Raw genomic sequence first — 56036 nt, forward strand, 5'->3', positions numbered from 1 at the left:
GGGGCGTCGTCCAGGTTCAGCACCTTCACCTGGATGCCGGTCTCCTGCGTGAACGGCGTGTAGATCGCCTTCTGCAGCGCAGCGCCGTAGGAACCACCGCTGTCACGGACGACCACCGTCTTGCCGCCGCCCTTGCTCCCACCGGAGGCCACACGGCTGGTGCCGGTACCGCAGGCGGAGAAGGACGGGAGAGCGGCGAGGGCGGCCAGGCCGCCTGCTCCACGCAGGAGCGCTCTGCGACCGATCATGGGATCACTCATGACAAATCTCCTGGAAGTAGCGCAATGGGGTACCAGCTGTTCGGGGTGGAAGGAGTGAGTCGGGGAGGTGCCGGCAGGCGTGTGGGCGGCGCCGGTCAGTCGTGCGGCTGAGCGATGGCGGCGAGCTCCGCGCCAAGGACGACAGTCAGCCCGTTCATGCCGTAGAGGATCTGTCCGGTGGCGGTGGCGGTGACCTTGTGTTCACTGCCGTCGGCAGGGTCGATGACACGGCCGATGCTCTGGCCCTCGGTCACCTCGTCACCGGTCGTCGCGTCCGGGTACCACAGGCCGGTGGCCGGGGACACGACGGAGCCGGTCCAGACCCACTCCCGCGGCTGGACGGTGACCGGTGCGACGTGCTGCGGCGCGTCAACGACGCCGAGGTGGTGCAGCAGCCGGTACAGACCGTCGAGCAGGGTCCGCGTCTGGCTGGGCTCCCGGCCGCCGAGCTGGCCGGTCTCGATGAGGATCGCGGGGATGCCCTGCCGCGCGGCGGCGGCGTGGCTGTTGCCGCCCTGGGCGTTGCGGCCGATGAGGACCCGCTCGTAACCGACGGCGTGCGCCATGGCCCGCGTCTTGGCGTCCAGTTTCTCGTTGGAGGCCAGGCGGTAGCCGACGAAATCGAGCAGCGTCTCGTCGATGCCACCGCTGTGCAGGTCCGCGTAGGCATCGGCGCCGTTGATCACGTTCTCGAAGAGCCAGGCCGCCAGCCGCTCGGTGGGTTCGCCGTCCTTGTCGCCCGGGAAGACGCGGTTGATGTTGACGCCGTCCAGCGGGGACTTGCCGAGGCGGCCGTCGTACACGGCAGGGGGGTTGGCGACGGGGCAGATCACCACCTGGCCGGTGACATCGTCCGGCTCCAGCAGGCCGCCGAGGCGGGCGGCGGCGTCGGTGCCGACGAACTCGCCGCCGTGGATGCCACCGGTCAGCACGACCCTGGGGCCGGGGCGGGAGCCATTGACGAGGACAAGGGGGATGTCCACGGTCGTGGGGCCGAGGTCCACGGGGACGGTGCCCCGAGTCTTACGGCCGGGCTCGGCGCTCAGCGGGCCGATGGTCAGTGTCATGTCGTACCTCATTCAGGCGGTGGTGCGGCCGAGCGTGCTGATGAAGTCGATCGGCTGGGAGGCGCGGCCCTCCAGGGCGAGGTCCGCAGCGATGTCGTCCATGGCGGGCGACATCGTGAATCCCTGGCCGGAGAAGCCGGCCAGGACGAGCGGCACGTAGCGGCCGTCGTCGGTCTGCACGCTGCGGAAGACCCGGGTCTCACCGCCCGCGGCGCTGGGGTCGCGGCAGGGGGCGAAGCGGTCGTAGGCGACGACCTCGGCGCCACGGGCCGTGAGCCGCCAGGCGGCCTGGCTGCCCATCGTTCCGACGCCGACGACGGCGACATGCTTTTTGACAGACACGGCGGTTCCTTTCGTCTCCCTGGCTGGATGCCGGGCGCCCGACATGCGGATCTTGGATTCCGGATGCGAGGAGGGCCGGGGATTGCCCGACTCGAACTTCCGAGAGGCGACTTAAGCCAGTCTCGCTCAGACCGTTCCACTCAGCGGCACGGCGTGCTACTCTTCGGCACGACGAACAATGGCAGCGGCGTCGGAGGGAGTCAAGAGGTGTCGTCTGAGGAAATTCACAATTAACGGGGGCAACCGCATGGAAGTCAGAAGCGTCACCAGGGCCCTGCAGATCCTGGAAGCGGTCGCGCAGCACCAGCCGGTGACGGTCGGAGAACTGAGCAAGCTCCTGGGGCTGCCCAAGTCGACCGTCCAGCGCACACTGGTCACCCTGGACGAAGCCGGGTGGCTGCGGGCCAACCGCAAGGACACCACCCGCTGGGACATCGGCGCGCGGGTGCTCGCCGTCCGACCGGCGGCATTGCAGGGCTCGAGCCTCTTCGCTGCCGCGCGCGAGCCCATGATCCGACTTCGGGACGCGTTGAACGAGACAATCCACCTGTCGGTGCCGGACGGACTGCAGGGCGCTGTGATCGTGGACCGGGTGGACTGCACCCACGCACTCCGAATCTTTTTCGCCATTGGCGACATATCACCCCTGCATGCGACCGCCTCGGGGCGCGCGATCCTCGCGCATCTGCCAACGGCGGACGTCGATGAGGTCGTCAGGCGCGGCCTAGAACGTTTCACTGATGCCACGCCGACCGATCCGGGCCAGTTGCTCGTCGAGCTGGAGCGGGTACGGGCCGACGGATTCTCCGTCAACCGAAATCAGTACCGGTCGGGCGTCTGCGCGGTGGCTGCCGCCATCCTGGATGTGGATGGCACGCCCCTTGCAACGATCACCGTCTCCATTCCCGAGTCGCGGTACGACGCCGCACGCCTACCGGAGCTAGGGCGTCTTGTCACTGACACGGCGAAGGAGATCGCGGCGCGTCGCACGGGTGAGTGAGCGCGCAGCAGGATTCAGCGCAGGGGCGATCCCATCGCGTCACGGGCCGCTCTCCCAGCGCCTGGTGGCTCGGAAACCGGGCTCGGCGCGGCCCACCGCGATGCGGAGCGTCAGAGCCCGACCCGCTGTTGTCGGGCGGTGCGTGTTGAAGCCGGGGCGGGTCTTGGCATGGGCGGTCCGCAGCACTTGAGGGCTCGGCAGAGGGTGTCCGCAAGGAACTCCGAGGATGAACAGGGGGATCGGATGGAAATGAAGAGCCTCACCCGGTCGCTGCGCATCCTGGAGGCGGTCGCGCAGCTCAGCCGGTGTCCGTGGGAGAGTTGACGAAGCTCTTCCTACTTCCGAAGTCGACCGTGCAGCGCACCCTGGTCACACTGGCCGAGGCCGGCTGGCTGCGGGCCAACCGCAGGGACACCACCCGCTGGGAGATCGGCGCCCGAGTGCTGGCCGTACGGCCTGCCGCGCTGCAGGGATCCAGCCTGTCCGTCGCCGCCAGGGATCCCATGGTGCGCCTGCGGGACAGGGTGAACAAGACCATTCACCTGTCGGTGCCGGATGCCCTTCAGTGCATGGTCGTGGTGGACCGCGCCGACTGCGACCACGCCGTACGGACCTTCCACGCCATCGGCGACACCTCCCCCCGGCACGCCACCGCAGTCGGGCGCGCCGTCCTCGCCTATCTGCCGAAGCAGGACGTGGACGGGCTCATCGCGCGAGGTTCGCGCACCGCGACCAGTCCAGTTCACCGCGGGCGCCCGAGTTCGTCGAGGACGACCCGGCGGAGGCGAGCCCACACCCTAGCCCGGCCCCACCGGGCGATGCGCCGGTAGACCGTCGACCAGGCCGGGCCGAACACCGGGGGCAGCTGCCGCCAGGTGCAACCAGAGGTGACTACGAAGATGATCGCGGCGAGGCATTCGCGGTCACCCGCCCGCCGTCGGCCGCCGCCGTGCTGTTGCCGGCGGACTCCCGGGTAGTGACCTGCTCAGGTCGGAGGGATGCTGGAAGGTAACCGGGGCAGGTGTGTGAGGGTGCCCCTGTCCGCTGTCTTTCTCGGTGATGCCATGTCCTCATCCGCCCATCCCGACCCGCAGCCCACGCCGACGTCGGCCGACGAACTAGTGGCAGAGCTGGCGAAGGTGCGGGCGGAGAACCGACAGTTGCAGCAGGCGCTCGCCTCGCATGCCGTCGTCGATCAGGCTATCGGCGTCCTGACCATCCTGGGGAAGATCCCCCCGTGCGACGGCTTCACGGTGCTGCGGGAAGTCTCCCAGCACACCAACATCAAACTCTCCCAGGTCGCTGAAGAGGTCCTCAAGCACGGCCAGGGCGCGGCGCTGCCCGATGTCCTTCTCGGGGAGCTGCACGCGGCGCTGGCCCGCAGTGCCGCGCGTCCGGGCCGGTGACTGCGTGGCGGCCGCGGACGTCCTACAAGGGCCGCTGCCCTGGGATTGCGCCGCCGGGGTCATCCAGGAGGGGGGCGCTGCGGGCGGTGATGCGCTTGCCGGCCCGCTCCCGCTGCGCCTCGAAGCCCTGGGCGACGGCCATCACGATCTCCAGAGCGTGCTGCCCCACCATCACCTCCTACCACGCCCTCACGGAGGCCGACGGCTGGATATGCCTGGCCGCCCCGACCGAGGCCGTGATGCACACACTGCAGCTCGTCGGCGTCGACGCTCTCATCGACTGCCGCGAAACCCTCCGCCACGCACTCGGCAACTGACCTCCCCCGCGCACCGGCCTGCGCCGAGCCGGGCATGATCGAAGCGCGCCCACCATGGTCGGGGCGATCGGCCTACTCGGTGCGTGCTCCGGCCCGGCAGATCAGTGCTGATGGTGATCATGCTGAGGCAGGTAGAGGGGACTGATCTGGCGCCAGTAGCCGTGCACGAAATCTTCAGCCTCACGCACCGCCCGCTGAGCGCATGGCGCGTCCGTCTGCAGGCCCTGCCCGGCTTGGGCGGCGGGGCCCATACGCCAGGCAGCCCTCAGCGTCGCCCGACGTGAGGCACGGCGGGACGCTGCGACAGTGCGTGAGCTGCTGTTTCGGCCCGCCAGGCACCATCGCGCGAGCAGAACCGCTGCCACCGCCGACAACGCGCTGACGGCGTACATCTCATGACCGGCCACTTGGTTCCTCCTGCCGGACGCATGGACCGTGCCGGGTTCCTGTGCCCTGCTATCTCGTTCTCAACGTCACTGCTGGGCAAAGAAAACCTCACAGCCGCCGGATCGTGATGGGTCGGCGCCCGGCGCGGGCGGATTCATCGTCACGCGGAGGCCGCGGGGAGCCGACGTGCAACACGGTGCGCGCGTCCCTGATCCCTCGCCGCATTCGCGCTGCCGCCCATCCCGCCCCGTTCTCGGACTCAATGCGACAGCGGTCTCATTTCCGTGACCAGCAGCCCCAGCACGCGGAAGCGGGCAGCAGGCCGAACAGATGCGCCTCATCGATGACGGTGCCGCAGAAGACCGTCTGTCGCCCAGCATCACGGCGTCCAGCTCAGGGATCGTCTCCGCCAGCGTTCTCCGGGACCGGGCCTCGGACACGAAACTCAAAGCCCATGGGCTCACCCGCTCCAGGCATACCCCAGGGTGATACCGGCTGCGGCAGACAGACATCGCCCGCAACGGGTAAAAAGCCCCGCCCGGACTGCGCTTGGAGCTGCCCGGGTCGCGCAGGAGATGGTGCCGCGAGACGGTCCGGAGTGCGGTTCGAACAGCAGTCCCTTAGGGCCGTGGCAGCCTCGTACGACTTCCCCCAGGACCTGATCGACGTTCAGAACGAACTCACCCAGGGTCCACGCTGAACTCCAGGCGCTCTACCAGAAGGTGCCGTGGTCGGTAGAACCGCTGGACGCGTGGGAGACGCACGAGAACGCCTGGCGGAAGTCATCCCGGCCCGCATCCCCCGGCTGGGATCCCCAGAACGCAGCAGAGAACGCCCGGCTGCTGGCAAGGGAACTCGAACTCACGGCGCTGACCGTCGGCAGCTGCCGCTGGTAATAGCGCCCCAGATAGGGCGTCGCTTCCGCTTCGGGATTGACCGGAGCGCACGCCCCGGTTGCGGGTGCCCCATCCAGCAGACCTGCGGCATTCGCTGTCCCTGTGCCCGTCACGTCAGCAGGCGCGCTGTCAGGCACGGAGCGCGGCGCACCAGGGCGGCCGCAGCCAGGCCGATGTCCGCACCGACGGCGACGTCGGAGGGGTAGTGGGCGCCGGTGTGCACGCGTTCAGTGGCCACTTGAGGACGCGGCCCACGTCGCGACCAGTGGCTGGACGGCGGTTCTTCGAACCAAGTGACCTTTCTGGGACGGGTACTGCGGGTTGCGGTGCGCTGGCCGGAGAGCCGGTCTCCGTGTACAGGTTTCTGAACCCCGTCGGACGCGGGCGGGGGCAGGCCTGTTCGGCTCGGCCGGCTCCTCCCAGGGCCTGCGGAGGTCTGTGGCCAGCGGTCGGGCGAGCGGGAACTGGGTGTAGGCAATACACCAGCCAGGTCCACCGGTCGGCCGCTTCCAAGCGCCGAAGGGGAAGGACTGCCAGCAGCGGTCGACGTCTGCCGCGCTGGCGCCGGTGCCCGACCGTCACAGCCAGACCGGCTCGTTCACCCCCTCTGTGATTGCTCGTCAACTACCTTCCGGTAAAGCTTGTTTGGCTAGACCCCGAGGGCTCAGACCGGCACCACTTCGCATGCCGGTGTCACCGTCGGCGTCAGCCGCTCCCGGCATGCAGGGGTGGTGATCGCCATGCCAGTACGATCGGGTCGGTCAGCCAGACCCGCTATGAGCAGATCGTCGCCGAACTGCGTGAGTCGTAGAACAGCAGAACCGCGGCTCCTTCACGATTGGTGACCGCGCCCCGGAGGTCGAGCCGGTCAGGCCCCGCGGGGGCGTACCGGACGCCGAATGGACGATCAAGTAGTTCCTGATGCGCTGGCCGAGGACATCGGCCTGACGTTCAGCACGGTCAAGAACGCCAGGTGGGCCGCAGCACGCCAGCCGAAAGGGGGTGCTCCTGCAGTGACTTGTAGCGAGCGGATGGCGGGGACGCGCTCCACTTCCGTTCGGGCGATCAACGTTCAGCGACCTTGCCCGCGAGGGCGCAGGTGAGTGATCACGGAACCGACCGGCAGCGGACGGTTGCGCGTTGACCTGGGAGCGCCTCCCAGGCTCTGGCCGCGGTCACCCCTCTCGCCCGGGCCTTGTTGTCCGGCGTCGTCATCACGGGGAGGGTCTTCTCGGCGGCGCCGGCGCCAGGCCCTCCGCGGCGGTTGCGGATGCGGGTGGTGAGTTAAGATCACGCACTACCTTGATTGCTCTGATATGGAAGGACTTTGACAGTGAACAGGAGTAAGCGGATAGCTTCCGTGCTGGCGGCGACCGCCGTGATGGTCAGTGCCTCATTCGCTGGTGCGGGCACCGCCACGGCAGCACCTCGGCTCACCGTCAACACGAGCTGGTATCAGGCGAACCACTCGGTGGTCGCCTACCTCTACGCCGATGGCGACTACGCCGGATACGTGAACTGGAACGCGAATCCGGTCGGGACCGACCCCGGAGACGCACTACGGGCGAAGGACGACGCGGCCGACGGGTGGGGGGTCAAGGGCACCGTCACAGACACGGGATGGATCATCCGCGAGGCTTCGACGCAGGGACACACGTCCCCCTACACGACCCCGTGGCAGACCGGCAATCTCGACGAAGACCGGCGCTTGTACCTCGATGTGTGCCTGGTGAAGGGCTCGGAACGGGTCTGCAGCTATGACCTCCCTATCTGGTCGTAGGTGGATCTCCCCCTGGAGCAGTGACTTCTGCCGCCACCCTCGCCCAGAGGCGGAGCTCGCCGTTCGCTGAGCTTGTCGTCTAACGTCCACCGTCGAGTGAGACGCGAGCATGGTCCGTTCTCGCATGCTGCTCGATCATGAGGTCGACTTACCTGAGTCGTCCTCTGCGTGGGTTGCGATGGCTCGTGTCCGGCACGCGAACAGCTCTCGGAGGGTTACCTGGATGGCTTCGCGGTCCATCTGAGTCTCTTGTGGGAGAAGCAGGCGGGCTTCCGCTTCGACCTCGGCCCATGCCACTCGGCTGCGCCGGTTTCGGCACGTCTACGTCGCTGCGGACGAGGCCCGCCCCCGCGGAAAATCCGGCGGAGAGGAGGGCCAGCAGTGCTGCAGAAACACGGGCATCAGGCGACGCCAGCCTTGCAGCTCCAGAGTGTCCGGCGAACTGCGGCGGGAAAGCCGAGCGCGACGTCGGTGACGGACCAAAAGCGCACTCGTTGGTGGGCAGCGCGTTCTAGACGCTCAGCCTCAATGAAGCAGGCGCTCGGCTTCGAGCCGAATAGGCGTCACCTGCCCTGAGCTTCCTCCGCTTTGACGGACACCATTGGTGTGGTGGTCAGGCTGCGAGTGCGGTCTCGTACTCGGCGGGGCTGAGGTAGCCGAGGCTGCTGTGCAGTCGGTGCAAGTTGTTCCAACCCTCCATGAAGTCGAAGATCGTGGTCCGGGCGGCGGCCCGGCCGGGCCAGGCGGAGGTGCCGAGCAGTTCGCGTTTGATGGTCGAGAGGGACGACTCGGCGAGCGCGTTGTCCCAGCACTGACCGGTGCGACCGACCGACAGCTGAATTCCGAACTCGCTTGCCAGCGAGGCGAATTGCTGACTGGTGTACTGGCAGCCGCGATCCGAGTGGAAGATCACGGGATGGGTGGGGCGACGCTGCCGGCAGGCGGCTGTGAGCGCGTCGGTCACCAGCTCGGTTCGCAGGTGATCGGCAGTTGCCCAGCCGACCACGCGCCGGAGGCGATGTCGATGACCGTGGCCAGATAGAGCCAGCCCTCCTCGGTCGGGACATACGTGATGGCGGCGCGTCTGCGGCTCGCTCCGCGATCGCGGTCAGAGATCTCGCGACGGTCAGGACAGCGCAAGCGGCCAGCGCGAGGACAAAGGCGAGGGGACGGCGGCGGCCCTTGCCCGGCGCGGATCAGGCACCGCCGCGAGACAGTTCACCGGGCCGGCGTGTTCCCCAGGTGCGGAAGGCCGGGCAGCAGCGAGTCGGCCAGACCGGCGGGGATAGGCGGTGATGACCTGGGTACGAGCAGGTCAGACAGTCACTGTTCTCCGCCCAACCCCCACACTCCGAGCACCCCCAGCCACCACAGGACCACCCAGAAAGAACTGAGAAACCCCAGCTCACAGGCACAACAGCAGCGCAGAAAAACCGGGCGCCGACAGCCCTCGGCCACTGGAGCAGCTCGGCTTGGTCTGGTCCCTGGCCGGTAAGCGGTTCCAGGAGAAGCAGGAAGCCGCGAAGGCGCATCGGCCTGTCCGCCCCTGATCACTTCGTGGGCCCGCAGTTCAACCGGAAGATTTCCGGCACCTGGCTGGTCGACCTCTCCCACGTCGAGGTGGACCCGCTCCGGTTCTTGCCGTCGACCTTCCCCACGGTGCCTTCCGTTCTCACGCCGATCTCGTCCCGCTGCACTGTCCCGCGCGCAGGCCGTTCAGTTCGACGAGGCCCGTGGAACCCTCACGGGCCTGTGCCCTCGACGGCCCGCCGTACGCGCCGGGACGGCCCGAACTCATACAGGTCCAGGATGTCCGGCGGTTCGGCGAGGCCCGGCCCGCCGGAACGCACCCACGCCACGATGTCGCCCGTCGCATCGGGGTCGTTGACCAGCCCGAGCCAGACCGGCCGCCCGCCCGCGGCACGCCCGGCCGAAGACGGCTGCACGACGATGACGTTGGCCTGTTCGCACGCGTCGAGGCAGTTCACCGCCCGGACCTGGGCGACGGCCCCCAGTTCGGCCTTCAGGGAGGCGAGTTGGGCGGCGTGATCGACGCCGGGGATCTTGGCCGTACCGCAGCAGCACCCTCGGCACACGGTCACCGTGCACCGGGGCGCCGCCTGGGCGGGAGCCTTGCGGCGGCTCACTCGGCGGCCCGCTTCCAGGCCGCTTCGCGCAGCAGCCTCAGCCCGTTGAGGCCGACGATGACGGTGGAGCCCTCGTGCCCCGCGACGCCCAGCGGCAACGGAAGGTTGCCGGCCAGGTCCCAGATCACCAGGCCGGTGATGAAGACTCCGGCGATGACCAGGTTCTGCACGACGAGCCTGCGAGCGCGCCGGGACAGGGCGATCACGGCGGGGACCGTGGCGAGTTCGTCGCGGACGATGACGGCGTCGGCGGTCTCCAGGGCGAGGTCGGAGCCCGCCCGGCCCATCGCGATGCCGGTGTGGGCGGCTGCCAGCGCCGGGGCGTCGTTGACTCCGTCGCCGACGACCATCACCTTGCGGCCGGCGTCTTCCAGTTCCCGGACCGCGTCCACTTTGTGCTGGGGCAGCAGTCCGGCCCGTACGTCCTTGATGCCGACCTCGGCGGCCAGGCGGGCGGCGGCGCGGGGGTTGTCGCCGGTCAGCAGGACGGGCGCGGTTCCGGTGAGGGCCGTCAGTGAGGTGACGGTGCCGGTGGCGTCGGGACGCAGCCGGTCCGCGATGCCGAGCACACCCACCGGCCTGCCGTCGACCGTGACCAGGACGGCGGTGCGTCCGCCGTCTTCCAGCTCCCCGGCAAGCACCGCCGCACGGGCGGAGTCCGCGTCCGTCGTCCCGCCGAGCAGCCGCGCCGGGGCGCCGACCGCGATCACGCGCCCGTCGACGGTGGCGGTCACACCGACGCCGGGCGTGGAGTCGAAGTCCTCCGCCGCCGGCAGTGCGAGCCCGCGTTCGCGTGCCGCGTCCACGACGGCACGGGCCAGCGGATGCTCGCTCGGGTGCTCCGCGGCGGCCGCGAGGACCAGCAACTCGGCCTCGGCCGGCCCGGATCCGGTCAGCGGCCGGACGTCGGTGACGCGCGGCGTGCCCTCGGTCAGCGTGCCGGTCTTGTCGAGCGCCACCGCGTCGACCTGCCCCAGCCGCTCCATCACCACCGCCGACTTGACCAGCACACCATGCCGCCCGGCATTGGCGATGGCCGACAGCAGGGGCGGCATCGTCGCCAGGACGACCGCGCACGGCGAGGCCACGATCATGAAGGTCATCGCCCGCAGCAACGCGTCGGCGAGGTTCGCGCCGAAGGCCAGCGGGACGAGGAACACCGCGAGCGTCGCCACCACCATGCCCAGCGAATAGCGCTGTTCGACCTTCTCGATGAACAACTGGGTCGGCGCTTTGGTCTCGGATGCCTCCTCCACCATCCGCACGATCCGGGCGATCACCGTGTCGGAGGCATCACGCTCGACCCGGACGCGCAGGGCGCCGGTGCCGTTGAGGGTACCCGCGAAGACCTCGTCGCCCTGCTCCTTGGCCACGGGCAGCGGCTCACCGGTGATGGTCGCCTGGTCGACGTCGCTCGCCCCGTCGAGCACCCGACCGTCGGCGCCGATGCGCTCGCCGGGTCGTACGAGGATGGTGTCGCCGACTGCCAACTCCTCCACGGCAAGGGACACCTCGCCGCCATCGGCGTCGACGCGGGTGGCCGTGGCCGGCGCCAGGTCGAGCAGACCGCGCACCGAGTCGGCGGTCCGTGCCGTGGCCAGCGCCTCCAGCGCACCGGACGTGGCGAAGATGACGATCAGCAGCGCGCCGTCCATCACCTGCCCGATCGACGCCGCCCCGAGAGCGGCGACGACCATCAGCAGGTCGACATCGAGGGTCTTCTCCCGCAGCGCCTGCAGGCCCGCCCACCCCGGCTCCCAGCCGCCTGTCACGTACGTCACCGCATACAGCGGTCCCCACGCCCAGGCCGGGGCGCCGGCCAGCTGCAGCGGCAGCGCGAGCAAGAAGAAGACGGTGGCCGCAGCCGCCCAGCGTGCCTCGGGCAAGGCCAGCACGCGGGTACGGCGCCGGGGCGCGGAGACGTCGCGCGGAGACGCGGCCCCGTCGGCCGGGGCGGGAGCGAGGGTGGAAGTCATCGGCGCGGAAGTCCTTAACGACGGCATGAAGGCAAAGCGGTCAGCCGGAAAAGCCGGCTCCGTTCCCCTCACGATACAGGACCACATGAAGAGACATTCATGCGTTCATGTGCAGCACTCCGTAGGATGAGGACCATGGGCCATGGAGCTGACGCCAAAACCACCGCCACCGCGCGCGAGCGACTCGAGACCGTAGGTGCCGCCGACGTGGCCGCCACCCTCCAGGCCCTCGCCACACCCTCCCGGCTGCGGATCCTGGCCCGCCTCCAGGAGGGCCCGTGCGCGGCGACCGAACTCGCCGATGCCGTCGGCATGGAACAGTCCGCCTGCTCCCACCAGTTGCGCCTGCTGCGCAACCTCGACCTGGTCACCGGCGAGCGCCGGGGCCGCTCGATCATCTACGCGCTCTACGACAACCACGTCGCCGAACTCCTGGAGCAGGCCCTCCACCACGTCGAGCACCTGCGCCTCGGCCTGCGCGACACCCCGGCCTCGACCCCGGCCACCTTGGCCGGGACCCGCTGAGCCGGACGACTGCGTCACCTCCCCCCAGCACCAGATCCGGAACCGGCCGCAAGAGCCGCCCACGGCACGCCCGCGTCGAACCGTGCACCGCGACCGGCCCTTCAGTCGGACCAGTGGGGCCCAGGGTGGTCACGTGGGTGAAGTGGACCTTGTCGGGTCCGCAGGCCGGCACCGAGTCCTACCGCCTCGCCCACACCAAGGCCCAAGCGGACAGGACCAGGGGGCTGATGGGGCGCCGCACGGGAGGGGCCGCCTGGCAACCAGCGGGCCGTCCAGGGCCGCCATGAGGCTGATCCTGCGACGCGGGTCAAGTGATGAGCAGGCGGAGGCCGAGATCTGCCGCGTCGAGGTGGGCGAGGTCGCTGTTGCGCTCGGCCCACCGGCCGAAGTCGAGGTCGTCGCTGAGGTTTCGCACCGCCCGCTGCTCGGCGGCCGGTCCGACCCTCGTCCACACCGACATCGCACGGCGCACGTGATCCCGCAGATACTCCCCCGGCCGGCGCCAGTACGCCTCGAACAGGCCGTCAGCACAGTCCCACGGGACAGGCACCGGCTCGGCACGGGCGCCGACCGCGTCGGCCATCCCAGCAAGCGAGGGAAAGCCCGAGAGGACGGCGGCGAACTCGGGCAGGTAGTCGCGGGTGAGCCAGAACCGGTCCTGCCATCCGGGCTCGTCGGTGTCGAATGTCAGCACCACCACGCGGCGGGCCACGCGCCGCATCTCGCGCAGCCCCGCTATCGGGTCCCCCCAATGGTGAACGGTGGAGACGGCCATCGCGACGTCGAAGGACTGGTCCTCGAACGGCAGGCTCTCCGCAGCGGCGGCCACACACGGCGCCGAGCCGACAGGCCGCTGCCCACGCATGACCGCAGATGGCTCCACCGCGGTCACGTCGCGATCAGCAGGCTCGTAGGAGCCGGTGCCGGCCCCGACGTTCAGCACCGTCCGCGCGTCCCCGAGCGCGTCCCCGATCTGCGCGGCGATCCGCGGCTCGGTACGCCGTGTCGCGGGATAAGCGCCGCCGATCGCGTCGTACAGACGTGCACCGAGCACCTCCAGTTGCTCCTCCGGTGTCACCATCAGTCCCCTAGCCCGTGCCTCAAGTTCCCTGTCGATGGCCGCCACCATGGCGTCAGCGCGATCACGCCGCTCCACCAGCAGGCCGCGCAGTCGCCGCAGATGCACAACCGCGTCGGTGGACGGGTCACCGACCAGTTCCGCAACCTCCCGCAGACCGAAGCCCAACCGCCGATAGGCCAGCACTTCCCGCAGCCGCTCCACGTCGCCCGCCGAATAGGCCCGGTACCCGGCCGCGGTCCGCGCCGACGGCCGAACGAGCCCGACCTCGTCATAGTGATGCAGCGTGCGGACGCTCACGCCGGCCAGCTCGGCCACACGCCCCACGGTCCAGTGATCCTCCACGGCACCGACTATGCGGCCTGACGCCACGTGAGGGTCAACAGCCCCACACACGGCAGCAAGAGCCGAACACGAAGCAGCGGCCCCGAGGCGACTCCTGCAAGCCAGAGCCATGATCTGGTTCGGAGAAGCCTGGAACCGCGGAGGCAGATGGCCCCGCAGCGCCCGAGCGACATCAGAAGTCGGTTCTGGCACAGATCTTGGGGAGTCGTCGCGGAGCGTCATCCCAGCGTTCGAACGAAAGGCGGCCGGGTCCGACAGTGATCGATCTTGACGGGCCCGACGTGCGTGATGTCGAGTTGACGGTGAGAAGTGGCACCAGCGCATAGGGGATCGACATGTTCATAGCGGAAGAGGGCGATTTCGATCCTGTCGAGGTGGTGAAGCTCTACGACTCGGTCGGCTGGGAGGGCTACACCAGCGACGTCGACAAGCTCTGTCGCGGTCTCGTGAACTCTCACCTCGTCGTCACGGCACGAGACGGATCCGGAACCCTCCTGGGACTGGCCCGGACCATCTCCGACGACGAGCACATCTGTTACGTCCAGGACGTCGTGGTCAATCCGGCGAACCACAGGCAGGGGATTGGACGGGCGCTGGTCGAGCACTTGATGCAGCGTTACTCCCACTGCCGGTTCTTCCTCCTGTCCACGGACCACGAGTCGTCACCAGAGGGCAGCCGCAACCACGCGTTCTACCGGAGCCTGGGCTTCCTGTCCTACGAGGAGAAGGAGATGGCAGGCTTCGGTCTGCCGAGGAACCGCCCCGACCAGCGCACTACGGCTCCCTCGACAGAAGATCCTGAGGAGTCGCGGAGTGTTGCCGGAGGAGGATGATCTTGCTGAGCAGATCGCATTCGGCTCGGCCGAGGAGTTGCCGCTTGATCTTCTTGATGCGGTTGACAGCGCCCTCGATGCTGCCGCAGCTCCAGTGGAGAGTGAGCCCGGCCGCCACGGCGTCGAGGTCTCGGTGCAAGTGCAGTGCGAAGCCGGTGAGGCCCGGTTGCTGGCCGGCATCGACGGCGTCGATCCAAGTGGGGAGTCTCGAGCCGAGACGCTCGGTGAGTATCTCGCCGAAGTCGCGGACGTGTCCCGCGGCCTTGTTCAGTTCGGGGCGGCGGGCCAGGACCTCCTTCAGGCCGGCCCGTCTACCTCGGTCGTCCTGAAGGCTCGGGCTTCTCGGAGCGGTAGAAGCAGTCGGTGCACGCGACGTGCGGGACCGTGCCGAGGGCGACATCCGTGACCAGGCAGTCGGTCCCCCGCCGGGCGCGACAGTCACCGGCCGCGTTCCCACGTCCGACACACCGAGCGCCACGGCCGTGACGGCGGTCATGTGCTCACCTTTGCCCACAGCTCCTGTCCGGTCCCACAAGGCGGTGCACCGCATCTTCGCCTCCTGCCGGCAGGAGGCGTTCTGCGAAGGCCACGTCCACGCTCTCAGCGTGCTGGGTGGCGTCCCCCGCGGGCAAGGTGTGCCGACAGTCACGTAATTCCCCAGGCGGTGGCCGTGGCAGCAGCAGGGCTCGCTTGGATGCGGTGCCCGAGGGGGCGGCTCTGCTGTCGGTCCGGCCTTGGGTCGGGATCCCAGTGGATTGCGTGAGCGCTGCGTCTTCGAGTCCTGTCGTGAAGCTGCCTGGATCCGAATCCGATTGCTCCTTCGCGGGCATTTGCGCATCCTGCTGGGATGCGCTTCTCCATCAATATCCCCAACTTCGGTGACTTCGCCGACCCTCGTAGCGTCGCGACTGTGGCGGCCGCCGCCGAACAGGCCGGCTGGGACGGACTCTTCGTCTGGGACCACGTCCTGCACCGCCAACACCGGGGGCGCCCCTTCGGAGACCCCTGGATGCTGCTGACCGCGGCCGCGTTGGCGACCTCGCGGATCCGGCTGGGCACCTTACTGACGCCGGTTCCCCGTTATCGTCCGCAGCAGCTTGCCCGCCAGGTGGCCACCCTGGACAATCTCAGCGGCGGCCGGGTGATCTTCGCAGCTGGCCTGGGCGGACCGGTCGAGGACGAGTACCGCAGCTTCGGCGACACCGCTGAGCCGCAGCTCCTCGCCGAGCGGCTGGACGAGGGGCTGGAGCTGTTGAGGCGCTGGTGGTCCGGCGAGCCGGTGGACCACCATGGCCGGCACTACGAGGTCCGGGACGTGACGCTGCTGCCTGCAACGGTGCAGCAGCCTGGTCCGCCGGTGTGGATCGGCGGGTTCTGGCCGCGTCGGCCGCCGATGCGGCGGGCAGCGCGATGGGACGGGGCGGTTCCTCTCTTCGAGACTGCCCGGCACGGGCACGTGCCCGATGTGGCAGAGGTGCGGGATCTTGCCGGCTATCTGCGCGAGCACCGTGTGGGTGGGGCCGAGCGGCCTTTCGAGCTCGTGCTCGGCGGTGCCACGCCCTCGGATGCCGTGAAGGCCAGGGACGTGATCGGTCCACTGCGCGACGCCGGCGCCACCTGGTGGGACGAGCGGCAGGTCCAGACCGGTCCTGATCTGGATCGTTTGCTCCCGGTAATGCGCCGGATCGAGGCGGGGCCGCCGGTGATCTGATCAGCCTTCGAGGGCGTGCCGGATTCAGGCTCGTCAGCTTGTTCCGCATCTCCTCGTACGTGATCGTGTGTCCCCGAGAACGCCCTGCTGACGTGCAGTTGGTGCCTCTGGGCGGCGCACTCCTGTGTCGAGGTCAGCGGCACCGCATCGACCAGGACAGGCAGGGCGGCGTCAGGGGGCGGCCCCGGTGCCATGGGGTAGACCACGGAGGCCGACGCCATGTCATCGACGCCACCGAAGAGGTCCGGGGCACAGCTCTGCGAGATGAAGTCCACCGTCTCGAGGAACCGCGCCTCCGCGTCGTCGTCGCTCGCCGCGACGGTGCTGACCGAGGAGCTCACCGAGGAGCTCTGCTCGGTGGTGGCGTTCTGCGCGCCGAAGCCGTCCAGGACGACGACGCCGTCGAGCGCGACCGCCGGCAAGGACTTCAGGAGGAAAATCGGTCGCATGTCCGTACCGTGCAGGCTGCTGACAGCCGCCCACATGAGTACCCGTACCTCCTGAGCTTCTTCGGAGTGTTGTCGAGGGTGACGTGTGCTGAACCCTGCGGTAGGCCGGTGGTATGCGGTACGCGCAGGTGGTGGATTGACTGCAGAGCGGCGGCGGTTGCGCGAGCAGTTCCGGCACGAGGCGGGCAAGCGGTTCGCTCACGGCGAGAAGACCGCGCTGATCGCGAAGGATCTCCGCGTCAGTGAAGTCGGTGGAGCGCTGGCGACGCGCCTGGCGGGAGGTCGGGGTGGATACGCTCGGCTCCACGGGGCCGCCGAAGCTCCCCCCAAGCTGTCCGACGGCCCGTTCGACGAGCTGTGGAGGAGGAACTGGCGCTGGGCCCCGCCGAGCATGGCTGGGAAGACCAGCGGTGGACCTTGGCACCCCGCTCGCCGCCGCCTCCCGCGGCCGGGCCCGTCAGCCACACGGCCCCGGCCTGACCGGGCCGTAGCTGCAGGAGCACAGGGCCGTCTACTGCTGCGGGGCGCTCACCAGAGTTTCGGGCAGGTAGGGGGACCGAAGACCCAGTTGCCAGCCGTGCGCGAGATGGGCGAGGGCGGCCAGTGTGATGGCCCCCGCCGGCAACAGACTTCGGGCGGCCGGGTTTGGCCCAGTGTCCTCGCGATGCATCACCAAGCGCTCCTGGAGGGCCCGCTCGAACGTGGCCTGGTCGTCGTCGAGCAGGACACGCAACAGCCGCTGGTCCGGCGACAGCGCCCCAGCCGTATCCAGCTTCGTGGCCGCCCGCGCCCGCTCGCCGGCATCCGGCTTGCTCAGCGGCACCGGGCCAGGTACCGCGCCGGGGTAGCGCCCCTGCACGACGCTCAGGTAGCCGCACAGCGCGTCCATCTCGGCGAGGTCGGCCGGTTCGGACACCGACTCGCGCTTCGAGTACGGCACGCCGTCACGGATGGCGGGTGCGTAGTCCTCGCGCAGCAGAGGGCCGATCACACGGTTGCGCTCCCATATCAGGCCGCTGATCACGGTCCAGGTGAACGCGTCGGTCCACGTCCGCGCCGTGGTCGTCGGCTGGGTCGGCTCCCCACTCTCGTCGTAGTCGAGCTCCGCGCTGCTGAGCGTCTTCGGCACGAGGGGCAGGGGTATCTCGAAGTCGCCGTCCGGGAAGCACGCAAGGCTCAGCACCCCCAGGGCACATTCCGCCGCCGTGACCAGGGCGGTACGGGAATCGGGGGTACACAGCGCGGGGTCCGGCACGGTCCGCGCGGCGACGTGGTCCGTCAGCTCCTCGCCCAGCTCCCTGAGCCCGAACCGCAGCTGCATGTCGCCGTAGCGCATGTCGTGCCACCAACTGTGAGCCCGCCCCCACATGTCCTCCAGGGCCTGCTCGATCCGCTGCTCCGCTACGACATGACCTGTCACTTCCTTGATCGTCATGACGGACATTTTCGCAGCGCCCGGCCGCCCGCCCGGACTCGTCCGGCAACGCGGACAGGCGTGCGGCTCTCGGCCCCTATGCGTCGGGCTCCGCCGCTCCCCACCAGTCGTGAAGTGCCGTGTCTTCCATTGCGACAGGGGACGTAGCCGTCGCCATGCGGGGTCGGATCCGCTCTTGGTGGAGGAGTGGACGTCGGCCCGGCTGCCGGAGGGCTTGTACAGGCAGACGGTGTCGCGGTCGTTGTCCACGGGAAGTTGCAGTTGTCGCGGTAGACCACGTTGTACTCGTCGGAGTCGCTGCCGCCGCGCAGCGCAGGGAGCCGGCATTCTCGTCCGCGCTGTGCGAGTCGCTGACGCCGCTGTCTCCCTCCCTGCACCCCAGTCATCCCCCGGCGCCCGTCTCTCCGACGCCCCGAGCACATCCCACTGCGACGCCGGCCCCATGACGACGGACGGCCGCGGCAGTGACGTACGGGGTCACGCGATCGACGGGGCCGGATCAAGGATCATGGCCCACTCCCGCATCACCCCCACTGCGCCGCACAGACGATCGACCCGCGCCCACCGTCACCCCGCACGAAAATCCCTCAGCAGCGTCGCGGTTGCGACCGCAGCCCTGTGCGGCGGTCCCCCGGACGGGACGGTGGAGCGTGTTCGCAGCCGCTCGAGATCCGCGAGCGGACGGAGGACGCAGCGTTCCAACAGCAGGGACGGGCTGATGAGGGTCGAGCCGACCTCGTGGCCGTCCTTGACGCAGGTGTAGGGCGAGCTGTGCACCGTCACGTCGCCGCCGACGGCCGTGATCTGGCCCGCCAGTGCGGCCTTGCGGGCGCAGATCGCCACCGGTCCGACGATCTCGCGGGTCACGCGACCCGCCCGTACCCGGCGCGCCCACAGCAGTTCCAGGATCAGGTGTCCGCGCACCGAGAAGCCCCCGATCGCCGTGCCCAGCAGCCAGCCGTCGCCCAACCGGTGGCGCAGTCCCTCTGCCGTGTCCCGGCCCGCTGAGACCTCCAGCACACTGCAGCGCGGTACGACAGCGCCCCGGCGGCCCCGTCCGTGCCCGCTGCTGCGGCCGCCGCTGAGTGCTCGGGTGCTCCGGTCGGTGAGCAGCCCCGTCCAACGGCCCTCGCGCAGCAGTGTGACGGTCCGCGCGGCGGTGCCCTCGTCGTCGCGCGCGTAGCTGCCCGCGTACGGGTGGGCCCCGGGCCGGTCCCGTACGGTCAGCGCAGCCCGCGTCCAGTGGTCGCCGAGGGCACGGCCGAGGGTGCCGTGATCGGCGAGGTAGTTGTCGGCCTCGCTGGTGTGCCCGAAGCATTCGTGCACCAATACCCCGGCCGCCGTGGGCGACAGCAGCGCCGGGCCGGCCACCGACTCCGCCAGAGGCATTCGGCACCGTAACAGGGCCTGGTCGCTCAGGAGTTGTCGTATCCCGTGCCGTACCTGTCCGGCCACGAAGGCGGGGTCGTAGGCCGCCGCACCCCACTGGGGCGCGACGCCGTGGTGCGGGGCACCGAGGCTGACGCGGACCCGCCACAGCCCGTCCCGCTCGTCCGAAGTGATCTGCGCCCGGGGGCCCAGCCGCACGCGCGCCGCGTCCAACGCCGTGGCCAGAACGTCGGTCATGGGGAGGACGCGTCCGTGACCGTCCGCAGGACGCGCCGCAGCGCGTCCTCCAGTCGATCGACATCGGGCACGCCGAGCGGCAGCGGCTGCCACCAGGCCGGTTCCCGCGACAGCGCGCTCAGCAGCGGCTTGAGATACCGGGAGAGTGCGCTCTGGGCATTGCAGGAAAAGGAGACGCTGACAGAGCCGTCGCTGCCCTCCCCCTCCACGCCCTCGTGCGGTGCGAACAGCGGCAGGTAGAGCACGTCGCCGGGGTGCAGCACCGCGCTGTACGGTTCCTCGGGCAGGCGGCCGGAGGGCACGAAGCCCTTGGTTTCCAGCATGCGTGCGCGCTGCCGCTCCGACGCGGTGTGTTCGGGCAGGCCCACCAGCCAGGTCTTCGAACCCTGCTGCTGTACGACGAAGTTGTCGCTGTGGTCGAAGTGGCAGCCGATCCCCGCCCCGCTGCCCCGGGTCACTGACAGATCCGCCGTGCACTCGTCCCAGCCGAACAGGTCGGCCAGCTTCGCGCACGCATCGGCCAGTTCCGGCAGGGTGTGCTGCGCCTGGTTGACGAAGAGCACCGCGCCGTCGGGCCGCCGCCGTACCTGCGCTCCGGACTCCTCCGCCTGCGGGGTCCGCGCCAGTCGGCCCTCCAGGACCTCGATATCGGGCCAGTCGAGCCCTGGGGCGAGGAAGCGCGGGCCGCAGCCACGCCAGAGGACCGGCCGGCGGCGCCAGTGCTCGCGGTAGAACAGGTCCAGGTCGAATCGGTCCGTCTCCAGCAGTGATTGTGTGCTCATCGCAGCCCCCAGGCCCGCAGTCGCTGTTGGATCTTCGCCCGTACGTCCGGTGACATCCCCGCCTCGTGACCGGCCAGGACGGAGGTCAGCGCGTCGAAGAGGGGGCGACTGGCCGGGCCGATGACGCAGCGCCCCGCGCCCGCCAGGAACATCGTGGGGTGCAGCTGCCAGGCGGCCGGCGCCTCGGCGTAGTCGCGGAAGGCGCAGAACGTGCCGCCGTGGAAGGCCGCGCCATGCAGCGTGACGTCGAAGGTGGCCTCGGCCCCGGTGGCGATCGCGCGGGCGATCGCGCAAGCGGCCTCGTAGTGGACGAGCGACTCCAGGGCGTGCTCAGGGTCGAAGGGCGCCTCGGTCGCCATGAACCGGTGGAAGCACTCGGGCAGCGGCAGCCCACGCCCCCGTGGTGAGTAGGGCACGTCCCGGAAGTGCTGGAACTGGGGGGAGGCCAGGAAGAGTTCGGCTACCGCGTTGACGCTGAGCCCGTGCCGTTCCTGGACCGCCTCCAGCGTGCGCGGGAAAGCGTCCCGGAGCCCCTGCCCCGTGCCCGTTCCGCCGCTGACCACCGCCGAGCGGATGTTGCGACCGACCAAGCGCAGTTCCGTCGGGTCCACCCGGTCGAAGACCTCGATCAGGTCCGCATCGAGTCGCGGCCTCAGGCCGCCGGGACCGTCCGCGATGAACGCGGAGCGGAACCCCTGGTCGTACAGCAGCCGGTCCAGCACACGCAGGATGCGCCCGTGCAGCCCGGCCTCGGCCCCATCGGCCTCTCGGTCCGCCCCGTTCACATCGTCCGCTTGGTCGACTGCGGTGGCCTCATGCGGCATGGACGGTCTCCTTCCAGTCGCGCACCAGGGAGAAGAGGCGCTCCGCGTTCGGGCGCGATTTGGGCACGAGCACGCCGTCAGTGGTGAACTTGGGGTCCTCGTAGGTGACTCCGCTCAGTCGCGGCATCATCGGCAGCAGGTGTTCCAGCAAGGTGAGCTGCTCATCCAGCAGCACGCCGTGGTGCAGGTCACGGAAGCGGCCGTCGACGATTTGGCAGCCCGACAGGTGCACCTCGTGGCAGCGGTCCAGTGGCAGCGCCTCCAGCCCCTCGAACATGCGCTCTCCGGTACGCCCCATCAGCCACTGGTAGGCAAGGATGTGTCCGATGTCGATCGTCGCGTGCGCGCCCGTCTCCCGAACGACGGTGTCGAAGAACGCGAAGGCGTCCATCGTGCCGACCAGAAAGCTGCCGCCCTCGGTGAAGCCGGGAAACTCCACGGACAGCGGCGCCTGCAACCGCTCTCGCCACTCCGCGACCCCGGCCACGCAGCGCCTCAGCCCCTCCGCGGTCAGTACGGGCGGCATCGGGTACGGCAGGCTGCGGCCTCCCAGCGACCAGATCCCCAAATCCTCGATGATCCAGCGGAACCCGTAGCGTTCGATCAGCACGTTGGTGAAGTCGGCGACGGCCGCACGCTCGTACCGCTCCGGGCTGCCGGTGTTGAGCAGGGTGTGATGGAAGGCGCGCGGACGGCCGTCACCGAACAGGGCGAAGAGGGCGTCGTACGCCGGGAAGTACCGCTCGGGTGTGAGCGGGCCGTAGTCGATGGGCTGGAAGGCGACGAACATGTAGTCGTACGCCTGCGCGTTGCGCCGCAGGAACGCCGCGACCTGAGCGGTCGGGCGGCCCTCCCCCGACTTCTCGAACCCGATGCGTTCGCCCCACACGAGGTCCATGCCCAGTCCGAGCCCGAGTTTTTCCATCAGGCACTCCCCGCTTCCGGTGTGTCCAGCACGAGCAGCCTCTTGTGAACCATCTGCGCCAGCCACCGGCGCGCCCGCGCTTCCTCGGCGACGAGAGCGCCGTCGGGGGTGCGCTCCACACCGGCGGGTACCGCCGCCAGCCGGGGCCAGGCGACGTCGGCCAGGAACCAGCGCGTACGGACGGAGTCGAGCGCCACCCCGAACCGCGGCCGGGCCCGCGACACCGACCCGGCGGCCGCAGACGCCGTTCCGGGGCGGTCCGGGGCGCGCAGCGGCAGGTCGGGACGGACCGCCCGTTCGGCGTCGGGCACCGCCTCGACGGTCATGCGCAGCAGCCGCTGCCGGGCCTCCTCCGTAGCGGTGTCCTCCAGCAGCGCGCCACCTACCCGGCCGGCGGCGAAGGCCAGGCCGTCGTTGGTGACCAGGTAGGCGTCGTCATCCTGGCGCCGCCGGTCGGCCCACAGGTAGCTGCCCGGTTCGGCGACGACCAACTGCATGGTGTCCAGGCCCATGTCCGCCGGGTTGCGCTGGATCACCTCGACCGTGTCGCGGAAGCCCTGAAGGGCGCCATCGTGGTCGAAGCCGTCCATGAACGACAAGTTTGTGACGATTCCGGCCCGCGTGAGGTTGCGTACGGCACGCTCCGCGTGCGCAGCGTCCTGGCCCTTGTGCAGGGAGTCGAGAATGTCCTGGTCGGCGGTCTCGAACCCGGTGGACAACTGCACGCAGCCTGCCGCACGCAGCCGTTCGCAGAAGCCGGGGTCGGCCAGTTCCTGCTCCAGGCGCGCCCGTACCCGGAAGGTCAGGGACGCGCCGCGCCGGCGGACCGCCTCCATCACACGCAGCAGGTGGCGCAGGCCCGTGTTCTCGTCGGTGACCGCCACATCGGTCATCTTCAGCCGGCCGGCCAGCGCCACCAGGTGTTCAGCGGCCACCTCGGGGGCGATCTGCTGGAACGCACGCGCGTCGCGGTAGCGGTTGCCGTACGAACAGAACGTGCATTTTCCCCAATAGCAGCCGACCGTGAGCCGGTAAGGGAACTGGTGGGCCATGTTGGTGTAGAGGGCGAAGTCGAACGGCCCGAAGTCCGGCATCTGCTGCTCGCTCAGGACGAAGCCGTCCGCGAGCCCCGTGGATTCCCGCGCAGTGCCGTCGCCGTCCAGGACGCGAGCGAGAAAGTCCTCGCCGTGGCCCGTGCACCAGTGGTCGACCGCGCGCGATGTGGTGACGTGCCGGCGCAGCAAGGCCGCCCACATCTGCACGGTGGGCCCGCCCAGCACGATCCGCAGGGATGGCCGCCGTTCTTTGAGCAGCGCGCACAGGGTGAGGACGGGGACGACCTGGCTGAAGAACGGTACGGAGAAGGCCAGAATGCGCGGCGGGTCCTCCGCCAGCAGCTCCTCGATGCGGTCGGCGCACCAGCGCGCAGACCAGCTGTCGCGGCTGGCGTCGACGAGCTTGTCGAGTTCGGACAGCAGCAGCGGGCCCCGAACGATCCAGCCGTCCTGGGACGCCTGTCGGGTGACGTAGCGGACCATGGCCTGGATGGCTGTTTCCTGGGCGAAGCCGGTGGAGCGGTCGCGAGCGGTCTCCAGAAGCCGGGTGCCGTGCCGAGCCCGGTAGCGTTCGCTGACGGTCCGGAACACCTCACCGGCGCTCGGCGCCCCGGCCCCGGGGTCCAGGCCGTCCACCTCGGGCGGGTCGGTGCGGCGGACCAGGACACGGGCACGGTACTCCAGGTTCAGGTCGAACCCGCGGACCCGGTGGCCCTGGGCGCTCCAGGCTGCGGTGAGCTGCGGCAACGCAAGGTAGGGGAACTGCACGGCCTCGCTCACGGGCGGCATCACCAGCAGTACGTCGCTCATCGCTCACCCCACCCTGTACTCCGCTCGGTGGTCCTTGCCCGTGTCAGCCGTTCGATGAGGTCCAGTCGGTCCCGTGCCGTCTGCGCGCTGTCCAGGTCGCCCTGCGCGTCGGCAAGCACCTGCACGGTTCGCCAGACCCCGGCGCGCAGCGGCAACTCCTCGGCGACGGACCGGAATTCCGCCAGCGCAGCGCCCGGTCCGTCCAGGCGCAGGGTGGCTCGGGCCGACAGGATGCGCGCGTGCATCGCGAGCGTGTCGCGTGGGTCCAGCGCGATGGCCTCGCGCAGCCGGTCCCGGGCCACGCGGTGGTCGCCATGCGCGTAGTGCGCCGCGCCGATCTTGTACGCGAGCCAGCTGGACCGGTATCCCTGGGCGGCCGCCCGCTCGTAGCACGCCTGGGCCTGCGCGGGGCTTGCGGAGGCGTTCGCCAAGCCGCGCAGGGCCACTGCCACGCCCGCCGCCGGACTCGCCGCGCCGGACTCGTCGCTCCCCGCTGCGGGTTCGTCGAGGGCCCAGGGCCCGGCGCCTTGGTGGACGCGCAGCATCAGATCGTCCGGCCATGGGGCTGAGGGCAAAAAGGAGGACTCGCGAGCCCTCAGCCCCAGCCGCCCCGCGACGTCCGGTCCCACCCTGCGGAACTCGGCGGGCAGGAACCCGGACCGGGTCGACCAGGTCATCGCGGACAGCTCGCACCCGCAGGCGGCGACCAGGTCGGCCAGATCGTCCACGGAGTGGTCGGGCGCACCGTGCTCGTCCACCAGCCAGTCCAGGTCGATGTCGGTGACGACATCGCCGGTCACGTGCCGGTCCAGGTGGCGGGTGAGGAGATCGGGCGGTACGACCGACAGCCGTACGCCGCACAGCGTCACCGCCAGGCAGCAGTGGCCGGCCTGTGGATCGGCCGGCGCGCCGCCGGTGGCAATGAGGGAGACGCAGTTCACCGCCCTGCTCTCCCAGCCCTCGTACGAGGTCCAACTTGGCACCCACACCAGGTCGGTGAGACCGGCCGCGAGGGCGGCGGCGGACCAGAAGTCATCGAGCCCGAAGGCGCCGGGTACACCGCGCACCGGTAGCCGGCGCAGCAGTTCGGCCGGTGACGTACCCTCGTGCGCCGCGGCTCGCAGGGCCTCCTCCCCGCCGGGGGCGAGGGGCTTGAGGTCCAGGTGGCGGTCGAAGCAGACGACGGTGCGACGGTGGTAGGGGCTCTGCGGCCACAGTGCCGCGACCTCGCCGTGCTCCTCGAACAGGTCAACGTGTCCCGGCATCCCGCGCCCTCTCGAGAAGCGACGTGTCCGGCGCCGGTGTGAGCGGTGACTCCGGTGGCGTCTCAGGGACCGGCCCGGCCGCCGAGGAGAAGCGGCGCGCGTCCGGGCTGAGCGCCGTGGCGGCGGTGGTCGCCAGGACGAGGACGCCCGCCCACAGCATGATCGTCCGGGCGTCGGCGAAGCGAAGCAGCACCGCGCCGAACAGTTGACCGAGGGGCAGTGAGGCGAAGGAGAAGAAGAAGTCGGCGGAGAACGCCCGGCCGTGAAGTTGCTCGGGCACCTCACGGCGCAGCCCGGCCATCTTGACGACGTCGAACGCCTGCTGGCCGATGCCACCCGCGACGAACGCGGCCGTCAGCAGCAGCACCGATCCGGTCGCCACGGGCGACAGCACGGTCACGCCGAACAGGCCGAGCAGCACCAGTGCGTACAGTCCCCGTCGCCTACCGGTGATGCGCCCGCCGACCAGCGCGCCGCCGACGGTGCCCACTGCGAAGGCGCCAAGGACGAAACCGTAGACGGTGGCGCTGTGGCCCGCTTCGAGCAAGGACACCGGCAGGGCGACCATCCACGGTCCGACGGCAAACAGGACGTGGACGACGGCGAGGAGTTGAACGTGTCGCAGCCACCGCACTCGCCACAGCACGGCGAGCCCACCGAGGGCGGAGCGCAGCAGCGGCCCTTCGGGGGCGTCGGTGACCACTTCGGCCTCTTCGGCTTGCGTAGCGGTGACTGCCGCGGTGCGCGCCGCGTAGCGGGCGCCCGCCCACCGGGTCGCGACCGCGGACAGGCCGAAGGCCGCGGCGGCGACGACCGCTCCTGCCGAGGAGCTGAGTACGGCGACGAGTGTGGCGGCCAGCGTGGGACCGACGATGCCGGAAGTGTTGCGCATGCCTTCGAGGAGGCCGTACGCGGCGGTGACTCCGGCTTCCTCGTCGGCAGGGCCGTCGGTCCTGCCGTCCGGATCCGTCGTCGCGTGCCTGTCCTCGTGCAGGACACGCGGGGTGATCAGCAGCAGGGCGGGTTCGCTCACCGCTTCGCACACACCGATGAGGACGGCGACGGCGAGGATGACGGCGTCGAGCCGGCCGTCCCAGAAGAGGGCCAGCGCGATGAGCGCGACAAAGCGGGCGGCATCCGCGGTGACCGCCGCGACGACGGGGTTGACGCGGTCGAGGAACGCGCCGCTGAAGAGCACGACACCGCCGAGCGCGATAAAGCGGGCGGCGAATACCGCACCGATGGTCTCCGCTGTCGTTCCCGACTGCGCCGCAGCCACGACGACGATGATCGGGAAGAATGCGTCACCGAGCAGAGAAACGGCCTGCCCCAGACAGAGCCCAGCGAAACGCCGATTTCCGAGCAGTCCAAGATAAATTCTCACCGGGAGGAGCGAGACCTTTCATGAGAAGCCTGCCGTCGGTGCTTTCGCCGCCGACGGCACGCCTGCGTCAGTCCTTCGGATCAGTTCTTGAAGCGGAACGCGTGGAAGGCGACGCTCTCGTCCAGGTCCTCGGCCTCCAGAACTTCAAGGCTGTCGAGGTCTTCGATTGCGTCGAGGATGGTCTGCTCGTTGCGTGACTCGCCCATGATTCCTCCTGGAAAAGGAAGGGAGCGCGGCAGGCTGATTCCCGCAGCGCTGGAAAAACACTAACCGCCCCCTTCCTGCTCTGGAAACGCCGCTCACACTGTGACCGAAAGAGCGGCTTTGCCAGGAACCCACCCCGCTCCGAATATCACAAGCACCAGGCTGGCAGAATGTGCTAAACGGAAGAGGAATGTCAAGGTCCGTTGGTGCATGATGGCCGGTTCCGCACCCCACGGACTCAAAAGGAGTAAGGGAGTGACGCCCGCACGCGAATAAGAAGTTGTCTCACGTGGCAAGTTTCTCTTCTTTTTGCAGGTCAAAGCGGCGGCCATAGCAAGACCTCGGCTCCGCCGATCGTTGCGGGCCGCGAACGGGATCTTGAGACCGTGAGCAGCCCACGGCGGGCTCACGCAGCATGATCGATAAATTCGCGAAGAACAACCTGCACGAGAGACTGCGGCGGGACCGCAAGACTCCACCGAGAACTCACGGCAGTGGTGTAAGCGCCGACGAGCGACTGTGGCTGGCGGCAGCTGCCGCCGACGTCCGACACGTCGCCCGCCACCACGCATCGCCGCTGCACGTCACGGACCGAGGCCGGCTGTGGCCTCGGCTGCGCCGGAGGGGCCGGACGAACACGAGGCCCGGGGCGCGGTGGACGGGACTTCGGCGATCGCCGACGCGGCTCGTGTCGCGCCAGAACACGAGACACAGCCGCACACTCCACAGTCGCCACTTCCGATCACCGGGTTGGTTCGCGGCCATCGATTCGCCGTCATGAGAGGGGGCGAAGCTCGGAGTTCTGTAGCAGTCGGAGCCCGACAGGCCTCAGCGCATCAGACGGTCACGAGCGTCCGGCCAGTTCTCGTCGCCTACGTTCGTCTCGCTCACCCGCTCGCGGCCGTCGGTCTCCGCGAGAGCCGGACCACCATCCCCAGGTCGGAGCCGTAAAGCCCGACTCACTCCGTGTACCGGCACCGTGCCGTGCACGGGATGTCCTACTTTCCCTCGACGGCCGGGCTGTTCTTCACGCAGTACGGGGTGAAAGTCTTTGGTCCCGCAATCTCGACTCTCGCGCGCCGTGGTGTCCGCTCACGATCATCCCGCACCGGCGTCGCCCGCCGGCGGTGGCGTGTGGCTTGAAGTCCTGCAGAGACGTGGCTTGTCGTTGACGTTTCCGCCGGACCGACTTTGGCATAGCGTGGCCCTCGTGTCAGAGTCGCCACTGTCTCCCGCCGCGCCCCGCATTCCCCCGCAGCCCGCAGACGAATGGGCCGAATCCGTGCGGGAGATGCTGTCCGCCGACATTGGATCACTGGGTCTCGGCGTTTCTTCACTCGGTGAGGCACATGTGTTTACGACGCTTGCCCGTCATCCGGAGTTGTTCGCCGCCTGGCTTCCCTTCAGCAGCCAGTTGCTGCTCGCGGGTGAACTACCATTCGCTGAACGCGAGTTGGTGATTCTCCGAGTGGCGCGCAATTGCGAGTCGCCCTACGAGTGGGGCCAGCACGTCAGAATCGCAGCGAAGGCAGGGCTGTCATCGGTAGACATGGCTCGGGTGGCTGTAGGTCCCGACGCGCCGGGTTGGACGGAACGGCAGTCGTTGCTACTGCGGGCCACGGACGAGTTGCACTCCGGCGCCCGGATCGGCCGGTCGACGTGGGCAGGACTGACCCAGCACCTGACGGAGCGCCAATTGATCGAACTCCCCATGCTGGTGGGCCACTACCATCTGCTGGCCTTCACCCTTAACTCCCTGCAGGTGTTGCCGGAGACCGGACTGCCCCCTATGGACTGACGGGATATCGGGGACGGCGAAGCCCGAACGGCCGGCAGTGGGCGGACCTCGGATCGCCTCGGAGACGGTGGAGCGGTCCACCTCGTAGAGCTCGGCGAGTGCCGCGTGCGGCAGACCGAGACGCACGTGCACCAGCGGGACGAACAGCCGGTCGAGCAGGACCATCCGCTGATTCGGTCCGGCACCTGCCGTCCGGCTCCGGTACGCGCCACGGCGTGCGGGCAGCGCGGACGCCCGGCTCACTCGCCACGTCCGGGCAAGCTCCTCGAGCAGTTCGGCGACGTGTGCGCGGGAGACGCCGGACAGGGCAGGACGGGAGTCAGGCCGCACGGGCAGACGCGCTTCATCGCCCAAACCACCCGCGCTGCTTTCCTCGTGGTCACGACTCGGTCGTGACCACCGGTACTCGAAGGGCTCTTACGACCGCGTCGGCCAGATCAACGCCTGGACGACGATGACGTTCTCACCGTCGAAGGTGACAGCGGGGCCTTCGTACGGTTCGTAGCCAAGACCAATCGCCTCGCTCACCCGGTGACAGAACGTGGCGTCGTCCGGTCCGGTCAACACTCGGTAGACGGGCAACCCGTCCGGTGGTGTGCTCATGAGCGAAGGATCTCAGGCAAGCTCCAGGCGCCCAGGAGCACACCCCCGGCTCCATCGCTCCCAGGGTCGTCAGGACCGCCGGACAACCGGAGCCCCAGCCACGAGACGCTTTGACTCAGGCCCGGAGACCAGGGGTCGAACATGCGGTCCGCTCCGTGCCGGTAGAGGTGTTCCAGGAACCGGATGGCAGCTCCGCGGCAGGTCGGCTGCCGGCGGCCCCACCCACCGTTCCGTGCGCCCGACCAACGGCAGCTTCGGCACCGGATTCCGCCCATGTCTTGCAGTCACCGTGATGCCGGGCAATGGCCGGCCGACCGCGACGACCGGTCGGGGGTCGGCGTCGATGACGACCTGATGATGGGTGGAGTACCGGTAGTTCTCAGAAATCAGAAGGCGGCAGCGGCCACCGCCTCGGCTTCCGGCAGCAGGTCCTTGCTCTCCTGGATCAACCTCTCGTACGTACGCTCGTGGTCCGCGCTTTCGAGAGCGAACCGCAGGAGCGAGCCGGACCAGTCGTCGAAGAGCGAGAACGTGCGGTCCACCATCCGCTTGGCTTCCTCGCGCTGTGCATCGTCGAGGGAGGGCAGGCTTTTCTCTTCTACCTCGGGCGACTTTATGCTGTGCGAAGCCTCCGCCATGTAGTGCTTCGTGCCGAAGAACTCACATTCGCGACCGTCCCGCAGGGCGATTCCCCGGCAGTGGGTGAAGATGGTGATCGAGACGGCCTCGATGGACTCGACCATCGCGAAAACGGCGTACGTGGGGGCGCCCGCGGCGAGCGCGGCCAGCTCCAGGCAGAGACGTCGAGAGTGGCTGAAGTCCGCGCTCCACAGGACTCGCGTGGCGTCCGACAGGGGCATGCTGCTGTCGGCCCCCAGCTTCTCCAGGTCGGTCAGCATCCACTGCCAGTGGAAGTCCTCTTCGTACGTGTGCGCGTTCAGCAGGGCCTGCAGCTGATCAGGCCGGACCTTCCCTTCGTCTTTGCGGAAGACGTACTTGTTCAGATCGGAGTAGCCCATGATGAAGGGAACCACGCTGGGCCCCCACGCCAGACGCCTTTCTCCGGGCAGTGACTCGTCAGCGAGCAGACGGGTGAAGAATGCGTGGCTCTCGTACGATTTCCGATGTTCTTCTATGTAGTCGATGACCTTCTGCATGGAAAACTCCGTTCACGGCCTGTCGACATCTCCGCAGCGACAGGAGGAGAAGACAGCATCGCACAGGCATCTTCAACTCATAATCTTTCAAGTAGCGTCGATATGGAGTCTGCCCTTTGTTCCCGTCGGGGACTTCCCTTCTTTCCCGTCGGAAATGCCCTTTCTTACCTCGATCCTTCTTGAGGGTCCGCCTACGGAGTTGTTCCGTGCGCCGCCTTGTCCCTTGGGCTTCGACGACCAGGGGCGCGACATCCTGACCTTTGTGCCGGGGCATGCGGTCTGTCCCGACCGGTTCTCTCTGCTGGAACCTGCTCGGCAACTGGCTCGTGTGGCACGACTGATCCGGGATTTCCACGATGCGGTGCTGTGGTCGCAGACGAGTCCCGGTGGGCCTTCATCGACTGGGACACCGCCGGCCCCGGTTCCCGCCTGCGGGACGTCGCGTATGCCATGCACGGTTTCATCCCGTTGTCCGCGCATCCTGACTGGCAACGCGGCGACGCGGGAGACCAACTGCGAGTCTTCGCCAACGCCTACGGCCTCGATGAAGCCGAACGCCGTCGGCTGGTCCCACTGCTGGGGCGCCGTAGGCGTTCCATACACGACTTCCTGCGCGAACAGGCCGCCCGGCGCGTCCAGCCCTGGGCAACTCCGTGGACCGCGGGCCACGGCGACGGCTGGCGAAGCGACGCCGAATACAACGAACAGCGTGAAGATCTGTGGATGCAGGCCCTGCTCGCCGGCTGAGGCACTTCCGCCCGCTCCTCGCCCCCAATGTCGAACAGCTTGAGTCTGCCGCCTGACGCCGGTCCCGGGGAAACGTCCGCGAAGGCGTCACGCTGCCGGGAGGACCTATTCGACTGCTTGACCGCGGGGGCGAACTGTTCGAGCGTACTGACGCGTTGCTGTGCGCGGGCGGCCCGTTCAGTCCGCAGGCGGTCGACGGCGCTGGGCGGCCCGGCACTTCTCATGCCACCTTGATGACAACCTTGCCCGCAGCGTGACCGGTCTCGACGGCGGCGAGGGCGGCCAGGGCGTCTGAGAGCGGATGGACCGCAGTGATCACGGGTGCGAGAACTCCGTCGAGGGCCAGCCGGGCGGACCGCTCCAGGCTCTCCCGGTCGATGCGCCGCTCGACGAAACGCCCACCGAGATCGGGCACAGACATATCGCCCACGGCGATGACGTTGCGGGGATCCCGGGCCAGCGGGGCGACCGTCCGCAGCGAGGTGCCTCCGACCAGGTCGACGATCCCGTCGAAGCCGTCCGGAACCAGTTCGCGTGCCACGGCGACGACGTCCTCGGCGGTGTAGTCGATGAACCGCACCCCGATGGCCTCGGCCTGCTCGCGCTTGGCGGTACTCCCGGTGCCGATCACACGCAGCTCGCGTCCGACGGCCAGCCGGGCGACGGCGAGGCCGACCCCTCCCCCGACCCCGTTGACCAGGACCGTGGCACCGGCCGGGAGGCCGAGCTGGCCGAGCACGTCCACCGCGGTCGTCCCGGTCACGGGCAGGGTTGCCGCCACGGTCGCGGACAGGCCCGCCGGGATGCGCGCGGTGTTCGGCGCGGACAGCACCGTCGTCTCGGCGTAGGTGCCGCCACCAGTGAGTGCGAAGCCGAAGACCGCGTCACCCACTTCGAGTCCGTCGACGTCCTCGCCCCGGGCGAGAACGGTTCCCGCTGCCTCCATGCCCAGCACACGGGGAAACGGACGCCCGCCGTCGAGCCCGGAGACCAGACCCGAGCGCAGCATGTGGTCGAGGGGATTCACGCCGGCCACGTCGACCCGGATCAGTACCTCGCCGCGACCGGGGACGGGATCGGGACGGTCGATGAACTCCTGCACCTCGGGCCCGCCATACCTGCCGAAACCCCACGCCTGCCCCATCTTCTGCCGCCTCCCGTTGACCGACCCGGTGATTCCGGGCTCTGCAGCCATCCTCACCTCTCACATCGATGTCAGGGGCAACCAACTGAGATGCAGGTCACAGCATCAGCTCAACCGTGCCGCCGACTCCGGCGACGTGGACATGGACAGCTCCGCCCGGTGCCGGCTGTTGGCCCTGATCAGCACATCGAGCGCATCCCGGGTCGCGACCAGGTGCGCGATGTCGTCGTCGATCCGGTCGCGCTCGCGCATCATCGCCGTGAACGTCTCCTCGGCGACGCCCAGGTCACCCGGGACGTCCACACACGGCAGCACAGTCGCGATCACCCGACTGGACATACCCGCGTCGAACAACTGCCGGATGAGCGACACGCGCTGGACCGCCTCAGCGGAATAGTGACGCTGCCCGGTATCGGAGCGTGAGCTGGTCAGCAGGCCCTGCTCTTCGTAGTACCGCAGTGAGCGCGGGCTCACGCCCGTGCGCGTGGACAGCTCGCCGATTCGCATTCGTGAGAGCCTACGCTCGCGTCCTCCAGGTGCAGACCGCCGGAGGGTGAAAGACACCTGCGGACGCCGCCACAGCCGCAGGGTTGTCGTCCCGGTCCACAGTTGAGCACGTTCGTCTGTAGGCGCCTGAGCACCTTTCTCCGTGCGCCGACGCCTGCCCACGTCGCACGGCAGTGGTGCGGTCAACTGGTGCGCTGGACCGGGCGTCGGCCTTGTCGGTAACGGCAGCCAGGCGTGGTGCCCGCGCCGTATGGTCCGGCGCTGGTACCACGAGGTCGACACTGCGGGGTGCTGACGGCAACTTGACCTTCCCTGCATGGAGTTGCCGTACCCACTTGGCTGCGGACCTCGGAATCGGCACGTCTCCTGCACGACATCGCGGCCTCAGGCCGGGCACTCACCCACGCGGAACCGACGGGACCGCCTGCCTCCAGGTCCGACGGGCCCTCGCCCCGGGGCGCAGACCACCCGTGCAGCGATTGATCTCACCGGTGAGCCACTTGGACGTCTACGACTCCGATCAGACGCCGTGGAGCTCGTCAGCGACGAGCCCACGTCCGCCTGGCCTGCACCCTGCTCCTCGGCTCTTCCCGATTCTGGACCTCGTGCCTCGAAGCCCGTCATACCGCCAAACAGCTCGCTCAAGGCCATGCTCTCGGTCGAGCGGATGCTCGCGGAGCGCGCCTGCGAGCGCATCCTTGTGGACTTCATCCACCGCCTTGACCTCGGCGACCCGAGTCCGGTGGCTGAGCTGTTCACGCCCGATGACGTCTGGCACCGGCCTTTCGGGGACCGGCGCATCGAGAGGCGCGAGGCTCTGCGCGCCTACTTCGCCTCTCGCCGGCGGACAGGCTGTCGCGCCGTCTGATGACGAACATCCTGGTCACGGTGGAGCCCGAGACACCGGCGCGTGCGGTCTCGCATCCGATGACATACCGGGTCGATGGCTACTCATGCCGTGGAAACGCCCGTCGTACGCTATCGGTCATGCCCACTCACAACCCGTCTTTCACGGTCAACGACGATGTCGAGGTGCCCAATCCCGCCTCCGACGAGGTCTGGACCGTCGGCGCCGTCATCCTCAACCGGGACGGCCATGCCTTCGCCCAAAAGCGGAGCCCAGACCGTCGCCTGTTTCCCGATACCTGGGACATCGTAGGCGGCCACGTCGAGGCTGGGGAAACGGTTCTGGAGGCTCTCGCACGCGAGGTCGAGGAGGAGACCGGCTGGCGCTTGACCCACGTGCGCCGGTTCCTTGGCACTACAACCTGGACAGGGGACGACGGCGGTGGACTCCGTCACGAGGCCGACTACCTCGTCGAGATCGACGGCGACTTGGATCACCCCACGCTGGAATGGTCCAAGCACTCCGCCTATGACTGGTTCAACTCCGACAACCTCGCCCGCCTCAAAGAGAACCGCAGACCCGGAGAGTTCTTGATCCACGACCTCATCGCACGGGCCATCGGAGTTCGCCCGGACAAGTCCTAGCGATCCGGCTCGGCAACGTTCCACTCCTGAGGCAGGTCCTCGCCGCAGAAGACGCAGACGAAGTCCTCCTCCCGCACGATGCTGAGCTCCCCGCAAGAGCCACAGCGGCGGAAGACCACGTGTCGTGCACGAGGCCGCTGGGTATCGAGACGCGGTCAGCTGCGTAGGCGCATGCGATATGCCTGGCGACGTCGGCGGTCATCCCCGGGATACTGGTCGCCCATGGATGAGGTCAAAGTCGTTGTCGCCCATTCTGAGCGCGCGACTCTGCGCGTCGGCGACGTGTTCCTGAAGGTGGACGCCGATCAGGCGCGCATCGATGTCGAGGTCGAGGCGATGGCCCTGGCGCCGGTCCCGACCCCGGAGGTCCTGTGGTGTAAGCCGTCCGTGCTCGCGATGGCGGCACTTCCGGGGACGACGCTTGGGCGCCTCGGCGGGCCATCGACCGGGTCGCCGGCGGCGTGGGCCGCGGCGGGCGCCGCCATCCGGAAGCTGCACGACGCGCCACTGCCGCCCCGACCCGGTGGGGCCGGCCGGAGCATCCTCGCGCTGGCGGCGGAACTCGACGACGAGTGCGAGTTGCTCGTGATGAACGGCGTCCTGCCCACTGACCTGGTCACCCGCAACCGCCAGGTCGCCGAGGCCGCGCTCCGGCCGTGGACTGCGGCGTTCACGCACGGCGACCTGCAGATCGCGCACGTCTTCGTCGACGGCGACGAGGTCACGGGCATCATCGACTGGTCAGAAGCGGGCCAGGGTGATGCCCTGTACGACCTCGCCACCTTCACGCTCGGACACGAGGAGCACCTCGACGACGTCATCGCCGGCTATGGCACCGACATCGACCTCGACGTGATCCACGCGTGGTGGTCGTTGCGAAGCCTGCTGGCTGTTCGCTGGCTGATCGAGCACGGCTTCGACCCGTTCGCGCCGGGCTGTGAGGTCGACGTGCTGAGATCCCGGATGTGAGGCTGCGCGGGCCCGACTGCTACGAATGCGTTCCGACGCATCGAGCAGGCCATCCTCTGAGGCGATCGCCCGCCCTTACTTTGGACAAAGTGCGGTGCGCAGTCGTCGCCAGCAGATGACGGCGCAGCCGAGGGTGACGAACGCGTGGTGGATGTCGTCGCGTATCTCCCAGCGGATGCGCAGGCGGCGGAACCAGTGCAGCAGCGCGATCGCTCCTTCCACGACCCAGCGGTACACGCCCAGGCCGGAGCCGTGCCCGGTGCCGCGCCGGGCGATGTGCGGGGTGATCTGGAACCGGCGGACCTTGTCTCGGTAGACCTCGTGGTCATAGCCGCGGTCGGCGTACAGGTGCTTGGGGCGGCGCCGTGGCTGACCGCCCTTGCCGCGGATCGGTGGGACGGCCTGGATCAGCGGGCTCAGTTGGGTGACGTCGTTGCGGTTGCCGTCGGTGGTGATTGCCGCGAGCGGGATGCCGTGCGCCTCGACGATCAGGTGGTGCTTGCTGCCGGCCTTGCCCCGGCCCACCGGGGTCGGACCGGTGGCCGGCCCGCCCTTCATCGCGCGGATGTGGCTGGAGTCGACCGCTGCGCGGGAGAAGTCCAGCAGGTCTGCGGCCCGCAGCTCGGAGAGCAGCAGCTCGTGCAGGTTCTGCCAGACCCGGCCTCGTTCCAGTCCCGCAGCCGTCGCCAGCAGGTCATCCCCGAGCCGAAGCCCAGCTCCTGGGGCAGAAACTCCCAGCGGATCCCGCTGTACAGCACGGCTGCACGTCGAACGCGCCTGGCACGCGCACACTCTGTTCCACGCCGGGAGCGGGGGGATGCTCGACCAGTTGGGCCCCACCGTCCGCTGGCGGTCACCGGTCCTGGATCGCCCCGTACCCGGACCACCGCGGCATCCCCCTCCAGGGCTGGGGCTGCTCCTGGTCCCCTCCCACTTCTGCTGGCACGCGCCCATCGCCCTGGGCGCCAGAGTTTCGGGACGGGTGTTCGCTTGCACACGCGAAACCCGAGAGGGCATGTGTGAACGGGAAATAGGAACATCTGATTCCGCCAGGAGGCCGGATCAGGCTCACCGCTGCTTGGGCAAGAGGCGCAGGAGTCCCACAGCTGCGATACCTATCAAGAGGCGGCTACGGGGCTTTGCTCTTGCCGGTACGTTGGGCCGCACGCGCCTGGTGCGTGCAGCCGGACGCACCAGGACGTAAACAACGGGGGCCATGATTCGGGGAGTTCCATGATTCGGTCGGTTCTGCGACGTCGCCGGGCGACCTCGGGTCTCCCGGTCCCGGACGCGTGTACGCCCGGCCGGCACGCCCTGGCCACCCGGCACCTGCTGTTCTACACCCCGGTGACCTAGCTCGACGCGCCCGCGGCCATGGCCGCGGGCGCGGACCCCGATGCCCAGCGCTGGCAAGGAAACCACATGGACCGGGTCGTACCGGACGCCGACACCAGACAGGCCCTGCTGGGCATGGGGCCTGCCGGTGCCACCCCCCGTTGGTTCCTCCGGTCCAACCCCGAGCTGGCCGAGCCCTTCGAACCCACCCCCGGGACATTCGAGTTCATGGTCTGTGTGCGCCGCGACACCGGGCGCTACGCCGGGTACCTCGAACTCCACCACGACAGCGGTGAGATCGGCGGCATTCTCGCCCCCGACCGCCGAGGCCAGGGCCTCGGCGCCGAACTGTTCCTGGCGGGCGCGGAGTTCGCCCATGGCCACGCCGGGCTGCCGACGGTACACGCAGGAACAGCGGCGGAGAACCTCGCCTGCCGCCGCGCCCTGGAACGCGCCGGCTTCGCCCCGACCCCCGGCCCGGCCCGCCCCACTCTGCCGGACGGCCGTGAGCTGGACACCGTCTGGTACCGGCGCGAGGGCACCGCCTCGGCGTGCGCGAGACCTTGAGGCAGGAGTGAAGGGCCAAAGGAGCGAGTCCGCCGCCTGGAAAGTCGGTCGTGTCCCGCTCGAACCCGGCAGGAGCGGGCCGGGACAGGGCCAGCCCGAGCCCGTGCTGGGCACTCGGTGCTGAGGGGGATGACCGTAGGGTCACGGCTGTTACGGCCGGGCCCCGCGCTTGTTTCGTCAGCCGTCGCCGGCGTTTCCCGCGCGTCGGCTCTGTGCCGTCATGTTCATTGCATTGAGCCTACGGCGCGCCGTCGACGGAGCCCTGTAGCCTGGTTTGCCGCGCAGCGGCGTGATTATTGGCGGGAGACCCTGATGACAGGCGGCAGCAGGTCCACCACGGATATCGGAGGCGGCCACATCGGACTGGTCGTCACGATCATTGCCCTGGTGGTCATTGCTGGTGTTTCCGGCCCTCGCTGGACTTTGATCGTCGCGGCGTGCTTCACCGCCTGGTTCATCCTCGCGCTGACCGTCATCCGCATCAGGGGCGGACGCGGCGGAGAAGCCCTTCGACGGGCCTACGTCGCCACTTTCGGCTGGGGCGACTACGTCACCCCCTGAGTGGGTTGAACGACAAGATGAGCACCTGTTTCTGATCAGGGGGATGAGCCGGTCGGGATGAGCCCAGGGCTGATGCGTTCTCGGCTGGTGAGATGAGTCGACCGCCTGTGTCGGCGCCGCTGTGCGCGGTTCACCCGGTTCGGCAGCGAGAGACGCGACCCCCGATGATCAAGGTTGTCGAAAGTCGATTGGGTGAAGATCCGCTAGGGTTTGACGGGTTGGGACTCGGCAACTGTTCCGCGGCATACGGGGCAGGGGGAGATGTGCCTGAGGACCGGACAGGGGGAGATGTGGTTGAAGACCCAGAGCGTCGAGAGAGGTCCGAACGGGCATCGGCCATCGGATGTGTGATGGGGTTCGCCATTCTGGCGGCAGCGGTCGCATGGACGTGGCTCTTTGGTCGTTAGCGTGTGTTCGGTGAACTCGCCTTGATCTAAACCTGGCGCCGGGGGTGTCCCTTTCGCCCCACCCGTGGCATTCCCCCAAGCCCGGGGCGATGCGTTCTCAGGCTGTGAGTCGGAGCATGGCTGTCGCGTGCTGGGGGCGTGACCGGTAGTGATCGGCTGCGGCGGCGATGTTGGTCCAGCCCGCTTGGCGCATGAGTCCGATGGCGAGATTGCGCAGGGTGGCCATGGCGCGGGGTGCGGTGCCGTGCGTATGCGCGAGACGTCCTCGCCGAAGGTCCCGTCTCTGACGTGGTATGGGGCCTCAACTGACCAGCGCTTTGTGACGAGTTCGGCGAGTTGCGCCGGGCTGGCCCGTTCGGGCGGGAGGCTGGTGACCGCGTAGACGGTCTTCATCTCGACCTTGCCGGTCTTCCGGTTGGTGCGACGACGCTTGATCTCCATCGCTTGGACGGCGTGCGGGAAGCGCAGGGCGGGACGGACGGTGCAGACCTTCAGGCGGCGGACCGACGGGCGTGGAGGTGACCGCGAGCTGGGCGTCGGCGACGAGGTTGGCGAGGTCCGACTCGGCGTCGCGGGTCCGGAGCGGGTGATGTCGGCGGTAGCGAGTCGGTAGGACTCGGTGCCGGTCCCGATGATGTTCCCGCCTAAGGTGAGGCGGTCAACAATTGCCGCGCAGAGTCGCGGAACCGTGAATGTCCTGGTCCAGCCGTCTGGGGCACGCACATGTTCCTTTTCGTGGATCGCTGCTGCCACCCGCCCGTATTCATCTCCTGCTGTCCTCGTTGGTCTTCATGGTCGTGCTCGGATTCTCCAGGTGCTGCCTTGATCGGTCAGGTGCGAGGAAGGAGTACCGGCGACGTCCCAGGTGTGGGTGATCGAGGGCGGTGCCGTCCTGCTTGAGCCGGTGACCAGCGACCCGTGGGACTTCCAGGCCGAGTGCGTTACTGAAGCCGCAGGACTCCAGGGGCACGATCCTCGAGGATCGTGATCAGCCGGTCGAAGACGGTCGGCCCGTGCTCTGTTTGCGCCGCAGCCAGATCCGCGCTGACAGCAGGACGGTTCGTGGGATGACACCGTGAGTGGCGGATCTCCAGCTGGCGAGCCGTCTCCGGGTAGCCCAGATACTCGCGAGACGCCTGGTGCTCACGCCACGTCCACGCGGTGGGCGAACGGGAGGAGCATGTCGGCCAACGGCACGTGGCAGATCCCCCGGGTCGAGGAGAACTACGACAGCATCCAGACGGCCGCGAACACCGCCCGTACGGTCATCACGTTCAGCAGGGACAATGTCAACACGGCGGTCTGGGACCTCTACAACGCCAGGGACGCCAGGGACGCCAGGGACGCCAGGGACGCCAGGGACGCCAGGACGATGGCACGCGCGTTCCTCGTCATGACGCAGTTCGTCGCGGAAGCGGCCCGGTTCCGGCCGATCGGCACTGACATCGGGATGGTCATGGGCCACGACGGCGGCGAGCTGCGCCTTCCCGCGGGCTTCGTCAACCAAGAGAACTCGTGGGACGCCCTGAGCCGCCGCTTCAACCACCTGCTCCGCGACCACTGGGCGGGCTACGTCGACCCGAGTCTCCCGTACGGCTACCGCGCAGGCCGGTTCGGCGAGTCGGTCCGCTTCCAGATCCTCACGGCGATCATGTACGCCGATTACCTCCTCCGCACGTCGCACGGCCGCTGACCCCACGGCGTGTCTGCTCCACCGCCCGACCGCTGCCCCGGCGCTCATTCCGCCGGGGGCAGCGGTGTTCCTCCCGGCACCGGCACCACCCCTGCCAGGCCCGCAGAGCTGGGTGAAGCTCGATGGTGACTGCCTGATTCGGTCTCGCTGCCGGGTCACGGTGGTCGACAGGCAGTACCTCTGAAGACCGACGCAAGCTCCTGGCCAGCCTCGCAGCAACACAGCCCGCTGACCAGCCGCACCAAGCTGCGCCGTCAACTCAGCGCGAGGCGCCGTGCCACCTCTACCGCACCACTCGGCGCGCCCCTGGGCCCTCTGAGGCGGAGGATCAGCGGGCTGGTCACCGTGTCGCCCACCCCCACTCGGTCCGGAGAGGACGCCGGGGTCGGAGAACTGCTGCGGGTTCCGGCGCGTGGCGCCAGGCATGAGGAAGATCGCTGACGCGCACCTGGCAGAGCCGGGCCTGGCGGAGGTCGCGGCAGCCGATGACGAAACAGCTCTCCCGGTCCAGGAGCTGCTCGCCATGCGGTGGGCAAGGTTTCCTCACCGTGGAGGCCGTCCGGGCATCCGATGCCGTCATCACCATGCGGTGTGGTGGCACATGCCCCACCTTCGCTGGCAAGCGGTACCTCGACTGGCGGCTCGACGACCCGGCCGGACAGGGCGTCGAGACCGTACGCCCATCCGCGACGCGACGCTCGTAGCCCTCAGGCCGGCCTCGCAGCCTTCCAAGGGTGCCTTCACGGCAAAGACGGGCTCCGACGCGGCCGGTCGTTCCCACGGAAGCGGTTGTCTCGTTACCGGAGTGCCGACATCCGTCGGAACGGGACGAGCGAGGAGCCATGGCCACAGGCATCGATGTCGTACACCCGAGCGAGATGACCCCCGCGGATCTCGTCCGGTGGAACGAACTTCAGACGACAGCACCCGAACCCGCCGCGGCCAACCCCTTTATGAGCGCGCGGTTCACGCAGGCCGTCGGCCGTGTCCGGCCCGACGCACGGGTGGCGATCCTGCGCCAGGGCGGCGAGCGGGCCGGCTACTTCGCCCACAGGCGGGGGCTCTGGGGCCATGGCCGCCCGGTGGGCGCCGGCGTCTCGGACCGGCAGGGCGCAGTCCTGCATCCCGAAGCCTCCCTGGACACGGTCCGTCTGCTTCGGGCCTGCTCCCTGAGCGCGTGGGAGTTCGATCACCTCGGAGGGGATCAACGGCTCTTCCTTCCGCATGCGACCGCACGGTTCGCCTCGCCCGTCGTCGACCTCGCCACCGGCTTCGCACAGTACGAGGACCGCCTCCGCGTACGGTCCCGGGGCTTCCTGAAGACCGCTCGGGCCCAGGAGCGACGGATGAGCCGGCAGCTCGGCCCGCTGCGCTTCGTCCACGACACTCGGGACCGGGCGGCCCTGGACACCCTCCTGCGGTGGAAGTCAGCCCAGTACCGCCGTACCGGCCGCCGTGACCCCTTCGCCCAGCCCTGGTTCGCCCGGCTGGTGGATCTGCTCGCGGACAGTTCCGTCCCCGAGTGCTCGGGCGTGCTGTCCGCGCTCTACGCGGGTGACCGTCTCGTCGCCGCCCATTTCGGTCTGCGCTCGCGTACGGTCTTCTCGTGCTGGTTCCCCGCGTACGACCGGGTCTTCGGCACGTACTCGCCCGGCCGCGTCCTCTATCTACGCATGATCGAGGCGGCGGCCGACTCGGGGGTCCGCCTCCTCGACTTCGGACGGGGCGACGCCCCCTACAAGGACTCCTTCAAGACGGGCGAGCTCTCCGTGCACGAGGGCGTGGTGCGCGCCCCCGGGCCGGGAGCCACCCTGCACTGGCTGCGCCGTGAACCGATCCACGCCGCCCACCGGCTGGTACGCGCCTATCCGACGCTGAAGGGCCCGGCACTGCGCACACTCGCCGCGATGGGCGCGCTGCGGATGCGACGGCAGTGACACGGCGCCGGGACGGACGGACCGGCGCAAGGCGGCCACCCCTCTCGTCATCGTCGTGGCACGACGATGACCGCACGGGTCGATGTCACTCGCGGGGCCAGTGGACCGACGGGGGCAGCGGCGGAGTCCGGACGGCCCCGCGCAGCGCCCTTCCCTCGGAGAGAGGCTGGAGACCACACCGGCGGGCGCCGGATCAGGCGGACGCCCGTGAAGGACGGTGTCGTTGGGTCGACCATTCTTGCGGCCAGGGACCGGAGCAGGTCGGCGACGGGGCGGTCGTCGCCCGTGCTGGAAGAGAGTGACCGGGCTCTTTGAGATCGCGTCCGTGGAAGGTGGGCCGTACAACCCTTCCCGAGCGCCACCGGCCGGTGAGCCCGCCGGAGCACGCCCTCCGCCGGCCCGATCAGGATCTCGGCCCTGGCGGACGGATTCCTCGAACTGACGTCCCGACTCCCGGGTTCCGAGGACGTCGAAGGGGGCGCCGTTCTCGCCGACGGCGCCCTGGCCACAGTAGCGGCATGCGCCCAGCATCTCCCGCTCCCGCTCGGTCGGGTCCGCGAGCAGTCGCGGCGCCTGGTCCGGGTGGACCGCGATCACCGCCGCGTCGCACGTTTCCTGGCCGCCGCGATGGCTGCGGCGTCGACCTTGGTCGCGCTGCGTACGAGGATCGCGTCGGCGTCGGCGATCGCCGGGATGAGTGCGGTCCGGTCAGCGCCGTTGCAGTGCCGGATCTCGAAGTCCGGACCGAGTGCGTCGACGGTGGCGGGCGACAGATCCTCGGCGATCAGTACGGTGGCTTCGGGTTCATGTCGTCTTCAGTCCTTGTGCATTCGTGCGACATTCGTTCGCGGACGGCCGTCTCTGCGGCCGCAGGCGGTGGTGACTGGCGATGTCGTTCTGCGGGTTGGAGCCGGTGACCGTGGGCGCACGCCCGGCCGTCGACGTGGACGTCACCCACCGGAGGGGACGGAGGCCATCTCGTCCGCCCCCTCCGGCGCAGAACGTCGGTTATGCGTTCGCGGGCTCCGGCTGCCCCTCACGCGCCGGCGGTGCCAGGCGGCCCGTGCGGTGAAGCCCGTGGAGAGCCGCAGCGCAGGCGAGACCGAGTGCCAGCAGCGCCACCCACGGCAGCGCGGACAGCCCGGCGGCCCGGGCGGCGTCCAGCGCGGCACCCGTCAGCAGGTTTCCGAGCGTGATGCCGGTGCCGCAGATGGTGTTGTACAGGCCGTAGTGGGTGGCGACGAGGCGGTTGCCGGAGAGGCGGACGATGGTGTCCATCTCGAAGGGGTACGCGATCATCGTGCCGATCGCCAGGAGCAGCGCGGAGAGCGCCGGCGGCACCGCCGCCAGCAGCCACAGCCCCAGGCCGCCGTCCGGTACCGGGACCGCGGTGGCCACCAACAGCGGTACGAACGCCAGCCCCATGGTCAGCAGCCCCCAGGTCAGTGCGCGGCCCGGTTCCATATGGGCCTTGCACCAGGTGGTCACCTTCGTCTGTCCGAGGATCGTGCTCAGCCCGGACACCGCGAAGAGCAGTGCCACCGCAGCCGTTCCGGAGGTTTCTTGCCCGCCCAGCCGCCGTACTTCGAGCGGCAACGCGAGGTAGACCTGGAAGGACATGACGTACGAACCGATCATGGCCACGGAGAACAGCAGGAACGGCCGGTTGGCGAAGATGCCGCGCCACTGTTTCAGAACGCCCTCGCCCTGACCGGTCTTGTCGTCCTCGGCGTCGTCGCCCCGGCGGGCGGGCAAGGCCCTGATCTGGACGATGCTCAACAGAGCGAAGATCCCCGCCGCGACAAGGCACGTGACGCGGAAGCTCACGCCGGTCAGCACCATGCCCACCAGCGGGCCGAGCAGGATCCCGGCCTGGTAGAAGATGTTGAACAGCGCGAACGCCTCGACCCGGCGTTCGCCCGCGTCCGCCGCCAGATAGGCCCGCACGGCCGGGTTGAACAGCGCGCCGGCCAGTCCCGTCGCCGCTGAAGCGGCCAGCAAGGCGGGGACGGACTCCACCAGCCCAAGGGTCGCGAAGCCGATGATGCGCAGCACCAGACCGGCTATGATCATGGGTTTGTACCCGAGCCGGTCGGCCAGCGTTCCGCCGAGCAGGAACATCCCCTGCTGGCTGAAGTTGCGCACGCCGAGGATCAACCCGACCAGCCAGCCCGCCAGCCCCACCGGACCTGCCAGATGCGCAGCCAGGTACGGCATCAGCATGTAGAAGCCGAGGTTGATGGTGAACTGATTGACCATCAACAACTGGACGCTGCGTTCGTAGGAACGAACCTGGGCGATGGTCGTCCTCACTGCTTCCCCTCCGCGAGCACATCGCTGCCGTCGAGCCGTTCGTCGGCGTCGCTGTCCGCGGTCGCGCCGGCTCGCCCGTCGTACGCGTCGAGCGGACCGGGCTTGTCGGACCGTGGCTGCGCGTCCGCCAGGGTGAGCGGATCGATGACGTTCTCACACCGCGTCCACCGCGTGACCTCCTTCTCGTCCAGGCGGCCGACAACATCCGGTTCGGGTGCGGGCGGGGCGTCGAGCAGTCCGTGGGCGGCGCAGTAGTCGTCGTCGTAGACCGTGCCGAGGTAGCGCTGCGGGCCGTCGGGGAAGATCGCCGCGATCCGGCTGTCCGCGGGCAGAGTGCGGGCCAGCCAGCCGGCGACCATCGCCACCGCGCCGACGCTCCAGCCGCCGGTGGCGTAGTGCGAGGCGGCCAGCCGACGGCAGTTCCACACCGCCTCAGCCGGGGCGACCCAGTGCACCTCGCTGAAGTTGTCGTAGGCGACATTGCGGGGGTAGATGCTGGAGCCCAGGCCCCGCATCAGGCGAGGACGGGCCGGCTGGCCGAAGATCGTCGAGCCGATGGTGTCGACGCCGACGAGCTTGAGGTCCGGGTAGAGCTGCTGGAGTACGCGGGAGACTCCGGCGGAGTGTCCGCCGGTGCCCACGCTGCACACCAGCACGTCGATATGGCCGAGCTCCGTGGCCAGTTCGAGGGCGAGCGGGGTGTACGCGGTGGTGTTGTCGGGGTTGTTGTACTGATCGGGGCACCACGAGCCGGGGTGCTGCTCCATCAGCCGGCCGACCCGGTCACGGCGGGCCTGCTGCCATCCGCCGGTGGGGTGCGGTTCGGAGACGAGATTGACCTGGGCGCCGTACGCGGTCAGCAACCGGGTCATGGACATCTCCAGACCCGGGTCGGTGACCAGCGTGACCGGGTGCCCGTAGACCATCCCGGCCAGGGCGAGCCCCAGGCCGAGGGTGCCGCTGGTCGACTCGATGATCCTGGCACCCGGCTGAAGTTCGCCGCGGGCGCGGGCGCGCTCGACCATGTGCAGGCCCGGACGGTCCTTGATGCCACCGGGATTGAAGCCTTCCAGCTTCGCCCAGAATCCGCGCTCCGGCTCGGTGAAGGGCTGGGAGACGTGGAGGAGCGGGGTGTTGCCGACAAGCCCGCGTAGGGCGGAGCCCGAGCCGGAACCGGAACTGCCGGGAGTGAGGTCACTCTTGGTCATGGAGTGCATGGTGTCTTCGCTTCTCGAATCGGTAGGGATGTGTGCGGATGCTCATCTCGCGCGTCGGGTTGAGGTGCGCCGCGCGGCGGGGCGGCCGGAGCCGGCCCGCGGGGTGGCTCCTATAAGCGCCACCTGCAGATGACCGGGAGAGCGGACCGGCCGCCGCTCACCAGCGGTCTTCGCACAGCGCCGGGGAGTTGGCGCGCAAGCGCGGCTGTGTGGTCCGTCAGCGACAGCACGGCGAGAGCGCGCGGTGGGACGCGAGGAGGCGACTGGGGGAAGACGGCCTTGCCGGGGCGGAGGTCGTGACAGCGATCGGGAAGCTCGGACGGGTCAGGAATCGCACCGTCGGAGCTCTCCGCAGGCAGCAAGGCATCCGTCGACGCAGAGGTCGAACGAGCGCGCGACTCCCGCGCATCGCCTTGATCGCCCGGGCACGTCAGCAGTAAGAACAGCAGTCCGAACAGCAGGGTGTACAGCAGGGTGTACAGCAGGGTGTACAGCGCGAGCCGGGCGAGCCGGCTCCTCCGGAGCGAACGGAGCCATGGGGCATCGGCACGTGAAAGGGCAGGGGTGGGCAGCACAGGTCCTCCGCGCGGCGGTCACTGCCCGTGCGGGAACTCTCCCGGTCAGGGCGGCGATCGGTGGGGGTGAGGGAAGAGAGCCGTCGACCGTCGCTGCGTCACGCTGTGGGACGGTGTGCGCAGGAGGTCAGACGCCGTGGACCCGTCGCCGGGACAAGGCGTGGCACAGCCTTGGGCCGAGTCCACAAGTACCGTGAAGGGGCGACCGGTTCGGAAGGCGTTGCCCTAGATGCGAAGAACCGCGGAGTCCGCCACCTGCGTTCTCGGAGCAGCGGAATCACGTGCCGCGGTGGCGAGCCGGGCGGGCGCGGAGCCGGGCGCCTCGTCGCCGCTCTCAGAGCTCAGCGGGGACAGACAGAGCACCGTTGCAGCGGGGCCCTGGGAGGGCTGCCCGACCGCACAGGTTTCACCCGTGTGCGGTTGTCCGTGCCCGTCGTTATGGCCTTGCGGTCCCCCAGCCGAGTGCAGCGACGTGGCACTCGCAGCGTCTTCGAGTTCAGCAGTTGGCTCGAAATGCCCGTCGGACGCCACGACGCCCCTGCCGGAGGCGAGGTGACTCACCGTCGCGTCAGGGCTGACGGCATGCGCATACAGCAGGCCGAAGAGGAACAGACCCAGCCCCAGCACACGCACCAGAGCCGCTGATGAGCGGCTCCTCGGCATGCGTGAAGGGGACCAGGCCGTAATCATGTCGTGATCCTAACCCGATCACCGGACCCCGGCGCGCCACCTCGGCTGAACAACGCGTGAACCCAGCCATGTGACCGCCGCAGAGGCACCGGGCGGCTCAACTACCCGGCACGGCAGCGGACTTCCGTGTTCGCAGAACCGCAGGTCTCGGGCAATGACCGACCTTCTGTCACCCGCTCGAGCCTCCGGCCGGCTTCCATCCGGATCCGCTGCCGCGCACCTCGCCACTCGGCGGTCAGGCCCCCACCATCCGCGTATCGCATGACACCGGCGTACCACACAGGTCACCCAACGTCACCACCCCAAGGCGAGCCGAAAACCTCATGAGCTGCAGGTTCATCGTGCCTCGTACGGGACGGCGGTGAAACGATCAGCGGGCGGCTGGGTCTGCCTCCGCAGGGCCGTGGCCGGAAATCCGGACGACCTTCCCTCATTTCGCTTCGGGGCCGCCACAGGGCAGCCACAGGGCAGCCATCACAAGATTTTCGCAAGGCTCACGGTAGATCCTTACCTCACGTGTCGTCAGGCGCTTCGCGGCAGGCATCGCGTTCCGCGGAGCACGCCGACGCCGACTCGCACGGGGCTCGCGGCGTGCCCTTGCTCATCCGCCGGTCCGCAGTCGTGCCGGGCGTGGCCGAGCCGAGGCCTCGAACGGATCCGACGCACCAAGAGAATGGAACTGCCATGCGCAAAACGATGTCCCGAACGAACCGGATGGCCGTCGCCGTCGTCACCACTGTCTTCCTGGCGTCCGGAGTGGTCGTCGCGGGGGCCACGACCGCCGCCGCGGACGGGTGCGTAGGTCCCCTGTGCGGCGCGGTGAAGAACCGGACCGGCAGAACGATGCACTACACGATGACTCTCGACTCGGGCGATCACTTCTGCGACGTATGGAACTGGGGCGGTGGCACCGGGAGCCAGTTCAAGCACGCCCATTGCCAGCAGGAGACGTTCGGCAACGGAACGCGGGGCGGTAACGGCACCGGCAAGGACGTGGACGCCTTCACGTTCGCCAACCACGGCTACCACGAGCGGTTCTCACGGGTCGGTACCTGGCACTGGCGGGCCAAGGGTGTCTGGACGAAGATCCGCAGCGGAGAGATCGCCGACTGCGGCATCGGCGCCAACAACGAGGTCTGGTGCACCGTGTTGGTGCAGGCCTGAGGCAGCCCCGGGAGGCGGCAGCACGTGTCGCCTTCCGGCGCGGCCAGGCGTCATGGCGGGAGCAGGCGGGGTCTTGGCACTGTTGCCGTGACCGAGGAGGTGGCCCTCTGTACCGATGAGGGTTGAGCGACACGGAGGACGGGCCCGGACGACCGCCCTGAACGCCGCCGTCGTCACGGCGGGGCGCCCGGGTGTGCAGGTGCGCACCCGGCACGCGGGGTGAGTTCGCCTGCAGCAACGTCTCGTCAACCGGCCGGAGACGGTTCCGGCAGCGTCTCTGGGTCGGTGGCACGGGTGTCGGGGCGTCGACGTTCGTTTCGCCATGAGGCCGCCCAGGCCAGTACCGCGCCGCCCACGGCGTAGGCGCCGAGCACCCAGAGCGCCGACGTGACGGCATGGCCCGAGAAGTAGACCGTGTTGCGGACCAGTGTCGTTCCGGCACCCGGCGGCAGCGCCTGTCCGATCGCGCTCCAGAACGCGGGGAGCAACGGTGCCGGGTAGACGCCGCCGGAGCTCGGATTGCCCAGCACCACGAACAGCAGGATGACCACACCCGTGCCCAGGAGCCCCAGCAGGGTCTGCAAGGCCAGCGCGGTCGCCGCCGAGGCGAGGACCACCAGCGCGCCGATGCCGCTCAGCGCCCAGAAATGACCGTCGAGTGCGTCGAAAACCGGTCCCACGACGGCCGCTCCGGCCATTCCCGACACGACCGCGTACAACGCGAGTACGGCGAGGCGGATGAGGGTGCGCTGCCGGTTGGCGGGGCGGGAACCAGCCGCCATGCCCATGATCGTTGCCGTCAGGTAGCCGCCGATCACCCAACCCACCACAAGGTAGAAGGACGTCATGCCCCGCCCGTCCCCGGAGTTGGGGGGCCGGATGTCGGTGACGGTGATCTGCCGTTTCTGCGCCGTCTCGATCTTCTGGGCGATCTGTGTGGCGGTCTGCGACACCGACGGCCCGCCCGCCGAAGCGACCAGGAGCGTGTCCTTGGTGCCGGCCGCGTCGAAGACGAAGGCAGCGTCCGTCTTCCTCGTGAGCACCCACTGCCGGGCCGCCTCGGTGCTCGGTGCCGCCATCGCCTTGACCGGGTCGTCCGACAGGCCGTTGAGCTGGGCGACGATCTTTGCGGAGGCCTGTTGCGGGGCAGCGACCGCTACGGCGATCCGGTGTGGTGTGGGCGAGTGGAAGGCCCCGACGTAGGAGACGATGAAGGCCAGCTGGACGAGCAGGCCCCCGAGCACGAGCCCGAAGGCCCGGAGCGTGATGGCGTCCTTGAACTCGGCTGCGAAAACTGGCGACTTGTCGTCGCGCTGGGTCGGCGCTTCGCCCGAAGGGGGGCTGGAGGGTGCTTTCACGGGCGAATGATCGCACGTACACTTGAATTCCAGACTCCGGTTGTAAGAGCGGCTGGCCGCCGGACCGACCGAGCCGGATCAGGGGCGGGGGTCTCCCTCTGGCTCCTCGACGAGGAGCTCGTGCTTGAGGGAAGGAGACGTCGTACTCGCGACCGGTCTGCGGTGGCAGCAGTTGGGACGCCCGGGTCACGCCGGCAGCCCCCGGGGCCGTGCAGGTCGGCGACCGCATCCACATCAGGGATCAACTCCGTTCGTTTTATTGACATCTCACCCAGAAGACTTACCGTTGGGAGCGCTCCCATGACAGTCTCGCAACTGGAAGGAGTCCCCCCACATGCGCAACCTGAACCCGTCAGCCGGGCGCTCGATGGCGTCTCTCCGCAGGCCTCTCCAGGCGCTCGTCATGCTGTTCGCCGCGGTTGTCGGCGCCCTCGCCTGGTCGACCCCCGCCCAGGCTCACGGCACCGTCGTCGGCCCCGCCACCCGCGCGTACCAGTGCTGGAAGACGTGGGGCAACAACCACACGAACCCGGCCATGCAGACCCAAGACCCCATGTGCTGGCAGGCCTTCCAGGCCAACGCCGACACCATGTGGAACTGGATGAGCGCGCTCCGCGACGGCCTCGGAGGCCAGTTCCAGGCACGGACCCCCGACGGGACACTCTGCAGCAACAACCTCTCGAGGAACGCCAGCCTGGACAGGCCCGGATCGTGGAAGACCACCACCATCGGCAACAACTTCTCGGTCCAGCTGTACGACCAGGCGTCCCACGGTGCCGACTACTTCAAGGTCTACGTGAGCAAGCAGGGCTTCAACCCCAAGACCCAGACCCTGGGCTGGAGCAACCTCGACTTCATCACGCAGACCGGCCGCTTCGCCCCGGCGCAGAACATCACGTTCCCCGTCCGGACCTCCGGCTACACCGGACACCACATCGTGTTCGTGATCTGGCAGGCCTCGCACCTCGACCAGGCCTACATGTGGTGCAGCGACGTGAACTTCGGCTGAGCCGCACAGCACCGCACACGACGCCGGCCTCTGCCGGGCGCCGGTGATCCGCCGCTCGGCCGACCGGGCCCGTCGGGGCAGGAGACCCGTTCGGTCACCCTGCCCCGACGGGGCTTCCTGCGCACGTACGGTGTGTGATGCCGTGATCAATCACGTCGTTCCGCATCCGGTAGCAAGACCGGGGCTGGGCAGCCACCAGCCGGCGAAATAGCCGGTATGGAGGGCAAAGCCGTGTTCCTGGGCGAGATGTTGATGGATCCGGCGGGCGGTGAGCTTCTGCTTGCGCGGCGCACCCGCGTCTTTCCGCAGCATGTCGTCGATCCACGGCTTGGCCGGACCAATGACCTTGGCCCGCGGCACTGGCTTCTTCCGCGGCAGCGAACTGCAGACGGTAGCGCCTGCCGCACCGTCCGGCGGTGCACCCGTACCTCTCCGCCGGAGTCCGCTGCGGCAGCTCCGGATCAACATGCTTGTCCGACTTCGGCCGTAGTCCTCAGGGGCGGTCGTCGCCACTGCCACGACGGCGGTCCAGATGACCGAAGCACTCGTGCCATCAGGGCTGAGGAAGCGTGGACGCGGGATCGTTCTCGTTCACCGGACGCTCGTGGTGCCGCCACGGTCCGTCTTCGCGTTCGACGCGGTGGCGTTGAGAGCCTGCTGCACGGCTGAGTCGATGTGATGTGGGTCGGAGTTCTCCTGGCCGGCGGGCATGGCTGCCCTCACTTGCGCGGCACTGAAACCGAACGCTCCTGCCAGAAGGACATTCGTTCAGAGGGGCTTCAGGATGCTCCGGGCGGCCCTGTCCTCCCGGAGCCGCAGGGCCTGCCACTCGGCGGCCGGTTCACGATTGTTGTCGAGCCAGCGCTGCTGTATCGCGGCGAGCCGCGTGTAGGCGCGTTGCAGATAGCCGGTGCGTTTCTTGCAGGTCAGATCGGTCCGCGCCGTGGAGTTCGTGGCAGGGTCTGCGGTGACGGGCAGGTCGGCTGCAAGCTGACGGGGGTCTTTTGCGGTGACTCCAGCGCGTGCCATGCAGGTTTTCCAGCGCGTGTTCGTGATGCGGAAGGCCCGGTCCTCTTCCAGTTCCTGTAAGGCGTCCCGCTCGCCTTGGTCGAGTTGCAGCCGGAGCTCCAGGTCCCGGGCACGTCCGCCCTTGCCGAGCAGCCTGGTTTGGGCCTCGGCAAGGCAGCCCGTGGCGGGCCGTGTCACGCGGATCATCTTGTTGCGGGCGGAGATCATCCGGTCGGGATCCCCGTAGAGCGCGCGGGCGAAGTCTTCACCGCGCTGCCGTTCCGCCGGTAGAGGCTCGCGCGTCATGTCGCCGCTGGGTGCGTCGAGGGTTTCGATGCCGAACAGGGCTGGGCTCGTGCCGGAGTCCCCGGAGGCTGTGGGTGCGGGAACGTACTGGAATCCGCGGGCACTCATGCAGGCGGCCACCAACCGCTGTTCCGCCTCGTGAACTCGGCTCGAGGTACCGATCGGGCTGCGGAGCAGACCGGAGAGCGGAAGCCCGTTGCGCAACGTGGTCAGCGCCGCGTCGGCAGACGGCTTCACAAAAGTGTCGGGAGAGCGGCCGTTCAGTACTCCAGCCGCCGTCAGGACCAGGGCGAGGGCTACGAGCACCAGTACGGCGATGCCCACGCTCCGGCGCGGTCTGCTCATCAACAAGGCGGACCTTCCGTAGTTCGTGATCGGACTGATGTGTCGGGCGGTGGGGCCGGGGGACGACACGGTGGGGCCGGGGGACGACACGGTGATCGCCGTCTCCCGGCCCGTCATGCGGTGCTCAGAAACAGCTGGTGGTGGTACTGCCACGCAGGCGCAAGGAGCTCGCCCTGTTCTGCAGGGCGCCCGGCAGGACGTCGACGTAGGAGCCGGGGTTCACGCAGAACAAGTAGCCCTCCCAGTCGCTGCCGATTCCGGTGTAGTAGTGGCTTTCGTATCCACCGGTGCTGGAGTTGCTGGCGGAAACAACATTGTTGTGCACGACCTGACGGGCGCCGGGGAGATCAGTGAGCTGGTTGAAGGTGTCGTTCCTGAAGTCGGTGTCGGTGTCGAAGTACGAGTGGCGGGCGGAGAAGTCGAGGCCCGCGTAGAACACGCAGTGGTTCCCGCTGCTGCACCGAGGGCCGGCTGATGCCGGGCTCGCTCCCAGCAGCAGCCCTGCGGACGCAGCCATGGCGGTCAGACCGGCGACAGCGGCCAGCTTCCGTCGTAAGTACATGTGTTTTCCCCTTTTCGAGACGAACCGGTAGTTCATGACCCATCCGTCATGAACGGGCGTGTTCGAGCAGTGTGATCACCCTCGTTGGCGGGACAGCACCGTCACGAGTCCCCTGTGCACGATGGTTTGGCTTCGGGCACGACTCTGCCGGTGTGACTGCTCTTTCGGCGGTTGTCCGACGTCACAGCGGATGACCGCGACTCATCACCTCCTGTTCCGCCGGTGCGAAGTTCCCTACGGCTCCGCATCGGTGCCTGATGTCAGGTTCTGCTCAGGCGCCAGTTCTGTCACAGTCGTTCGAAGCAGGTGAAAAGTCGTAGGTGGGAAAGGCAAAAGGAACCGGATGCTCCGCTTTCACTTCACGGCCGAAGACCTGACCCGGATCCGCGTCGCAAAGGCCCCTGACCCGTTGTGGGAGATCGCTTTCAGCCTGCACCGGCTCCAGACCCGCGACGGACGCTGGGCCTACGCGCACTGGCACCGCACCACTCGGATCCGGCTCCGTGAGAGCGGACTTGCCGCTGCCGTACAGGGATTCCTCCTGCCCCTCTTCCCGCGGGCGAGGTACTTTCCCGACTTCCTCACCCCGGCGGAAGGCGCTGAAGGCCTGGATGCCGGCCTGGACGCCATGCTTGCCACCCCTCGAAAGCAAGTGATCGCGGAAGCAGCCACGCTCGCGGGAAGCGTCGGAGCCCCGAGCTGGGTCTCCCGCCTCGCCGACAACGACATGCGAGACCAGCTCGTCAGGGCACTACGCGCCTACCACCGGGCCGTCATCGCCCCCTACGAGGAACACATCGGTGAACGCGTGCAAGCCGAGCGGATCCGCCACGCCCGATCCCTCCTCGACCATGGCACCGCAGAACTGATCAGCAGCCTCGCTCCTACCATCCGCTGGCGCCACCCCGTCCTGGAGATCGCCCCCTACCCCGAGGAACGCGACGTCCATCTCAACGGCAGAGGGCTGCTGCTGATCCCCTCCTACTTCTGTTGGCAGACCCCGATCTCCCTGGCCGACCCAGGCCTGCCGACCGTGATCGCCTACCCGCTCCAGCCGGACCCAGTGCCGACTTCAGCCGGGCGCGGCCAGCCACTGACAGTTCTTCTGGGCCGCTCCCGTGCAGGCATCCTCCGGGCCACCATCACCGGAGCCACCACCACCGAGGCCGCCCGGCACGCCGGAGTCTCCCCCGCGACCGCCACTCACCACACCACAGCCTTACGCAACACCGGACTCATCAACAGCGACCGCTGGGCCAACACCGTCCTGCACACCCTCACACCCCTGGGAGCCGCCCTCCTCACCGGCGCCCAACCGGACCGGCCGTCAGGTGCACACGCCACGCTGAACACACCGCCCAATGCGAATCATCCCTCCTGAGTGGGGACAAGCCGTCGGCGTCCACGGGGCAGGCAGGGCGCAGCAGCGAGGAGCGAGCGAAGCCGGTCTCGCACCAGGGCTCGCTGCGCTCCAGCCGGGTCAGGGTTTCGCCCACACCGCGAGGGCGATGCCGCGCATGTCAGGGATGAGCGCCTGGCGGCGGTTGGCGAGCAGTGCCGCACCTGTCACACACAGCACCTCGCACCGTGCACCCGTTTACAGCCTCGGCGGTCAGGCGTGAGAGAGAGCGAAGGAAACGAGGAAGCCGCTCACCGTGATCAGGCCGATGGCCAGGTGAGCTTCCTCGAACGCCTCGGGGATCATCGTGTCCGCGATCATGGCGAGAATCGCCCCGGCCGCCACCGCGGTCACTGCGGCGATCACAGCAGGCGAGAAGGACCCGACCACCGTGAAACCGAAGACGGCCGACACCGTGCTGGCCGCGGCGATCGCCGCCCAGACGCCGAAGACATACCCCCGGCCACGGCCGGCCTTCTTCATACCCGCCGAACTGGACAGCCCCTCTGGGACATTGCTGATGAACACCGCAGCCACGGTCACCAGACTCACCGCCCCGCCGTCCAGCAGACTCACCCCGATGACCGCCGACTCCGGCACCCCGTCGAGCAGAGCGCCGAGCGCGAGCGCCATCCCGGATCCGCTCTGCTCGGCCTCCGAGGGCTGCGCCTTGGCCTGCTCGTGACCGGAGCGCTTGCGGTGGCGCGCGCCCCGGCGGGCCAGCCACACATTGCCCCCGGTGTAGGCCGAGGCGCCAATGAGGGTGCCGACGACCGCTGGGGCAAGCCCTGCCTGTTCGTACGCCTCCCCGACGAGCTCGAAGGAGACCGCTGAGATGAGCACCCCGGCTCCGAAGGCCATCACGGTCGCGATCACCTTCTGCGGCACCCGCAGCCCATAGCCCAGCGCGGCACCGAGCAACAGTGCCGAACCCGCCACCAACCCCCACAGTCCAGCCTCTACCACTTCCGCCATGCCGCTCCGACTACCCGTTATGAATACGGATCAACGGGCAACCGACGCGGCCGAGTGAACAGGTGAGACTTACCCGCGCAGGAGGAGAGAACGACACAGGACGCAGGGCGGGGGTGAGGGGCGGCCACCTGAGGCTGTTCCCGCACGCCCCGCGTCACACGCTCACCGGCGCTGGTCCTGGCCGCCGTTGGATTTTTCGTTGCTCCCCGCTGGCGCCTTCGGGTCCGGCATGACCTCCCCCTGTTGTAGATGATCCGGGGGTGGTCCTGCGGTGTTGCTGGGTTGGACGGGCAGTCGTACGGTCCGGAGGATCCAGCGGCGGTTCGACGACGACCTGGCCGATCGGGCCACTCCTCGGGGGCAGTCCGGATCGGGCTGTCTGGAAGGGTGCCGACGGCCGGAGCGCTGGCAGCAGGGGCTTGGGCGCCGTTCTCCCCCATCGCGATGCGTTCTCATCGAGTCGGTGACTCGCTGGAATGCCCGCTCCAGCACGTCAGAAGACTGCGGCGAGTAAGCCCCTCAAGTTCATCGACGAAGTGTGCGGTGAGGTCACTGTCGAACGGGCCGGTTCCCCACGCTCCCATGCATGACTCCCGATACGGCTGCGGGCGAAGGCATGGTTCCGTAGACCGCTGCCGTGTCCCGAAAACTGCAGGGCCCTCGCCCCTTGCTCCCGATCGGTGGGTCTGGTTCTGTACCGCGCTACAGGTGCGTGATCACGGAGACACGAGGAGAAACGAGCGGCGTGGACCGGGGAACACAGACGAGGACCAGGGACTCCCTGCCGGAAGGACTCGGTCAGGCGATACGGGAGACCGCCAGTGCCATCGCCGCGCTCCTGGACGGGGCGCAGGACATGACCGTTCCTGTACCGGGGTTGGAGTGGACGGTCGGCGAGACGGCCGCCCACCTGGCACTTGCCAACGGTCTGATGGCCGATCTCGCGTCCGGCCAGGAACGCTTCTACGGGGACGGCACGCCGCAGGGTATCGCGGCGGCCAATGCGCAGAGTCTCGTCGAGTTCCCCGAGCGCGCAGGGAAACCGCTGGCCGCGATGATCGTGGAGCAGGCCGACGTGTTCCTGGACGCGGTGGACCGAGCCGTGGCGGACGGGACCGCGGCCCGGACGCTCCTGACCCCGCTCGGTCCCATGGACCAGGACATTCTCGCGTCGTACCTGCTGACTCACATGCTGGGCCACGGTTACGATCTCGCCCGCGGGCTGCGTCGGCCGCACATGATCAACGCGAGGCGGGTCGGGTTGTGCCTGCCCTTCCTGAAGACGGCGATGCCCCGCGTCGCCGCCGCCTCCGCGCTGACGGCCCGTTACACCCTGCGCGTCCGGGGCGGCGCGACATTCGGCGTCACGT

48 protein-coding genes and 9 pseudogenes (1 of these 57 running past the window's edge) are annotated in these 56036 nt (G+C 68.9%); 22 read left to right on the forward strand and 35 right to left on the reverse strand.

All coding sequences use genetic code 11. The annotated features are described in order from the left end of the window. From ACFU5F_RS28095 to ACFU5F_RS28105, 3 genes and pseudogenes are all read right to left on the reverse strand, one after another. Positions 1-260: pseudogene (locus ACFU5F_RS28095) on the reverse strand (ABC transporter substrate-binding protein); the annotation flags it as partial. Positions 261-355: 95 nt separating this feature from the next. Continuing rightward, positions 356-1327 carry a succinylglutamate desuccinylase/aspartoacylase family protein gene (locus ACFU5F_RS28100; protein WP_383892860.1) on the reverse strand — a complete coding sequence of 324 codons (972 nt, stop codon included), beginning with the start codon at positions 1325-1327 and terminating at the stop codon, positions 356-358. A gap of 12 nt (positions 1328-1339) precedes the next feature. Further along, complete coding sequence (locus ACFU5F_RS28105; protein WP_383892863.1) at positions 1340-1669, reverse strand: NAD(P)-binding domain-containing protein; 330 nt, start codon at positions 1667-1669, stop codon at positions 1340-1342. Positions 1670-1916: 247 nt separating this feature from the next. On the opposite strand from ACFU5F_RS28105, the gene ACFU5F_RS28110 reads away from it, so the two are divergent. Then, complete coding sequence (locus ACFU5F_RS28110; protein WP_383892865.1) at positions 1917-2669, forward strand: IclR family transcriptional regulator; 753 nt, start codon at positions 1917-1919, stop codon at positions 2667-2669. A 720-nt stretch (positions 2670-3389) separates the two neighbouring features. On the opposite strand, the pseudogene ACFU5F_RS28115 reads toward ACFU5F_RS28110, so the two are convergent. Continuing rightward, a pseudogene (locus tag ACFU5F_RS28115) lies at positions 3390-3618 on the reverse strand (transposase); the annotation flags it as partial. 115 nt (positions 3619-3733) lie between these two features. Here ACFU5F_RS28115 and ACFU5F_RS28120 point away from each other — a divergent pair. Continuing rightward, on the forward strand, positions 3734-4075 hold the full coding sequence (locus ACFU5F_RS28120; RefSeq protein ID WP_383892868.1) for an ANTAR domain-containing protein: 342 nt from the start codon (positions 3734-3736) through the stop codon (positions 4073-4075). Between the two features lie 89 nt (positions 4076-4164). Then, positions 4165-4392 carry a hypothetical protein gene (locus ACFU5F_RS28125; protein ID WP_383892977.1) on the forward strand — a complete coding sequence of 76 codons (228 nt, stop codon included), beginning with the start codon at positions 4165-4167 and terminating at the stop codon, positions 4390-4392. Positions 4393-5784: 1392 nt separating this feature from the next. Here the strand turns inward: ACFU5F_RS28125 and ACFU5F_RS28130 are convergent. Further along, on the reverse strand, positions 5785-5913 hold the full coding sequence (locus ACFU5F_RS28130) for a hypothetical protein (protein WP_383892871.1): 129 nt from the start codon (positions 5911-5913) through the stop codon (positions 5785-5787). Between the two features lie 1122 nt (positions 5914-7035). On the opposite strand from ACFU5F_RS28130, the gene ACFU5F_RS28135 reads away from it, so the two are divergent. Beyond that, positions 7036-7455, forward strand: a complete 420-nt coding sequence (locus ACFU5F_RS28135; RefSeq protein ID WP_383892873.1) for a hypothetical protein — start codon at positions 7036-7038, stop codon at positions 7453-7455. Positions 7456-8068: 613 nt separating this feature from the next. On the opposite strand, the gene ACFU5F_RS28140 is transcribed toward ACFU5F_RS28135, so the two are convergent. The 3 genes from ACFU5F_RS28140 to ACFU5F_RS28150 form a co-directional block, all read right to left on the reverse strand. Further along, positions 8069-8461 carry a transposase gene (locus tag ACFU5F_RS28140; RefSeq protein ID WP_383892876.1) on the reverse strand — a complete coding sequence of 131 codons (393 nt, stop codon included), beginning with the start codon at positions 8459-8461 and terminating at the stop codon, positions 8069-8071. Between the two features lie 736 nt (positions 8462-9197). Next, positions 9198-9602, reverse strand: a complete 405-nt coding sequence (locus ACFU5F_RS28145; protein ID WP_383892878.1) for a (2Fe-2S) ferredoxin domain-containing protein — start codon at positions 9600-9602, stop codon at positions 9198-9200. Beyond that, positions 9599-11578, reverse strand: coding sequence for a heavy metal translocating P-type ATPase (locus ACFU5F_RS28150; protein ID WP_383892881.1), 1980 nt, complete (start codon positions 11576-11578; stop codon positions 9599-9601). The genes ACFU5F_RS28145 and ACFU5F_RS28150 overlap by 4 nt, the downstream gene beginning before the upstream one ends. Before the next feature lie 135 nt (positions 11579-11713). Between ACFU5F_RS28150 and ACFU5F_RS28155 the strand changes: the two genes are divergently transcribed. Further along, complete coding sequence (locus tag ACFU5F_RS28155) at positions 11714-12103, forward strand: ArsR/SmtB family transcription factor (RefSeq protein WP_383892883.1); 390 nt, start codon at positions 11714-11716, stop codon at positions 12101-12103. 307 nt (positions 12104-12410) lie between these two features. Here the strand turns inward: ACFU5F_RS28155 and ACFU5F_RS28160 are convergent, their stop codons facing one another. Continuing rightward, positions 12411-13508 carry a MerR family transcriptional regulator gene (locus ACFU5F_RS28160; protein WP_383892980.1) on the reverse strand — a complete coding sequence of 366 codons (1098 nt, stop codon included), beginning with the start codon at positions 13506-13508 and terminating at the stop codon, positions 12411-12413. Between the two features lie 353 nt (positions 13509-13861). Here ACFU5F_RS28160 and ACFU5F_RS28165 point away from each other — a divergent pair, with 353 nt between their 5' ends. Next, complete coding sequence (locus tag ACFU5F_RS28165; RefSeq protein WP_383892886.1) at positions 13862-14359, forward strand: GNAT family N-acetyltransferase; 498 nt, start codon at positions 13862-13864, stop codon at positions 14357-14359. On the opposite strand, the gene ACFU5F_RS28170 is transcribed toward ACFU5F_RS28165, so the two are convergent. Next, positions 14301-14855, reverse strand: coding sequence for a hypothetical protein (locus tag ACFU5F_RS28170; RefSeq protein WP_383892889.1), 555 nt, complete (start codon positions 14853-14855; stop codon positions 14301-14303). The genes ACFU5F_RS28165 and ACFU5F_RS28170 overlap by 59 nt on opposite strands. A gap of 351 nt (positions 14856-15206) precedes the next feature. On the opposite strand from ACFU5F_RS28170, the gene ACFU5F_RS28175 reads away from it, so the two are divergent. After that, positions 15207-16070 (forward strand): LLM class flavin-dependent oxidoreductase, encoded by an 864-nt coding sequence (locus ACFU5F_RS28175; protein ID WP_383892892.1) that lies wholly within the window; start codon positions 15207-15209, stop codon positions 16068-16070. Between the two features lie 219 nt (positions 16071-16289). After that, positions 16290-16574, forward strand: a complete 285-nt coding sequence (locus ACFU5F_RS28180) for a hypothetical protein (RefSeq protein ID WP_383892895.1) — start codon at positions 16290-16292, stop codon at positions 16572-16574. Positions 16575-17030: 456 nt separating this feature from the next. On the opposite strand, the gene ACFU5F_RS28185 is transcribed toward ACFU5F_RS28180, so the two are convergent. The 10 genes and pseudogenes from ACFU5F_RS28185 to ACFU5F_RS28230 all read right to left on the reverse strand — a co-directional run bounded on the left by ACFU5F_RS28185 (position 17031) and on the right by ACFU5F_RS28230 (position 26831). After that, positions 17031-17954, reverse strand: a complete 924-nt coding sequence (locus ACFU5F_RS28185; protein ID WP_383892983.1) for an immunity 49 family protein — start codon at positions 17952-17954, stop codon at positions 17031-17033. A 162-nt stretch (positions 17955-18116) separates the two neighbouring features. Further along, positions 18117-18265, reverse strand: a pseudogene (locus tag ACFU5F_RS28190) (lamin tail domain-containing protein); the annotation flags it as partial. A gap of 256 nt (positions 18266-18521) precedes the next feature. Further along, complete coding sequence (locus ACFU5F_RS28195; protein WP_383892898.1) at positions 18522-19580, reverse strand: metallopeptidase TldD-related protein; 1059 nt, start codon at positions 19578-19580, stop codon at positions 18522-18524. Continuing rightward, positions 19577-20362, reverse strand: coding sequence for a JmjC domain-containing protein (locus ACFU5F_RS28200; protein WP_383892901.1), 786 nt, complete (start codon positions 20360-20362; stop codon positions 19577-19579). Before ACFU5F_RS28200 ends, ACFU5F_RS28195 begins: the two co-directional genes overlap by 4 nt. After that, positions 20359-21186, reverse strand: coding sequence for a hypothetical protein (locus tag ACFU5F_RS28205; protein ID WP_383892904.1), 828 nt, complete (start codon positions 21184-21186; stop codon positions 20359-20361). The genes ACFU5F_RS28200 and ACFU5F_RS28205 overlap by 4 nt, the downstream gene beginning before the upstream one ends. Beyond that, positions 21176-22111 carry a DUF692 family multinuclear iron-containing protein gene (locus ACFU5F_RS28210; RefSeq protein ID WP_383892906.1) on the reverse strand — a complete coding sequence of 312 codons (936 nt, stop codon included), beginning with the start codon at positions 22109-22111 and terminating at the stop codon, positions 21176-21178. The genes ACFU5F_RS28205 and ACFU5F_RS28210 overlap by 11 nt, the downstream gene beginning before the upstream one ends. Then, positions 22111-23976, reverse strand: a complete 1866-nt coding sequence (locus ACFU5F_RS28215; RefSeq protein WP_383892909.1) for a B12-binding domain-containing radical SAM protein — start codon at positions 23974-23976, stop codon at positions 22111-22113. Before ACFU5F_RS28215 ends, ACFU5F_RS28210 begins: the two co-directional genes overlap by 1 nt. Beyond that, positions 23973-25241 (reverse strand): tetratricopeptide repeat protein, encoded by a 1269-nt coding sequence (locus tag ACFU5F_RS28220; RefSeq protein ID WP_383892911.1) that lies wholly within the window; start codon positions 25239-25241, stop codon positions 23973-23975. The genes ACFU5F_RS28215 and ACFU5F_RS28220 overlap by 4 nt, the downstream gene beginning before the upstream one ends. Then, positions 25225-26520, reverse strand: a complete 1296-nt coding sequence (locus tag ACFU5F_RS28225) for an MFS transporter (protein ID WP_383892914.1) — start codon at positions 26518-26520, stop codon at positions 25225-25227. Before ACFU5F_RS28225 ends, ACFU5F_RS28220 begins: the two co-directional genes overlap by 17 nt. Positions 26521-26705: 185 nt before the next feature. Beyond that, on the reverse strand, positions 26706-26831 hold the full coding sequence (locus ACFU5F_RS28230) for a hypothetical protein (RefSeq protein ID WP_383892916.1): 126 nt from the start codon (positions 26829-26831) through the stop codon (positions 26706-26708). A 1289-nt stretch (positions 26832-28120) separates the two neighbouring features. On the opposite strand from ACFU5F_RS28230, the gene ACFU5F_RS28235 reads away from it, so the two are divergent. Next, on the forward strand, positions 28121-28627 hold the full coding sequence (locus tag ACFU5F_RS28235) for a carboxymuconolactone decarboxylase family protein (protein ID WP_383892986.1): 507 nt from the start codon (positions 28121-28123) through the stop codon (positions 28625-28627). Positions 28628-28690: 63 nt separating this feature from the next. On the opposite strand, the pseudogene ACFU5F_RS28240 reads toward ACFU5F_RS28235, so the two are convergent. From ACFU5F_RS28240 to ACFU5F_RS28255, 4 genes and pseudogenes are all read right to left on the reverse strand, one after another. Next, a pseudogene (locus ACFU5F_RS28240) lies at positions 28691-28792 on the reverse strand (transposase family protein); the annotation flags it as partial. A gap of 252 nt (positions 28793-29044) precedes the next feature. After that, complete coding sequence (locus ACFU5F_RS28245) at positions 29045-29230, reverse strand: DUF1737 domain-containing protein (protein ID WP_383892919.1); 186 nt, start codon at positions 29228-29230, stop codon at positions 29045-29047. A 187-nt stretch (positions 29231-29417) separates the two neighbouring features. Then, positions 29418-29614, reverse strand: a pseudogene (locus ACFU5F_RS28250) (IS5/IS1182 family transposase); the annotation flags it as partial. Positions 29615-29616: 2 nt separating this feature from the next. Continuing rightward, positions 29617-30387, reverse strand: coding sequence for a hypothetical protein (locus tag ACFU5F_RS28255; RefSeq protein WP_383892922.1), 771 nt, complete (start codon positions 30385-30387; stop codon positions 29617-29619). Between the two features lie 366 nt (positions 30388-30753). Between ACFU5F_RS28255 and ACFU5F_RS28260 the strand changes: the two genes are divergently transcribed. Beyond that, the gene (locus tag ACFU5F_RS28260; RefSeq protein ID WP_383892925.1) at positions 30754-31134 is read left to right on the forward strand and encodes a hypothetical protein; all 381 of its coding nucleotides are present in this window, start codon (positions 30754-30756) and stop codon (positions 31132-31134) included. Positions 31135-31354: 220 nt separating this feature from the next. Here the strand turns inward: ACFU5F_RS28260 and ACFU5F_RS28265 are convergent, their stop codons facing one another. Next, positions 31355-32329 (reverse strand): NADP-dependent oxidoreductase, encoded by a 975-nt coding sequence (locus tag ACFU5F_RS28265; protein ID WP_383892928.1) that lies wholly within the window; start codon positions 32327-32329, stop codon positions 31355-31357. Positions 32330-32383: 54 nt separating this feature from the next. Continuing rightward, positions 32384-32785, reverse strand: a complete 402-nt coding sequence (locus ACFU5F_RS28270) for a MerR family transcriptional regulator (RefSeq protein WP_383892930.1) — start codon at positions 32783-32785, stop codon at positions 32384-32386. Positions 32786-33434: 649 nt separating this feature from the next. Between ACFU5F_RS28270 and ACFU5F_RS28275 the strand changes: the two are divergent. From ACFU5F_RS28275 to ACFU5F_RS28285, 3 genes and pseudogenes are all read left to right on the forward strand, one after another. Beyond that, positions 33435-33739, forward strand: a pseudogene (locus ACFU5F_RS28275) (nuclear transport factor 2 family protein); the annotation flags it as partial. A gap of 33 nt (positions 33740-33772) precedes the next feature. Next, a complete protein-coding gene (locus ACFU5F_RS28280; protein ID WP_383892989.1) occupies positions 33773-34276 on the forward strand; it encodes an NUDIX hydrolase in 504 nt (167 codons plus the stop codon). A gap of 222 nt (positions 34277-34498) precedes the next feature. Beyond that, positions 34499-35245: a phosphotransferase family protein gene (locus ACFU5F_RS28285; RefSeq protein WP_383892992.1), complete on the forward strand. Its 747-nt coding sequence runs from the start codon at positions 34499-34501 to the stop codon at positions 35243-35245. A 75-nt stretch (positions 35246-35320) separates the two neighbouring features. On the opposite strand, the gene ACFU5F_RS28290 is transcribed toward ACFU5F_RS28285, so the two are convergent. Further along, positions 35321-36102, reverse strand: a protein-coding gene (locus tag ACFU5F_RS28290; protein WP_383892933.1) for an IS5 family transposase whose coding sequence is annotated in 2 segments (ribosomal slippage) — positions 35321-35901 and positions 35901-36102 — 783 coding nt in all. Because the reading frame shifts where the segments join, the coding sequence is not laid out codon by codon here. A gap of 514 nt (positions 36103-36616) precedes the next feature. On the opposite strand from ACFU5F_RS28290, the pseudogene ACFU5F_RS28295 reads away from it, so the two are divergent. From ACFU5F_RS28295 to ACFU5F_RS28315, 5 genes and pseudogenes are all read left to right on the forward strand, one after another. Further along, a pseudogene (locus tag ACFU5F_RS28295) lies at positions 36617-37147 on the forward strand (GNAT family N-acetyltransferase); the annotation flags it as partial. Between the two features lie 312 nt (positions 37148-37459). Then, positions 37460-37708, forward strand: a complete 249-nt coding sequence (locus ACFU5F_RS28300) for a hypothetical protein (protein WP_383892936.1) — start codon at positions 37460-37462, stop codon at positions 37706-37708. A 1587-nt stretch (positions 37709-39295) separates the two neighbouring features. Beyond that, entirely contained in the window at positions 39296-39808 is a 513-nt protein-coding gene (locus ACFU5F_RS28305; RefSeq protein ID WP_383892938.1) for a ribosome-inactivating family protein, read from the forward strand. Between the two features lie 424 nt (positions 39809-40232). Further along, positions 40233-40328: pseudogene (locus ACFU5F_RS28310) on the forward strand (DUF6207 family protein); the annotation flags it as partial. A gap of 322 nt (positions 40329-40650) precedes the next feature. Next, positions 40651-41745 carry a GNAT family N-acetyltransferase gene (locus ACFU5F_RS28315; RefSeq protein ID WP_383892941.1) on the forward strand — a complete coding sequence of 365 codons (1095 nt, stop codon included), beginning with the start codon at positions 40651-40653 and terminating at the stop codon, positions 41743-41745. A gap of 611 nt (positions 41746-42356) precedes the next feature. On the opposite strand, the pseudogene ACFU5F_RS28320 reads toward ACFU5F_RS28315, so the two are convergent. The 3 genes and pseudogenes from ACFU5F_RS28320 to ACFU5F_RS28330 all read right to left on the reverse strand — a co-directional run. Then, a pseudogene (locus ACFU5F_RS28320) lies at positions 42357-42533 on the reverse strand (phosphoglycerate dehydrogenase); the annotation flags it as partial. 220 nt (positions 42534-42753) lie between these two features. Then, a complete protein-coding gene (locus ACFU5F_RS28325; RefSeq protein ID WP_383892944.1) occupies positions 42754-44058 on the reverse strand; it encodes an MFS transporter in 1305 nt (434 codons plus the stop codon). Next, positions 44055-45266, reverse strand: coding sequence for a PLP-dependent cysteine synthase family protein (locus ACFU5F_RS28330; protein WP_383892947.1), 1212 nt, complete (start codon positions 45264-45266; stop codon positions 44055-44057). The genes ACFU5F_RS28325 and ACFU5F_RS28330 overlap by 4 nt, the downstream gene beginning before the upstream one ends. Before the next feature lie 1958 nt (positions 45267-47224). Between ACFU5F_RS28330 and ACFU5F_RS28335 the strand changes: the two genes are divergently transcribed. Next, positions 47225-47704, forward strand: a complete 480-nt coding sequence (locus ACFU5F_RS28335) for a hypothetical protein (RefSeq protein ID WP_383892950.1) — start codon at positions 47225-47227, stop codon at positions 47702-47704. A 245-nt stretch (positions 47705-47949) separates the two neighbouring features. On the opposite strand, the gene ACFU5F_RS28340 is transcribed toward ACFU5F_RS28335, so the two are convergent. Then, positions 47950-49062 carry a DUF3533 domain-containing protein gene (locus ACFU5F_RS28340; protein ID WP_383892953.1) on the reverse strand — a complete coding sequence of 371 codons (1113 nt, stop codon included), beginning with the start codon at positions 49060-49062 and terminating at the stop codon, positions 47950-47952. A gap of 403 nt (positions 49063-49465) precedes the next feature. On the opposite strand from ACFU5F_RS28340, the gene ACFU5F_RS28345 reads away from it, so the two are divergent. Then, positions 49466-50071, forward strand: a complete 606-nt coding sequence (locus tag ACFU5F_RS28345; RefSeq protein ID WP_383892995.1) for a lytic polysaccharide monooxygenase — start codon at positions 49466-49468, stop codon at positions 50069-50071. A gap of 150 nt (positions 50072-50221) precedes the next feature. On the opposite strand, the gene ACFU5F_RS28350 is transcribed toward ACFU5F_RS28345, so the two are convergent. The 3 genes from ACFU5F_RS28350 to ACFU5F_RS28360 all read right to left on the reverse strand — a co-directional run bounded on the left by ACFU5F_RS28350 (position 50222) and on the right by ACFU5F_RS28360 (position 52292). After that, positions 50222-50431, reverse strand: a complete 210-nt coding sequence (locus ACFU5F_RS28350; protein WP_383892955.1) for a hypothetical protein — start codon at positions 50429-50431, stop codon at positions 50222-50224. A gap of 408 nt (positions 50432-50839) precedes the next feature. Further along, complete coding sequence (locus ACFU5F_RS28355; protein WP_383892959.1) at positions 50840-51709, reverse strand: hypothetical protein; 870 nt, start codon at positions 51707-51709, stop codon at positions 50840-50842. 145 nt (positions 51710-51854) lie between these two features. Further along, positions 51855-52292: a hypothetical protein gene (locus ACFU5F_RS28360; RefSeq protein WP_383892962.1), complete on the reverse strand. Its 438-nt coding sequence runs from the start codon at positions 52290-52292 to the stop codon at positions 51855-51857. A 343-nt stretch (positions 52293-52635) separates the two neighbouring features. Between ACFU5F_RS28360 and ACFU5F_RS28365 the strand changes: the two genes are divergently transcribed. Beyond that, positions 52636-53673 carry a winged helix-turn-helix domain-containing protein gene (locus ACFU5F_RS28365; protein WP_383892965.1) on the forward strand — a complete coding sequence of 346 codons (1038 nt, stop codon included), beginning with the start codon at positions 52636-52638 and terminating at the stop codon, positions 53671-53673. Between the two features lie 231 nt (positions 53674-53904). Here ACFU5F_RS28365 and ACFU5F_RS28370 read toward each other — a convergent pair whose 3' ends face one another. Beyond that, on the reverse strand, positions 53905-54666 hold the full coding sequence (locus ACFU5F_RS28370) for a ZIP family metal transporter (RefSeq protein ID WP_383892968.1): 762 nt from the start codon (positions 54664-54666) through the stop codon (positions 53905-53907). Positions 54667-55411: 745 nt separating this feature from the next. On the opposite strand from ACFU5F_RS28370, the gene ACFU5F_RS28375 reads away from it, so the two are divergent. Next, positions 55412-56036: the 5' portion of a maleylpyruvate isomerase family mycothiol-dependent enzyme gene (locus ACFU5F_RS28375; protein WP_383892971.1), read on the forward strand. The gene runs 200 nt beyond the window's last position; the window shows 625 of its 825 coding nt (coding positions 1-625); its start codon is at positions 55412-55414; its stop codon lies beyond the right edge, outside the window.

The organism is Streptomyces sp. NPDC057438, assembly GCF_042802995.1.
Taxonomy (GTDB): Bacteria; Actinomycetota; Actinomycetes; order Streptomycetales; family Streptomycetaceae; genus Streptomyces.

Excerpts from the sequence above, each read along its gene's own strand:
- ACFU5F_RS28100 (WP_383892860.1), bottom strand. The coding sequence starts at position 1,327 with ATGACACTGACCATCGGCCCGCTGAGCGCCGAGCCCGGCCGTAAGACT.
- ACFU5F_RS28110 (WP_383892865.1), top strand. The coding sequence starts at position 1,917 with ATGGAAGTCAGAAGCGTCACCAGGGCCCTGCAGATCCTGGAAGCGGTC.
- ACFU5F_RS28120 (WP_383892868.1), top strand. The coding sequence starts at position 3,734 with ATGTCCTCATCCGCCCATCCCGACCCGCAGCCCACGCCGACGTCGGCC.
- ACFU5F_RS28125 (WP_383892977.1), top strand. The coding sequence starts at position 4,165 with ATGCGCTTGCCGGCCCGCTCCCGCTGCGCCTCGAAGCCCTGGGCGACG.
- ACFU5F_RS28150 (WP_383892881.1), bottom strand. The coding sequence starts at position 11,578 with ATGACTTCCACCCTCGCTCCCGCCCCGGCCGACGGGGCCGCGTCTCCG.
- ACFU5F_RS28155 (WP_383892883.1), top strand. The coding sequence starts at position 11,714 with ATGGGCCATGGAGCTGACGCCAAAACCACCGCCACCGCGCGCGAGCGA.
- ACFU5F_RS28165 (WP_383892886.1), top strand. The coding sequence starts at position 13,862 with ATGTTCATAGCGGAAGAGGGCGATTTCGATCCTGTCGAGGTGGTGAAG.
- ACFU5F_RS28170 (WP_383892889.1), bottom strand. The coding sequence starts at position 14,855 with ATGACCGCCGTCACGGCCGTGGCGCTCGGTGTGTCGGACGTGGGAACG.
- ACFU5F_RS28175 (WP_383892892.1), top strand. The coding sequence starts at position 15,207 with ATGCGCTTCTCCATCAATATCCCCAACTTCGGTGACTTCGCCGACCCT.
- ACFU5F_RS28180 (WP_383892895.1), top strand. The coding sequence starts at position 16,290 with ATGTCATCGACGCCACCGAAGAGGTCCGGGGCACAGCTCTGCGAGATG.
- ACFU5F_RS28185 (WP_383892983.1), bottom strand. The coding sequence starts at position 17,954 with ATGACGATCAAGGAAGTGACAGGTCATGTCGTAGCGGAGCAGCGGATC.
- ACFU5F_RS28195 (WP_383892898.1), bottom strand. The coding sequence starts at position 19,580 with ATGACCGACGTTCTGGCCACGGCGTTGGACGCGGCGCGCGTGCGGCTG.
- ACFU5F_RS28200 (WP_383892901.1), bottom strand. The coding sequence starts at position 20,362 with ATGAGCACACAATCACTGCTGGAGACGGACCGATTCGACCTGGACCTG.
- ACFU5F_RS28205 (WP_383892904.1), bottom strand. The coding sequence starts at position 21,186 with ATGCCGCATGAGGCCACCGCAGTCGACCAAGCGGACGATGTGAACGGG.
- ACFU5F_RS28210 (WP_383892906.1), bottom strand. The coding sequence starts at position 22,111 with ATGGAAAAACTCGGGCTCGGACTGGGCATGGACCTCGTGTGGGGCGAA.
- ACFU5F_RS28215 (WP_383892909.1), bottom strand. The coding sequence starts at position 23,976 with ATGAGCGACGTACTGCTGGTGATGCCGCCCGTGAGCGAGGCCGTGCAG.
- ACFU5F_RS28220 (WP_383892911.1), bottom strand. The coding sequence starts at position 25,241 with ATGCCGGGACACGTTGACCTGTTCGAGGAGCACGGCGAGGTCGCGGCA.
- ACFU5F_RS28230 (WP_383892916.1), bottom strand. The coding sequence starts at position 26,831 with ATGGGCGAGTCACGCAACGAGCAGACCATCCTCGACGCAATCGAAGAC.
- ACFU5F_RS28235 (WP_383892986.1), top strand. The coding sequence starts at position 28,121 with ATGCTGTCCGCCGACATTGGATCACTGGGTCTCGGCGTTTCTTCACTC.
- ACFU5F_RS28245 (WP_383892919.1), bottom strand. The coding sequence starts at position 29,230 with ATGAGCACACCACCGGACGGGTTGCCCGTCTACCGAGTGTTGACCGGA.
- ACFU5F_RS28255 (WP_383892922.1), bottom strand. The coding sequence starts at position 30,387 with ATGCAGAAGGTCATCGACTACATAGAAGAACATCGGAAATCGTACGAG.
- ACFU5F_RS28265 (WP_383892928.1), bottom strand. The coding sequence starts at position 32,329 with ATGGCTGCAGAGCCCGGAATCACCGGGTCGGTCAACGGGAGGCGGCAG.
- ACFU5F_RS28270 (WP_383892930.1), bottom strand. The coding sequence starts at position 32,785 with ATGCGAATCGGCGAGCTGTCCACGCGCACGGGCGTGAGCCCGCGCTCA.
- ACFU5F_RS28280 (WP_383892989.1), top strand. The coding sequence starts at position 33,773 with ATGCCCACTCACAACCCGTCTTTCACGGTCAACGACGATGTCGAGGTG.
- ACFU5F_RS28285 (WP_383892992.1), top strand. The coding sequence starts at position 34,499 with ATGGATGAGGTCAAAGTCGTTGTCGCCCATTCTGAGCGCGCGACTCTG.
- ACFU5F_RS28300 (WP_383892936.1), top strand. The coding sequence starts at position 37,460 with ATGACAGGCGGCAGCAGGTCCACCACGGATATCGGAGGCGGCCACATC.
- ACFU5F_RS28305 (WP_383892938.1), top strand. The coding sequence starts at position 39,296 with ATGTCGGCCAACGGCACGTGGCAGATCCCCCGGGTCGAGGAGAACTAC.
- ACFU5F_RS28315 (WP_383892941.1), top strand. The coding sequence starts at position 40,651 with ATGGCCACAGGCATCGATGTCGTACACCCGAGCGAGATGACCCCCGCG.
- ACFU5F_RS28330 (WP_383892947.1), bottom strand. The coding sequence starts at position 45,266 with ATGACCAAGAGTGACCTCACTCCCGGCAGTTCCGGTTCCGGCTCGGGC.
- ACFU5F_RS28335 (WP_383892950.1), top strand. The coding sequence starts at position 47,225 with ATGCGCAAAACGATGTCCCGAACGAACCGGATGGCCGTCGCCGTCGTC.
- ACFU5F_RS28345 (WP_383892995.1), top strand. The coding sequence starts at position 49,466 with ATGCTGTTCGCCGCGGTTGTCGGCGCCCTCGCCTGGTCGACCCCCGCC.
- ACFU5F_RS28360 (WP_383892962.1), bottom strand. The coding sequence starts at position 52,292 with ATGTACTTACGACGGAAGCTGGCCGCTGTCGCCGGTCTGACCGCCATG.
- ACFU5F_RS28365 (WP_383892965.1), top strand. The coding sequence starts at position 52,636 with ATGCTCCGCTTTCACTTCACGGCCGAAGACCTGACCCGGATCCGCGTC.
- ACFU5F_RS28370 (WP_383892968.1), bottom strand. The coding sequence starts at position 54,666 with ATGGCGGAAGTGGTAGAGGCTGGACTGTGGGGGTTGGTGGCGGGTTCG.